This is a genomic window from Pseudarthrobacter naphthalenicus, assembly GCF_029076445.1.
GTDB lineage: Bacteria > Actinomycetota > Actinomycetes > Actinomycetales > Micrococcaceae > Arthrobacter > Arthrobacter naphthalenicus.
Genome location: NZ_JARESG010000004.1, coordinates 223,843 through 279,522 on the forward strand (window position 1 = coordinate 223,843; position 55,680 = coordinate 279,522).

At 65.6% G+C, this 55,680-nt stretch carries 55 protein-coding genes (2 of these 55 cut by a window edge); 27 read left to right on the forward strand and 28 right to left on the reverse strand.

Going from position 1 to position 55,680, the window contains the following annotated elements:
* The 3 genes from PY310_RS06085 to PY310_RS06095 form a co-directional block, all read right to left on the reverse strand.
* A protein-coding gene (locus tag PY310_RS06085) for a GNAT family N-acetyltransferase (RefSeq protein WP_275213393.1) crosses the window boundary here: on the reverse strand, window positions 1–174 show its beginning. 591 nt of this gene lie to the left of the window's left edge; only the first 174 of its 765 coding nucleotides appear in the window; the start codon lies at window positions 172–174; its stop codon lies off the left edge, out of view.
* The gene (locus tag PY310_RS06090; RefSeq protein WP_275213395.1) at window positions 171–2,018 is read right to left on the reverse strand and encodes a sugar transferase; all 1,848 of its coding nucleotides are present in this window, start codon (window positions 2,016–2,018) and stop codon (window positions 171–173) included. The genes PY310_RS06085 and PY310_RS06090 overlap by 4 nt, the downstream gene beginning before the upstream one ends.
* Before the next feature lie 93 nt (window positions 2,019–2,111).
* Window positions 2,112–3,185 carry a lipid II:glycine glycyltransferase FemX gene (locus tag PY310_RS06095; protein WP_275213397.1) on the reverse strand — a complete coding sequence of 358 codons (1,074 nt, stop codon included), beginning with the start codon at window positions 3,183–3,185 and terminating at the stop codon, window positions 2,112–2,114.
* Between the two features lie 1,625 nt (window positions 3,186–4,810).
* On the opposite strand from PY310_RS06095, the gene PY310_RS06100 reads away from it, so the two are divergent.
* The gene (locus PY310_RS06100) at window positions 4,811–5,467 is read left to right on the forward strand and encodes an MFS transporter (protein WP_275213399.1); all 657 of its coding nucleotides are present in this window, start codon (window positions 4,811–4,813) and stop codon (window positions 5,465–5,467) included.
* Between the two features lie 1,062 nt (window positions 5,468–6,529).
* Window positions 6,530–7,831, forward strand: coding sequence for an O-antigen ligase family protein (locus tag PY310_RS06105; protein ID WP_275213477.1), 1,302 nt, complete (start codon window positions 6,530–6,532; stop codon window positions 7,829–7,831).
* Window positions 7,832–7,834: 3 nt separating this feature from the next.
* Here the strand turns inward: PY310_RS06105 and PY310_RS06110 are convergent, their stop codons facing one another.
* Window positions 7,835–9,892 carry a hypothetical protein gene (locus PY310_RS06110; protein WP_275213401.1) on the reverse strand — a complete coding sequence of 686 codons (2,058 nt, stop codon included), beginning with the start codon at window positions 9,890–9,892 and terminating at the stop codon, window positions 7,835–7,837.
* Window positions 9,893–10,276: 384 nt separating this feature from the next.
* Here PY310_RS06110 and PY310_RS06115 point away from each other — a divergent pair, with 384 nt between their 5' ends.
* On the forward strand, window positions 10,277–11,482 hold the full coding sequence (locus PY310_RS06115) for an acyltransferase family protein (RefSeq protein ID WP_275213403.1): 1,206 nt from the start codon (window positions 10,277–10,279) through the stop codon (window positions 11,480–11,482).
* 2 nt (window positions 11,483–11,484) lie between these two features.
* On the opposite strand, the gene PY310_RS06120 is transcribed toward PY310_RS06115, so the two are convergent.
* Complete coding sequence (locus PY310_RS06120) at window positions 11,485–12,387, reverse strand: COG4705 family protein (RefSeq protein WP_275213405.1); 903 nt, start codon at window positions 12,385–12,387, stop codon at window positions 11,485–11,487.
* A 231-nt stretch (window positions 12,388–12,618) separates the two neighbouring features.
* On the opposite strand from PY310_RS06120, the gene PY310_RS06125 reads away from it, so the two are divergent.
* Window positions 12,619–13,287, forward strand: a complete 669-nt coding sequence (locus PY310_RS06125) for a hypothetical protein (protein WP_275213407.1) — start codon at window positions 12,619–12,621, stop codon at window positions 13,285–13,287.
* 17 nt (window positions 13,288–13,304) lie between these two features.
* Entirely contained in the window at window positions 13,305–13,712 is a 408-nt protein-coding gene (locus PY310_RS06130) for a nuclear transport factor 2-like protein (protein ID WP_275213409.1), read from the forward strand.
* A gap of 20 nt (window positions 13,713–13,732) precedes the next feature.
* Here PY310_RS06130 and PY310_RS06135 read toward each other — a convergent pair whose 3' ends face one another.
* On the reverse strand, window positions 13,733–14,152 hold the full coding sequence (locus PY310_RS06135) for an Lrp/AsnC family transcriptional regulator (RefSeq protein ID WP_419095452.1): 420 nt from the start codon (window positions 14,150–14,152) through the stop codon (window positions 13,733–13,735).
* Between the two features lie 263 nt (window positions 14,153–14,415).
* Between PY310_RS06135 and PY310_RS06140 the strand changes: the two genes are divergently transcribed.
* The 6 genes from PY310_RS06140 (at window position 14,416) to PY310_RS06165 (ending at window position 21,931) form a co-directional block, all read left to right on the forward strand.
* Window positions 14,416–15,042 (forward strand): TetR/AcrR family transcriptional regulator, encoded by a 627-nt coding sequence (locus PY310_RS06140; RefSeq protein ID WP_275213411.1) that lies wholly within the window; start codon window positions 14,416–14,418, stop codon window positions 15,040–15,042.
* Window positions 15,039–16,646: an MDR family MFS transporter gene (locus PY310_RS06145; RefSeq protein WP_275213412.1), complete on the forward strand. Its 1,608-nt coding sequence runs from the start codon at window positions 15,039–15,041 to the stop codon at window positions 16,644–16,646. The genes PY310_RS06140 and PY310_RS06145 overlap by 4 nt, the downstream gene beginning before the upstream one ends.
* Window positions 16,647–16,927: 281 nt before the next feature.
* Window positions 16,928–18,169, forward strand: coding sequence for a thiamine pyrophosphate-dependent dehydrogenase E1 component subunit alpha (locus PY310_RS06150; RefSeq protein WP_275213413.1), 1,242 nt, complete (start codon window positions 16,928–16,930; stop codon window positions 18,167–18,169).
* Entirely contained in the window at window positions 18,166–19,278 is a 1,113-nt protein-coding gene (locus tag PY310_RS06155) for an alpha-ketoacid dehydrogenase subunit beta (RefSeq protein WP_275213414.1), read from the forward strand. The genes PY310_RS06150 and PY310_RS06155 overlap by 4 nt, the downstream gene beginning before the upstream one ends.
* A 3-nt stretch (window positions 19,279–19,281) precedes the next feature.
* A complete protein-coding gene (locus PY310_RS06160) occupies window positions 19,282–20,745 on the forward strand; it encodes a dihydrolipoamide acetyltransferase family protein (RefSeq protein WP_275213415.1) in 1,464 nt (487 codons plus the stop codon).
* A gap of 1 nt (window position 20,746) precedes the next feature.
* Window positions 20,747–21,931 carry an FAD-dependent monooxygenase gene (locus tag PY310_RS06165; protein ID WP_275213416.1) on the forward strand — a complete coding sequence of 395 codons (1,185 nt, stop codon included), beginning with the start codon at window positions 20,747–20,749 and terminating at the stop codon, window positions 21,929–21,931.
* A gap of 18 nt (window positions 21,932–21,949) precedes the next feature.
* On the opposite strand, the gene PY310_RS06170 is transcribed toward PY310_RS06165, so the two are convergent.
* Window positions 21,950–22,384, reverse strand: a complete 435-nt coding sequence (locus tag PY310_RS06170; RefSeq protein WP_275213418.1) for a universal stress protein — start codon at window positions 22,382–22,384, stop codon at window positions 21,950–21,952.
* A gap of 145 nt (window positions 22,385–22,529) precedes the next feature.
* Between PY310_RS06170 and PY310_RS06175 the strand changes: the two genes are divergently transcribed.
* The 3 genes from PY310_RS06175 (at window position 22,530) to PY310_RS06185 (ending at window position 24,946) form a co-directional block, all read left to right on the forward strand.
* Window positions 22,530–23,723, forward strand: coding sequence for an SLC13 family permease (locus PY310_RS06175; protein WP_275213420.1), 1,194 nt, complete (start codon window positions 22,530–22,532; stop codon window positions 23,721–23,723).
* Window positions 23,724–23,749: 26 nt separating this feature from the next.
* Entirely contained in the window at window positions 23,750–24,274 is a 525-nt protein-coding gene (locus tag PY310_RS06180) for a DinB family protein (protein WP_275213421.1), read from the forward strand.
* 66 nt (window positions 24,275–24,340) lie between these two features.
* Entirely contained in the window at window positions 24,341–24,946 is a 606-nt protein-coding gene (locus PY310_RS06185; RefSeq protein ID WP_275213422.1) for a PRC-barrel domain-containing protein, read from the forward strand.
* Between the two features lie 18 nt (window positions 24,947–24,964).
* On the opposite strand, the gene PY310_RS06190 is transcribed toward PY310_RS06185, so the two are convergent.
* The 3 genes from PY310_RS06190 to PY310_RS06200 all read right to left on the reverse strand — a co-directional run bounded on the left by PY310_RS06190 (window position 24,965) and on the right by PY310_RS06200 (window position 29,040).
* Window positions 24,965–26,155, reverse strand: coding sequence for a winged helix DNA-binding domain-containing protein (locus tag PY310_RS06190; protein WP_275213423.1), 1,191 nt, complete (start codon window positions 26,153–26,155; stop codon window positions 24,965–24,967).
* A gap of 88 nt (window positions 26,156–26,243) precedes the next feature.
* Window positions 26,244–27,587, reverse strand: a complete 1,344-nt coding sequence (gene nhaA, locus PY310_RS06195) for a Na+/H+ antiporter NhaA (RefSeq protein WP_275213425.1) — start codon at window positions 27,585–27,587, stop codon at window positions 26,244–26,246.
* A gap of 112 nt (window positions 27,588–27,699) precedes the next feature.
* The gene (locus PY310_RS06200; RefSeq protein ID WP_275213426.1) at window positions 27,700–29,040 is read right to left on the reverse strand and encodes an MFS transporter; all 1,341 of its coding nucleotides are present in this window, start codon (window positions 29,038–29,040) and stop codon (window positions 27,700–27,702) included.
* A 575-nt stretch (window positions 29,041–29,615) separates the two neighbouring features.
* Between PY310_RS06200 and PY310_RS06205 the strand changes: the two genes are divergently transcribed.
* Window positions 29,616–30,221, forward strand: a complete 606-nt coding sequence (locus PY310_RS06205; protein WP_275213428.1) for a hypothetical protein — start codon at window positions 29,616–29,618, stop codon at window positions 30,219–30,221.
* A 22-nt stretch (window positions 30,222–30,243) separates the two neighbouring features.
* Here PY310_RS06205 and PY310_RS06210 read toward each other — a convergent pair whose 3' ends face one another.
* From PY310_RS06210 to PY310_RS06220, 3 genes are all read right to left on the reverse strand, one after another.
* Entirely contained in the window at window positions 30,244–30,447 is a 204-nt protein-coding gene (locus PY310_RS06210) for a hypothetical protein (RefSeq protein WP_275213430.1), read from the reverse strand.
* Window positions 30,448–30,696: 249 nt separating this feature from the next.
* The gene (locus PY310_RS06215; protein WP_275213431.1) at window positions 30,697–31,092 is read right to left on the reverse strand and encodes an MFS transporter; all 396 of its coding nucleotides are present in this window, start codon (window positions 31,090–31,092) and stop codon (window positions 30,697–30,699) included.
* Between the two features lie 221 nt (window positions 31,093–31,313).
* Complete coding sequence (locus PY310_RS06220; RefSeq protein ID WP_275213432.1) at window positions 31,314–32,546, reverse strand: amidohydrolase; 1,233 nt, start codon at window positions 32,544–32,546, stop codon at window positions 31,314–31,316.
* Window positions 32,547–32,714: 168 nt separating this feature from the next.
* Here PY310_RS06220 and PY310_RS06225 point away from each other — a divergent pair, with 168 nt between their 5' ends.
* Together PY310_RS06225 and PY310_RS06230 are read left to right on the forward strand one after the other, a co-directional pair.
* Complete coding sequence (locus PY310_RS06225; RefSeq protein WP_275213434.1) at window positions 32,715–33,602, forward strand: SGNH/GDSL hydrolase family protein; 888 nt, start codon at window positions 32,715–32,717, stop codon at window positions 33,600–33,602.
* Window positions 33,603–33,693: 91 nt separating this feature from the next.
* Window positions 33,694–34,509 carry an MBL fold metallo-hydrolase gene (locus PY310_RS06230; RefSeq protein WP_275213435.1) on the forward strand — a complete coding sequence of 272 codons (816 nt, stop codon included), beginning with the start codon at window positions 33,694–33,696 and terminating at the stop codon, window positions 34,507–34,509.
* A 39-nt stretch (window positions 34,510–34,548) separates the two neighbouring features.
* Here PY310_RS06230 and PY310_RS06235 read toward each other — a convergent pair whose 3' ends face one another.
* The 4 genes from PY310_RS06235 to PY310_RS06250 all read right to left on the reverse strand — a co-directional run bounded on the left by PY310_RS06235 (window position 34,549) and on the right by PY310_RS06250 (window position 38,350).
* Complete coding sequence (locus tag PY310_RS06235) at window positions 34,549–35,964, reverse strand: MFS transporter (protein WP_275213436.1); 1,416 nt, start codon at window positions 35,962–35,964, stop codon at window positions 34,549–34,551.
* Complete coding sequence (locus PY310_RS06240) at window positions 35,957–36,397, reverse strand: MarR family winged helix-turn-helix transcriptional regulator (protein ID WP_275213437.1); 441 nt, start codon at window positions 36,395–36,397, stop codon at window positions 35,957–35,959. Before PY310_RS06240 ends, PY310_RS06235 begins: the two co-directional genes overlap by 8 nt.
* A 79-nt stretch (window positions 36,398–36,476) precedes the next feature.
* Window positions 36,477–37,337, reverse strand: coding sequence for a hypothetical protein (locus PY310_RS06245; RefSeq protein WP_275213438.1), 861 nt, complete (start codon window positions 37,335–37,337; stop codon window positions 36,477–36,479).
* Between the two features lie 14 nt (window positions 37,338–37,351).
* Window positions 37,352–38,350, reverse strand: a complete 999-nt coding sequence (locus PY310_RS06250) for an MIP/aquaporin family protein (protein WP_275213439.1) — start codon at window positions 38,348–38,350, stop codon at window positions 37,352–37,354.
* 257 nt (window positions 38,351–38,607) lie between these two features.
* Between PY310_RS06250 and PY310_RS06255 the strand changes: the two genes are divergently transcribed.
* Together PY310_RS06255 and PY310_RS06260 are read left to right on the forward strand one after the other, a co-directional pair.
* Entirely contained in the window at window positions 38,608–39,003 is a 396-nt protein-coding gene (locus tag PY310_RS06255) for a hypothetical protein (RefSeq protein WP_275213441.1), read from the forward strand.
* A 202-nt stretch (window positions 39,004–39,205) separates the two neighbouring features.
* Window positions 39,206–40,063 (forward strand): hypothetical protein, encoded by an 858-nt coding sequence (locus PY310_RS06260; RefSeq protein WP_275213442.1) that lies wholly within the window; start codon window positions 39,206–39,208, stop codon window positions 40,061–40,063.
* A 51-nt stretch (window positions 40,064–40,114) separates the two neighbouring features.
* On the opposite strand, the gene PY310_RS06265 is transcribed toward PY310_RS06260, so the two are convergent.
* Entirely contained in the window at window positions 40,115–41,356 is a 1,242-nt protein-coding gene (locus PY310_RS06265) for a multidrug effflux MFS transporter (protein ID WP_275213444.1), read from the reverse strand.
* A 296-nt stretch (window positions 41,357–41,652) separates the two neighbouring features.
* Here PY310_RS06265 and PY310_RS06270 point away from each other — a divergent pair, with 296 nt between their 5' ends.
* Window positions 41,653–42,426, forward strand: coding sequence for a polysaccharide deacetylase family protein (locus PY310_RS06270; protein WP_275213445.1), 774 nt, complete (start codon window positions 41,653–41,655; stop codon window positions 42,424–42,426).
* A 514-nt stretch (window positions 42,427–42,940) separates the two neighbouring features.
* Window positions 42,941–44,359 carry a MinD/ParA family protein gene (locus tag PY310_RS06275; protein ID WP_275213479.1) on the forward strand — a complete coding sequence of 473 codons (1,419 nt, stop codon included), beginning with the start codon at window positions 42,941–42,943 and terminating at the stop codon, window positions 44,357–44,359.
* A 221-nt stretch (window positions 44,360–44,580) separates the two neighbouring features.
* Here the strand turns inward: PY310_RS06275 and PY310_RS06280 are convergent, their stop codons facing one another.
* Both PY310_RS06280 and PY310_RS06285 read right to left on the reverse strand, forming a co-directional pair.
* Complete coding sequence (locus PY310_RS06280) at window positions 44,581–44,904, reverse strand: hypothetical protein (RefSeq protein WP_275213447.1); 324 nt, start codon at window positions 44,902–44,904, stop codon at window positions 44,581–44,583.
* 311 nt (window positions 44,905–45,215) lie between these two features.
* Window positions 45,216–45,392: a CsbD family protein gene (locus PY310_RS06285; RefSeq protein WP_275213448.1), complete on the reverse strand. Its 177-nt coding sequence runs from the start codon at window positions 45,390–45,392 to the stop codon at window positions 45,216–45,218.
* Window positions 45,393–45,588: 196 nt separating this feature from the next.
* Here PY310_RS06285 and PY310_RS06290 point away from each other — a divergent pair, with 196 nt between their 5' ends.
* On the forward strand, window positions 45,589–45,837 hold the full coding sequence (locus PY310_RS06290) for a hypothetical protein (protein ID WP_275213450.1): 249 nt from the start codon (window positions 45,589–45,591) through the stop codon (window positions 45,835–45,837).
* A gap of 62 nt (window positions 45,838–45,899) precedes the next feature.
* On the opposite strand, the gene PY310_RS06295 is transcribed toward PY310_RS06290, so the two are convergent.
* Window positions 45,900–46,652 (reverse strand): SDR family oxidoreductase, encoded by a 753-nt coding sequence (locus PY310_RS06295; RefSeq protein ID WP_275213451.1) that lies wholly within the window; start codon window positions 46,650–46,652, stop codon window positions 45,900–45,902.
* A gap of 220 nt (window positions 46,653–46,872) precedes the next feature.
* Here PY310_RS06295 and PY310_RS06300 point away from each other — a divergent pair, with 220 nt between their 5' ends.
* Complete coding sequence (locus tag PY310_RS06300; protein WP_275213452.1) at window positions 46,873–47,205, forward strand: hypothetical protein; 333 nt, start codon at window positions 46,873–46,875, stop codon at window positions 47,203–47,205.
* A gap of 52 nt (window positions 47,206–47,257) precedes the next feature.
* Here the strand turns inward: PY310_RS06300 and PY310_RS06305 are convergent, their stop codons facing one another.
* Complete coding sequence (locus PY310_RS06305; RefSeq protein ID WP_275213453.1) at window positions 47,258–47,599, reverse strand: thioredoxin domain-containing protein; 342 nt, start codon at window positions 47,597–47,599, stop codon at window positions 47,258–47,260.
* Between the two features lie 117 nt (window positions 47,600–47,716).
* Between PY310_RS06305 and PY310_RS06310 the strand changes: the two genes are divergently transcribed.
* Entirely contained in the window at window positions 47,717–48,934 is a 1,218-nt protein-coding gene (locus PY310_RS06310; protein ID WP_275213454.1) for an MFS transporter, read from the forward strand.
* A 16-nt stretch (window positions 48,935–48,950) separates the two neighbouring features.
* Window positions 48,951–49,181 (forward strand): zinc-ribbon domain-containing protein, encoded by a 231-nt coding sequence (locus PY310_RS06315; RefSeq protein WP_275213455.1) that lies wholly within the window; start codon window positions 48,951–48,953, stop codon window positions 49,179–49,181.
* A gap of 26 nt (window positions 49,182–49,207) precedes the next feature.
* Here PY310_RS06315 and PY310_RS06320 read toward each other — a convergent pair whose 3' ends face one another.
* The 3 genes from PY310_RS06320 to PY310_RS06330 form a co-directional block, all read right to left on the reverse strand.
* Entirely contained in the window at window positions 49,208–50,368 is a 1,161-nt protein-coding gene (locus PY310_RS06320; protein WP_275213456.1) for a hypothetical protein, read from the reverse strand.
* A gap of 365 nt (window positions 50,369–50,733) precedes the next feature.
* Window positions 50,734–51,204 carry a hypothetical protein gene (locus tag PY310_RS06325; protein ID WP_275213457.1) on the reverse strand — a complete coding sequence of 157 codons (471 nt, stop codon included), beginning with the start codon at window positions 51,202–51,204 and terminating at the stop codon, window positions 50,734–50,736.
* Window positions 51,205–51,310: 106 nt separating this feature from the next.
* Window positions 51,311–52,396: a flavin-containing monooxygenase gene (locus PY310_RS06330; RefSeq protein ID WP_275213458.1), complete on the reverse strand. Its 1,086-nt coding sequence runs from the start codon at window positions 52,394–52,396 to the stop codon at window positions 51,311–51,313.
* 99 nt (window positions 52,397–52,495) lie between these two features.
* Here PY310_RS06330 and PY310_RS06335 point away from each other — a divergent pair, with 99 nt between their 5' ends.
* Entirely contained in the window at window positions 52,496–53,137 is a 642-nt protein-coding gene (locus PY310_RS06335; RefSeq protein ID WP_275213459.1) for a TetR/AcrR family transcriptional regulator, read from the forward strand.
* Between the two features lie 23 nt (window positions 53,138–53,160).
* Here PY310_RS06335 and PY310_RS06340 read toward each other — a convergent pair whose 3' ends face one another.
* The gene (locus tag PY310_RS06340) at window positions 53,161–54,069 is read right to left on the reverse strand and encodes a phosphatase PAP2 family protein (protein WP_275213460.1); all 909 of its coding nucleotides are present in this window, start codon (window positions 54,067–54,069) and stop codon (window positions 53,161–53,163) included.
* Window positions 54,070–54,211: 142 nt separating this feature from the next.
* On the opposite strand from PY310_RS06340, the gene PY310_RS06345 reads away from it, so the two are divergent.
* The gene (locus PY310_RS06345) at window positions 54,212–54,685 is read left to right on the forward strand and encodes a hypothetical protein (protein ID WP_275213461.1); all 474 of its coding nucleotides are present in this window, start codon (window positions 54,212–54,214) and stop codon (window positions 54,683–54,685) included.
* A 97-nt stretch (window positions 54,686–54,782) separates the two neighbouring features.
* Here PY310_RS06345 and PY310_RS06350 read toward each other — a convergent pair whose 3' ends face one another.
* Together PY310_RS06350 and PY310_RS06355 are read right to left on the reverse strand one after the other, a co-directional pair.
* Window positions 54,783–55,289 (reverse strand): SRPBCC family protein, encoded by a 507-nt coding sequence (locus PY310_RS06350; protein WP_275213462.1) that lies wholly within the window; start codon window positions 55,287–55,289, stop codon window positions 54,783–54,785.
* Window positions 55,290–55,363: 74 nt separating this feature from the next.
* A protein-coding gene (locus PY310_RS06355; protein WP_275213463.1) for an ArsR/SmtB family transcription factor crosses the window boundary here: on the reverse strand, window positions 55,364–55,680 show its 3' portion. Its footprint extends 58 nt past the window's final position; only the last 317 of its 375 coding nucleotides appear in the window; its start codon lies off the right edge, out of view — the gene reads right to left on this strand; the stop codon is at window positions 55,364–55,366.

Genomic DNA, 55,680 nt, shown 5'->3' on the forward strand with positions numbered 1-55,680 from the left:
GTACCTTCCGGGATCTGAACCCGGATATTGCACGTGCACCGAGAGAAAGGCTCCAATGCCATGCTGCGTGTAAGTCATGAAGGGCCGGAGCGCCGCGCCGAAGGAAGCGTGGATCAGATCGGACACTGCAGGTAGATCGGTTTTCGTCAGGGCTCGGATGAGAATCGACTTCATGTAGTCTTTGCTCCCCGCCGCTCATCATCCAGGTTCTGCATGATCGATTCGGGGTCCACAACGACTCCCTGCCGGCGGAAGACTTTCAATGCGGTCAGAATTAGAATCTTGGCATCAAAGCCCAGGGAGTAGCTCTTGACGTACCGCACATCATGCGCCAGGCGGTCGCTCCATGATGACGTATTACGTCCGTTGACTTGGGCCCAGCCAGTGATGCCTGGGCGCACCACGGTCCGAAGGCTTTCTTCCTCCGTGAAATATTCCGAGTAACGCGTCAGCAGCGGCCGCGGGCCGACGAGGGACATTTGGCCTTTCAAAACGTTCCACAGCTCCGGAAGTTCGTCGAAACTCGTTATTCTAAGCAGAGATCCGAACCTAGTCAGTCTGTCACTATCAGGCAGGAGTCGCCCATGAACGTCCCTTGCATCCGTCATGGTCCTGAATTTGTACATTTCGAAGAGCTTGCCGTCGCGTCCGGGCCGTATCTGCCTAAAGAACACAGGTGATCCCAGCTTCTTGCGAATCAGAACAGCTACGACACCCATCGGGACGGCGAGAGTGGCCAGAGCAAGCGCCGAGAACACAACATCAAGCAGCCGTTTCACACCAAGCACTCTCGGCTTGGAGAGGCTTGCAATGAACAGCGACCTGCTGAACCGTTCCGCACCAACTTTGAGCGCCAGGTTTTCAGCGTAGTATCTGGCACCCGACACACCCAAAGCTTGGCGCTCCCCAGGCGTACGCGACATGAGATTCCTAACCGCTTCTGCCAAGTCAGCTGCGCATTCGGGTTCAAAGGCTATCCCTGCCCCAGCCTCTTCGATCATTGCTGCCGCGTCGCCTTTAACCCCCATGAGAATCGGGCGACCAGCCATGAGGTAGGCCTGCGTCTTGGACGGTACGGTTATTTCAAACAATGGATCGTTTCGTAAGTGCACAAGAAGGGCGTCGGAGCGGCTCAAGAAATCGCCAATTTTACTTATCGGCTGCCGCGGAATGAAGATGACATTATCCAAGTCTCGGCGCTCGGCCTCACCGGCCAGACGTGTTGCCTCCACTCCTGCGCCTATGAGGAGGAAGCGAACCTCGTCCTGGTCCCTCAGGAGTTCTGCAGCATCCAATACAGTCTCTAGGGCCTGCGCCTTGCCGAGATTTCCAGCGAATGTGACTGTGAACTTATCCCCGAGTCCCAAAGGCCAATTTGAATCAGCCACCGGAGAGCGCGTCTCAAGGTTGATCTGGGCTTCGTCCGCCCAGTTCGGAATAACGTCTATGCGGCCTGCCGGAACCCCCTTTTGCTTGAGTGCACTGCCAAAGCCCTCGGAGAGCACGGCGATCCGAGATGCCATTCGGTAGACCCCTAACATCGCCCGGTCCACAAATGAAAGGACAGACGAACCCCGGATCATTCCCGTGGCAGCAAGAGTCTCGGGCCATAGGTCCTGTACATCGTAGACAAAGGGAACGCCTCTAAGGACCTTGAGCACCAACGCCGGGATACCCACCGTCGCGGGCGGGTGGTAAACGTAGGCGACGTCTGGTCGCTGAACCAGCAGGGCGCCGATGCTAGCGGAGGCGGCAAAGGAAGCATAGTTGAGTGCCCGCCTGATGCCAGAACTATCGTGACTCGGATAGAGGGCAACCCTGTTAACCGGGATACCTTGTATGACTTCCCGTTGAAACGGCCTAACGCGGTACCCGGGATAAATCTTCCCTCCTGGGTAATTGGGAAAGCCAGTAAGTACACTCACTTGGTGGCCCTGGCGCTGGAGTTCCTTGGCAAACAGCAGACCCTTGAAGGTCGGTTCAGGATCAAACCATTGGCTGACAATCAGAATGTGCATGGGCAGGTCCTATCGAGGGCAAAGGGATGACAGTCAGGGCGATATTTTTGGCGATCAAGTTCAGCCACTATTCGGGTGACCCGCACAAACGTTCTACCCTCGGTATGCCGGGAAGTAACCGTTTGGAATAGGTGGCGCGCCGTCTATCGTCCGCCTAGCGACGCTACCTTCAACCAAAGCGTTATAGGTCACAGGGTTCAGGATTCTGCGTCCAACCAGAAAGGGCACGCTCCCGGACGGAGCAAATGCCTTCTTATACTTAAAAATTCCATCGTTAGCGGCAAATCCACCGCCCAGGACAAAGCGCTTCTTTCCGTTTTGCCCGGCCCATTTCATAATCTCAAACTTCAGTAAGTCATTTGGTCTTTTGTCAAACGCCTCCCCCAAAGTGCCTCCGAGAAACGAATAGGCGTTCTCTTCCGACAGCAAAACTAGCTCAGTCGAGACTATGCGTTCTTCATGGCGAGCATGAAAATATGCAAACTGCCCAGAAAGTGACTCGTGGATCGCACGAAAAAAATCTTCGCCAAAATAGTATCCAGACGATGCGGAACGTCGATCCATAGTATCTTTATAGATTCGGTAAAAATCATCGAAGAATTCACCTTCAAGGTCCACCTCGATTGTCACACCAAGGCGCTGAGCCTTCTTCACATTCTTGCGTACCTTGTGATCAAAATCCATCCACAGCTCTTCCGCGCTCAAGTCCAGCGAGCGAACAACATTATTCTGAATGACTTCCGCTTCGCCGGGGAACTCCAGCAGTGAGTCTGTGAATAGAGTAAATCGCACGAACTCAGAAATCACATTTGACCGCTCGCACCAAGAATCAAAGTGATTCCAGAACTCTGCCGCCAAGGCCTTCCTGTTAAAGCTTTCTATGACCATCGGACCCCCATAGCCGTACGGGCTAGCAATATCACGAACGCCTCGATATTCTATGTCTTTCATATATGGTGCATCAACATTCCGGAGGAAGAATGGATACAGTACGGTCCCGTTGTGGGATTCAAAAAGAACGCAGACCGCCTTCTCCGTGTGTGTCCCGAAAAGACGAAGATAATGAGGGTGAGCAAAAACTTCACGTGCTGGCCATCTATTCCAGGCTTCGCTCCATCGCTCAATGTCATACTGGCTGTCGGCTGTTAGAACGCTGAATTGACTCACGATAACTTACTTCCAACTCTCAATCGCAGTGATGGCCAACGTTATTCCTCTGCATATATACGGCTGCAATTGCTCAACAAGGTGCCTGTCGAGTGCTTTGCGGACAGCTCGGGAAAGGACAACCGCGCGCCCGCCTTAACGAAAAAGACAATCATTCGAGCTATGCTTGCGGTTGTCCTTTCCAACGCTTTGGCTCGTCAATGTACTGGCGTGTCACTGGCACGGTTTACGCTTCGAGCCACGCTATCACGGGCAAAGATACGGTTGGCTACGCGGCATTTTTGGGCTGATCAGTAATATGTGTTAGGCATATAACCCGATCCGGACGATGGACGCAGGTTGCGAAGGATTTGGGACTTGCGGTCAGGCATTTGAGCGCTATGTTGCCACCGCCGAGCGTGAGGAATCCGGGGCCGCCCGCGGAGGCGTAGTCGGCGAGATGCGGCAGCCGAAGAAACGGAAACGCGTGTTGGAGCAGGAGAATGAGATTCTGCGCTGGGCTGCTGCTCACCTGGCCAGGGACATCAGCCCAAATGGTTTACCCGCTCAGTACGGTTCTTGTCGCTGACGATGCTCCCGTGGTGGTAGTTGCAGGGTGTTGAAGTTCAGAAAGCAAGCTCATTACCTGCTGAGGGTGACGGACTGGGACGGGTCGGTGCGAAGCTTAGTCAAGGCTGCCCTGGACATCCTCGCGGACGGCGTTGCATTCGCGTACCGTTTCGTCGCCGACGAGCTCCTGGGAGTGGGCATCGCCGCTGCCGGGGGCCGGTCGACATTTTTGGGGCGGAGAACAGCGAGGGAGTTTTATCGCGATTGGGCGCAATTTGCCCGTCCTTAGACTGGCAACCGGCAGCAAGCTCAAGTCTCATGTGGTGCTGCTTGCGCTCGTCGCTCATCCAGGCAAGTAGCCGGGCGCTGGGAATGCAGTACCGGATACTCGTGTCTCGTGTCTCGCAGCGGACTAACTTCTTGGCATGGGTAGCTATGAAGAGGGGCTTGAAGCGGACAAGGACCGGGCAACTCATCCGTCCGTGGGTATGTTTGGATACAGGGACGGCGAGGCTTGGGTGGCGGACGATGTGTTCGTGACCCGGTCCATCTGCGGCGATCTGACGGTCGAACGGTGGGACGGGTGCTGGGTTAGAACTGCCACTGTCCGAAAAGAGAGCACGCAGATGCTACGAGCCATGTGGGTGAAGCTCAACGAGGTTGCAGTGGATGTTGGGCCCCACCCATCTCCATCGTGAGGAACTCAGCGTCGCGCCAGTCCGAGTTCTCTGGACCTGTCTGGCCTAATTCCGTGGAGCAGAAGAGCCCGTGCTGGACGGACGCAAACTTTCTCGTCACCTCTGCGAGGGCATGGGGCGCGGTGAAGGCGTTGACCAACTGTTGGCGGCATAGTTCGCGTTGAGCCCACCACGCGAAAGTCAGTAGCAGAATGTTGCGTGTCGGTGCCACTAGACGGACCGTAGCAGTCAGCGTCCGCCGCTGTCGCCTGATCTTCCTCAAGGAGGAGCCGAGGCTACTGCCGTAGAATCCGACTGAGTTGCCGTTGCCCAAGTAGAACAGCGCGGTCACTACTTGGGTGCGGAGCCCGGCTTCCAACGTCGGGTCCGGGCCTGCTGGTGGCCTCCGTGGGTTCCGGCCAGCTGGTGAGCCGGACCGGCCGGTACAAGTGGATGCCGATCGCCGGTTCGGTGCTGGTGGCCGTGGCGCTGGTGCTGCTCTCCACGCTCAAGCCCGGGCAGCCGCTCTGGGAAATCTGCGCCTACCTGGCCGTGATGGGCCTCGGGCTGGGCCTGAGCATGCAGATCCTCGTCCTCATCGTCCAGAACTCCTTCCCGCTGCGTGAAGTGGGCACCGCAACGGCGTCCAACAACTTCTTCCGCCAGATCGGCGCCACCCTCGGCTCCGCCGTGGTGGGCAGCCTGTTCGCCAGCCGCCTCGCGGCGCTCCTTACCGAGCGTATGCCCGCCGCTGAGACACGCGGGGGCACACCCGGTGGGTCGAACTCCCTCACGCCGGCGGTGGTTAACCACCTGCCTGCGGAGATCAAAGACCTGATCGTCTCCTCCTACAACGACGCACTGACGCCCATCTTCATCTGGATGGTCCCGCTGGCGGTGATTGCCGCCGTCGTACTGGTCTTCATCAGGGAAAAGCCGCTTGCCACCGCCGCCGAGCACGACGTCCTCTCCGAGTCGATCAGTGAAGGCAACATCCTCATCACCGCCGACGATGACGGGGTTGCAACCGCCTCACCGTCGGGGGTGGTTCCGTAGCGTACATCCTCAAAGACCAGAAGCTTTGGGTATCCATGACTCCACGCAAAGGCTGCGACGGCGGCACAGCATCCGGCTACTGCGCTCTGTTGCCGCCGCTGCGGCTCCGGTTGATTGGGTGTGGCTGGATCCTCCACACCTTCGCCGAGAAGGGCTAGGACAGCGGATACTGCCTCAAGGCGGGCTGTGAACTCATCCGGTCATTCTCGCTCCGCTGCCCAGCCTGCGCGCTGCTTGCTAGTGGACCCAGCCGTGGGTGCGTCCGTACTTGTGCATGGTGGTGGTGAAGATGCCCGTGGATGCGGCTACCTCGCGAACACCGCCGCCGGCCTTGCCCCGCATCCCGCAGCACGAGCGCGGCCTTGATGTGCTGTATGTCTGGCTCCGGCACGATTGCCCTGGTCTGAGGCGTCATTCAGGGAGACTACTGGTCAGCGATGAGCTGCCTTGCACGCTCCCATTCGCCCCCGGCCGGCGCCGGACTTCGAATTCGTCCAGGGAGGCCATGTGCGCCGCCGGGTCTGCATCGCAGATTTCAGACGTAGCCAGGGCTAGCCGAAATATGTACTCGTACGTGTTTTTGCTACCACTCCTGCCCGTAGTCCGGGTGGTTCTTGTAGACAGCGAGGGGCCGCAGGGCGTCTTCTGCGGCGCGGCCTCGTGCCTCTTGGGTGCGGCGGTCTTGCGGGGCCCGTTCGTCCTCTGCTTCACGCGTGAGAGGAGATCTGTTGGCTCACGGGTTTCGCGGTGTCGCTTCTAAAGGTCTACGACGCGCAGCTTAGCCGCGCACTCAGCCAGTTCGCGGGCGGGCGGGCGACCACCTGTCGAAGTGGATAGACCAGTCAGGCGGCTGGCCTTCATGCCCGCTCCCGGTCGCCCATGGCGCAGCCGCATTGGCTGCAACCTCTTCTTCGGCTGTGCGCGATTCGAGAAAGTCAGTGATGGTCATAGATAGGGCATACCGCCGGAGCCGTGGCACTGCTTGCCACGGCTCCGGAAGATAGTGAACAAAACCGGTCTTATTGGCCCATAACGGGCCGGGGTAGAATCGGGCTCGTGACTATGGGGACCGCGAGCCTGCTCGTAAACAATGACAAGCCATCTGTGGATGAGTTCCTTCTTGAACCGCGCCCTCGGGCGTTGAGGTTAGGGCTGCCGACGTTCATGATGGCGGCGGTCGCGGCGCTGTCGGTTTATGACCCAGGGACCGCGGGGACCTATGGGCTGTACGTTGCCGCCGCCGCGGTCACTCTGAGTCGGCCGGGGCGTTTGCGTATCGACGCCCCGCTAATGCTTGGACTCGCGTTGATCTTGTTCGCGGCAGCATCCTCCCTATGGTCAGAGTTCCCTGATGCTTCAATAGGTGCGGCGCGCAACTATGCCGTCGTAGTGGTCATATTCATCGCTGTCCGTCACGTGATCCAAACCCTCCAGCAGCTCCGAACCGTGGCAGTAGGCTACATTGCCGGGTGCGCTGTACTCGTATTCAGGGTGTGGAACGAGAACGCCACGCAGGTAACGACGCTTGAAGGCTCCCGCCTGGACTTGGTTGGCTTGAACGTCAACTATGCCGGGTATGCGTTCGTTGGCGGTTTCGCGATGATCGCGTTACTGTGGGCCACCAAGCGCCGAACGCCGGGCCGGCGGCTCTGGCTCACGGCCGCAGCGGCATCGATCATTTTGGGTATCGTCCTATCCGATACTCGCGGGGCACTTATCGGGCTAGGTTTGATGATCATGTGGCTGCTCATGTGCTGGGCCGCCAAGACGCCTCCCATACGCATGCTCGTTGCCGCAGCCATTGCCGCCGCCGCGGCAATCACGACAGGTGCTATCGATACTGCGTCACTAGCGTTTGAGAGCGTGTTCGGGCGGGCTACGGGCGACTGGTCAGGTCGCCTGATAATTTGGCCGATTGCCCGCGATTTTTGGGTCTCGGAAGATAAGTTTTGGGTCGGGTCCGGTGCATCGACGTTTCAGCTCAGCAACGCATACGGGATCGGCGCGCACAACTTCATTCTGGAGATCGGGACCGGAATGGGGATCGTCGGCGTACTGGTTTACGTGGCAGTCCTATGGACTTCTCTCGGTAAGCGGTCGGCGGGCACTGACCCCCGTGCAAGAATCCTGATGGGGTGCTTCATTGCCGCCTCGGCACTCAGCTACCTCACCGGCTATTGGGACCATTCGCCGGCTGCATGGATCGGTGTTGCGGTGTTCTCCCGGCTTGGGCTCCTCGACAAAGACCCCGACGCGCAATGGAGCGCGCCAGGGCCTAAGGCCGAGGAGACCAAGCAGACGAGGGCGGCACGGAAGTGGCTAGACGGCGTTGACGGTAAGCGCCCCCGCGTCCGAAACCCTTGACCCCTAGAAGTACGTGGTGACGATAATCAGACCGTCACCGCCAGCACCACCGGCGCCTGAGTTGTTGCCGTTCAATGACGCCCCGCCGCCGCCGCCGCCTGAACCTGCCACGCCAGCACCACCAGCGCCACCGGCAGCGGTGATGGATGAGCCACCACCACCCGCGCCCGCACCGAACAGGCCGGGTGCGGGGACCGTTGGAGTTCCCCCCGCGCCGCCTATCGCCCCTGCTGCGGCAACGGTTGCGGCTGGTCGCTGACCGGTAGAGGACCCGGCGCCGCCCACGGAAGCCACGTCACCAGACGTAATGCCGCCGCCCGAGCCACCCGCTGTGGTTGCCGTTCCGGGTGCGACGCCCGCGCTTGCCGTTGATCCGGCCAGTCCTGTAGTGGAAGCGTTCGCGCCCTTTTGCCCGGACCATTGGAAGATTCCATAGGATGCGCCACCCGCGCCGGTCGCGTTGGTGCCTCCGCCGCCTGGTGACGGCGCAATCGTGCTTACCAGGGCTGTCGCGCCGGTTGAACCGAAGAAGCACGCCGATGGTGCGACGCCGCTATTGCCATTGGTGTCGTCCGCTGTAACGGCAGCGCCGCCCGCGCCACCGGATGTAACGTTCACGTTGACGGTTGCCGGGAGGTCCGATGCGCGGAACAGCATCTCAGTGGCGTTACCTGACCCGCCACCGCCACCGCCGCACCGAACAGTGCCCGCCGCGCCCCGCCGCCCCGATCCGCCACCTGCACCTGCCTGGATGACAAGCACTTTCACTGCCACCGCATTGGCAGGCTTCGTCCAGGTGGACACCCCGGGGGTGAAGACCTGGACATCCGTAGCGGCGAAAGCTGTAGGCAGCACAGGTGTCCCGACGTAGCCCCCAATCACTGTTCCTGCTCCCGGAACGATCTTCGTCCCGGAGACGAGTGACACATCAAGGGTGCCGATACTCGACTGGTTGACCACGACCGGGTACGTGGCGTTTCCGGCTACTGTGACATAAAGCCCGTCAGCGTTGAATCCATCGAGCGTCAAGGGGGATACCAGGCCCCGCACGTAGACATTCGAGGGAGCGTAACTAACCCCCTTCTTGATGGTTAGCCCATTGAGCTTTAGGTTACGCACCGTGGCGAAATGGGTAGGTGCAGCGGGGTCGTCCGTTCGGATGTTCAGGGCGCCGGCCGTGCCGTTGGTTATTGTGGTGGCCGACTTGTCTAGCGTTCCCGATACTTCGATGTTCTCCAGCAGGATCGTGGATTCCCAGTTGAACGGGTATCGGGTCTGGTAGGTCTTCGCCACCGATGTGATTCCGAACCCGTGGACTTGGGTGGAGATCGCGTCGGTGGCTTGCGCCCCGTGCAGCCGGATCTCGATATTGCGGAAGTAGGTGCCGGGGTCCACCCGTGAAAGAGAGATTGCAGCCATATAAGAGTTGGGCTGGAACACAACCGATCCCTTGTCGTAGACATCGACGTCGATCCCATCAGCACCGAAGGATGTTGTCGGGCTGGCCACTGGTGCAGCCTGGGCGGCGGCGTCGGTCCCGGTGAGAATAGCGTCCGTTACGAGGAAGGCCGCTTCGGCAATGTAACTGTTCGAGTACCGCAGCGTTCCCTTTACGGCGCGTGCCCCAGAGAGGTAAGCGCCGCGGTGGACGTGGTCCGCGTCGATGTCGAACTTGATTCCCTCGGCAAGATAGGTCGCCAGCGGGTATCCGCAGAAGAAGGTGCGGAGACGGATGTCGAAGTTGCGGCAGCCGCCCTTTGTCGGGTCGGCGTAATCGCCGCTCTGGACGCCGTATCGCAGATTCGTCAGACGCCCATCCACCTTCAACCCGTCCGTGACAGTGATGGCCCGGACGAAGGTTGCCCCCTGGTAGCCGAGATGGGTGGCCGGTGTAGCAAGGGCCGGGCCGACATACTCGATGCCGGACACCTCCACGTCGCGGCAATTGTCGAACAGGAAGACGCCCTCAAGGCCGCCATTGTTGCTGTATGCCGTGGTGTCGTTGAGGACGGCTTCGACGCCTCGGACGCGGATTCGGCTCTTGCCAGTGAATGTCATCATCCACTGACCATTACCAGCGGCCGCCCACTGGTAGGTGCCGGGCGAGAGGATGAAGTCAACGAATCCCGACGCCTGCGCGGCGAGGAAACCAGCGCGGTTCTGCGCGGCAGTATTGCCGGGGAGAACGTCAAAATCCGCAAGGGAGCGGGGGAGGCTTCCCTTCCCGACATAAGTGGCAGATTGTCCGTTTCGTGTCCCCCGATCGATGGGCCGAGGCAACGTACAACCGCGAGGCGCCCGGCGAACTTCAAGGATGCCCAGCGTGCTCCGAAGCGGATCGGAACTCCATCGCCGCGGACAACGACGAGGTTGCCGCTGCCCTCCTTAGGGCTCCACCTAGCCTGCACTCAGCGTAGTTATAGAAACGTTATGTAGTCTTGATGGGTGAATTTATGGTCAAGTAGTGGAACCCAAACGACGACGGACCGTCCAGTTGAGCCCCACGACGGGCTGATTTCCGGTCGCAAACATGCCCTGGACGGGCTGCGCACTGTTGCGGTAGCCGGCGTCTTCCTCTTCCATACCGTGACGGAACTCGTCCCCGGCGGATCGATCGGCGTGGACGTCTTCTTCACGCTCAGCGGCTTTGTGATCACCCTCCTGATCATGAAGGAGTACCGGGAGACGGGCCGGCTGCGCCTGGGCACCTTCTACGCCAAGCGGCTGGCCCGGCTCTGGCCCGCGCTGCTGGCGGTCTGCGGCGTGGTGGTTCTTGTCGGGATCATCTTTCCGCTGTCCGGGTGGGGCGGCCAGGAAGCCAACGCCATCCCGGCGGCCGGCTACGTGATGAACTTGGCCAACTACGGCGTCTTCGGCTCTTCCACCGGCGGCAACGCGCTGAGCCCCACCTGGACACTGGCCGTCGAGGAGCAGTTCTACCTGGTCTGGCCGCTGCTCCTTCTGGTGATGCTGCGATTCTGGAAAGTCCGCAGCGTCACTTGGCTCACTGCAGCCCTGGCTGCCGGGTTCCTGGTGTTACGGTTCTTCCTAGTGTCCGGCGGGGCGCCGCTGGCCCGGCTCTACAACGGGCCGGACACCCGGGCTGACCAGCTGCTGCTGGGCTGCACCCTCGCCTTGCTGTTCACCGCGGTCAAGCCGGGTTCCCGGGTCCACGCCTCCTTGCAGGCCGGCGCACGCTGGGCCGGACCGCTCGCCGGGCTCTCCCTGCTGGCCGCGGTATTCCTGCTCAAGGAACCGAACGAGACCGGCACCTGGTTCAACGTCTTCTGGACCGCCGGTCCCACCGCCCTGGCACTGCTGTCCGCGGTGGTCATCGGATCGCTGGTCCTCCGCCCGGCCGGCCCCGGCTCACGGATCCTGAGCCACCCCTGGCTCGCCAACCCCGGCCGCGACCTCTCCTACGCCGCCTACCTCTGGCACCTGCCCATCTACCTCCTGCTGATACCGCTGGTCCCGTCACTCTGGCTCCGCGTGCCGCTCGCGGCGGCGCTGACCGTGCTGATGGCGTACCTGTCGTTCCGCTTTGTGGAGCGCCCCATCCGCCGCTGGGCCTCCAAAAGGCTGGAACCCGCCGTCGTCCGTTCCGTTCCGGAGCCCGCCCGGGAGCTGGAGCCCGCCGGGACACCGTAGCGTCACCGAACGTGTGTTGCACGGCTCAGCAGACCGAGAACGCGGGCTGGGTTCTCGCCGAGCTGTGACCGGGCGCCGTCAGCCTCTCTTGCCTGCGATGGCCTGGGAGCAACCACGGCCGCGATGCACAAGGCGAGCCCCACACTGACCGGCCCTGTTCCGCAGTCCATGCCGCCGCGGTCCGCGCCCACGGCGGTCCAGTCCGCGAAAGACGCTCCCAGCGGGCGGGTGAGGATGTAGATGGACCAGAACGCCGGGATGGCCGCAACCCAGCGGCGCCAGTACGCCAGCACGGCCAGGCCTATCACCGCAGCGAAGAGGATGCCGGACGCGAAGTAGCCAAGATCCAGGCTGTACGCGGTCATATCGCCGATGGCGGTGCCCAGGGCGAAAGTCGCCAGAACGGCCGCCCAGTAGAAGACCTCGCGGCGCCGGGTGTCCACGCTGTGGATGGACAGCGTCTTTTCGGTCCGGAACCAGATGACGAACACTGCCAAGAGCACTGCCAGGAAGAACACCGCCGATGCCGCATAGGGCACACCCAGCACAACGTGCACGGCGTCCGCGGCCATGGTGCCGAACACACTCACCACCACCACTGCCAGCCAGTAGACCCACGCCGTATAGCGCCGGACGGCAAACTGGAGGATCAGTGAACCGGCCAGGCCGATTGCGCCGAGCGCCAGCGCCACGGCCGGGTCCAGGTGGTGGACCAGGAAGTCCGAGGTGGTCTCGCCCATCCCGGTGGTGAGCACTTTGGCCACCCAGAACAAAGCCGTGATTTCCGGGACCTTGACCAGGGCACTGCGTGCGGAGCCGCCCGTCCGGGTTGAGGGCCTGCCGGTTTCAAGGACAGCTGCCGTGGCGCCGTTGGGCGGTGTGTTCTCCTGCGCGGGTTCTATCATGCGGTGATTATCGCTGATGGACCCGGCAGTTTCCTGAACCGCTGTTTCATCATGGTAGGTCAGGAATGCATACTTGGACGGTCCGGAGTCCGCCCGGGAGCTGGAGCCCGCCGGCACGCGGTAGGCACACCACGCCGCCGGGGCTTTGTGCCCTACGCCCGGTTCCGGGCCGGACCTAGCCTGAAGGAAGCAGCGCGGCGCTGCCGCCTGTGGTATGTCAGGAGGCAAACGGTGGAATCGGCAAAGACAAGCATCATTGCGGGTATCGTCCTGATGGCGGTGGGCCTGCTGTTCCTGCTGGACCGGCTGGGTGTGGTGGACAGCGGCGTCTACGTGCCGGCCCTGATGTTCGCCGCGGTGGGGGCCGTGTTCCTGGCCGTCTTCTTCTTCCGCCGCCGTGATCAATGGTGGGCAGCGATCCCCGGCTCCGTCTTCCTGGGCCTGGCCGCGGTCATCACCGCTTCCCAGGTGGCGCCCGGCAGTGCCGGCGGGGCCTACCTGTTCCTGTTTATGGCCGCCGGGTTCGCCGCCGTGTACGCGCGGGTCCCGGCCAACTGGTGGGCCCTCATCCCGGCTGGGGTGATGTTCACGCTGGGCGTCATCGTGGCACTCCCGGCGCTGCAGGGCAGGGCCGTGGCGGGAGTCCTGTTCCTGGGCCTGGCCGCCACCTTCGGGGCGCTCTCCGCTGTGCCGGTCCGGACGTCCGGTCACACCGGCACCATGAAGTGGCCCCTGATTCCGGCAGCCGTCCTCGGCGTGCTGGGAGTGCTCTTCGCGCTCCAGGCCACGGCCTTGCTCGTTCCCCTGGAGTTCGCCGTTCCCGCCGTCATGATCCTGGCGGGCATCGGCCTGCTGGTCTACGCCTACCGGATCCGCGGCCACGGGCCGCGGACGCACTAGGCACGCGGAGGCGAAGGATGCTCGAAGAAGCTGAACTCCTGCAGGCTCTCCAGCGGCACTGGGAGTACGCCGGCACGGACCAGGACATCACCCACGAGATCTACCACGACGACGCTGTGCTTGAGTTCCCTCAGTCCGGCGAACGGTTCGAAGGCGTGGAGAACTTCCGCGAATGGCGCCGGCAATATCCGGCAGCGGTCAAGTTCTATACCCGTCGAATCACTCTTCGTGCTGATCTGGTTGTTGTCGAAAACCTGATCAGCTATGACGGTGCACCGTGGATGTTCACCGTCAGCCTGATGGAGTTCCGGGGAGACCGGGTTGCGCATGAGCGGATCTACATCATGGACGGCTGGGATGCTCCGGAGTGGCGCGCCCCATGGCGCTCCGAACGGCTGGCAGACCCGCCCCCGCCGGACCCCTAGCTCCACGGACCGCGGACGCACTAGCGCGTGTCCACGTCCTCGAACACCAGGAACGTCTGCGTGTCCAGGACGCCCGGCATGGACTGCAGCTGGTCAAAGATCACCCGGCGCAGGTCCGTGTTGTCGATGGCGCGGACCAGAAGGATGACATCGAAGTCACCGCCCACCAGCGCAATGTGGTGGACCTCAGGGATGGCCCTGAGCTCCTCGCGCAGTTCGCGCCAGGAGTGCTGGCTGACCTTGAGCGTGACGTACGCGGAGGACTTGAGCCCCGCCTTGATGGGGTCCACCAGGGCGGTGAACTTGGTCAGCACCCCTTCACTGGTGAGCCGGGCGATCCGGGTGTAGGCGTGGGCCCGGGAGATGTGGACGTTCTGCGCCACCTGGGTGACGGACATCCTGCCGTCCCGGGTCAGCTCACGGATAATGTCACGGTCCACGTCGTCCAGCGGCGCCGCGTCAGCCCGGTCTGATGTGCCTGCCACAATATCTACAACTCCCTGGCGTCGGTGCCCGCCCGTGATGACGATTCGTCTCCCAGAATAGCCTTCCATGGCCGCTTGCTCCACGAATCGGGGCGGGTCCGGATACGAAACATCGGGTGGATCGATGCTGGGAGTGAAACGTGGCTGCACAAGAACCTCTCTGTTCGCCCGCGGAAGGTGCAGTTGTGCAATTGATGCAGTTATGCAAAAATATTTAGATGCCTGAAGCAATCATTCCGACGCTAAGAGAGCGCAAGAAGGTGGAAACCTGGACGGCGATCCACGAGGCGGCTTCATCCCTTGCCCAGGAGCGCGGGCTGGACCAGGCCACCGTGGAAGTCGTTGCGGAGGCGGCCGGGGTTTCGCCCCGGACGTTCTTCAACTATTTCCCCGCGAAGGAGGACGCGGTCCTGGGTCTCCGTGAGCCCGTCCTGGACCCGGGGGAGGCGGCGAAGCTGGAAGGCGCGGCCGATCTCCTCGGCCAGATCTCCCTGTTGCTCGTGGCGGTGGCTCGGTCAGCGTTCGGGAGCACGGATCCCGGCCGGCGCCGGGAGCTGCTGCAGCGCTACCCGAATCTGCACCGCCGTCAGATGGAGTACATGGCCAAAGGCGAAGCCCTGGTTTGCGAGGCGGTGATCGCGGCGCTGGCCAACGATCCGGCCTGGTCCGGCGGCGCCGAAGGCTTCAGCCCGGGGGAGACCGCCCGGATGCTGGTCATGCTCGCCGCCGTGCCTGCCAAATTCACCGCAACCTCGCCCGGTTTCGACCCCGCCGCAGGACTCACCCCCGGGGAACTCGCCCCCGCTCTGGAACTTTTTCATCACTTGCAAAGGAAACTTTCATGACCACCCCCACCGTCCCCGACGCGGCACATGCCCCGGAAAAGCAGCACATCGTCCTGCTGTTCGTCGGCCTGATGCTCTCCATGCTTCTCGCGTCCCTCAACCAGACCGTGCTCAGCACGGCGCTGCCCACCATCGTGGGTGAACTGCACGGCGTCAGCGACATGCTCTGGGTCATCACGGCCTTCATCCTCGCCTCCACCATTACCATGCCTGTCTACGGCAAGCTTGGTGACCTGATGGGCCGCAAGGCCCTGCTCATCGCAGCGATCACCCTGTTCATGATCGGCTCCGTCATCGGCGCCCTGGCCAACGACATGGGCATGCTCATCACTGCCCGCGTCATCCAGGGCCTGGGCGGTGGCGGGCTGATGATCCTCTCGCAGGCGGTCATCGCCGACGTTGTCCCGGCCCGCGAACGCGGCAAATACATGGGCCTGATGGGCGGCGTCTTCGCCATCTCCTCGGTGGCCGGGCCGCTGCTGGGCGGCTGGTTCACCGAGGGTCCCGGCTGGCGCTGGGTCTTCTGGATCAACATCCCGCTGGGCCTGCTGGCCCTCGCCGGTGCGTTCTTCTTCCTGAAGCTGCCCAAGCACGCCGGCAAGCCCAAGCTGGACCTCGGCGGCATGTTCCTGCTCGCCATGGCCACCACGGCCCTGGTGCTCTTCGCCACTTGGGGCGGCAGCAAGTACGACTGGACCGACCCGATCATCCTGTCCCTGATCGCGGTCACCGTCGTCGCCGCCGTCGCGTTCGTCCTCGTGGAACGCCGCACCGCCGAGCCGATCATCCCGCTGCACCTGTTCAAGGACCTGAACTTCAACCTCTCCACCATCGCGGGCCTGCTGATCGGTGTGGCCATGTTCGGTGCCATCGGCTATCTCCCCACGTACCTGCAGATGGCCTTCAGCGTGAACGCCACCGAGTCCGGGCTGCTGATGATCCCGATGATGGGCGCGCTGCTGGTGGCCTCCGTGGGCTCCGGCCAGCTGGTGAGCCGGACCGGGCGGTACAAGTGGATGCCGATCGCCGGTTCGGTGCTGGTGGCCGTGGCCCTGGTGCTGCTCTCCACCCTCAAGCCCGGGCAGCCGCTGTGGGAAATCTGCGCCTACCTTGCCGTGATGGGCGTCGGGCTGGGTCTGAGCATGCAGATCCTGGTCCTGATCGTCCAGAACTCCTTCCCGCTGCGTGAAGTGGGCACCGCCACGGCGTCGAACAACTTCTTCCGCCAGATCGGCGCCACCCTGGGTTCGGCCGTGGTGGGCAGCCTGTTCGCCAGCCGGCTGGCGTCCCTCCTCACCGAGCGGATGCCCGCGGCGGCCACCGGCGGCGGCACACCGGGCGGGTCGAACTCCCTGACCCCTGCGGTGGTGAGCCACCTGCCCGCGGAGATCAAGGACCTGATCGTCTCCTCCTACAACGACGCCCTGACCCCGATCTTCATCTGGATGGTCCCGCTCGCGGTGATCGCCGCCGTCGTCCTCGTGTTCATCAAGGAAAAGCCGCTGGCCACCGCGATCGAACACGACGTCCTCTCCGAATCCATCTCCGAAGGCAACATCCTCATCACCGCCGACGACGAGGAACCCGCCCCCGCTTCACGGTAGGTTGCAGCCGTTCGCCAACGTGTGACATAGCCGCTAACAACAGCGCAGGAATGACGCCCCCGAACCATCATGGTCGGGGGCGTCTTTCATTGTCCGGACACCCCGGAGGCCCGGCCTGCCAATTCGTCTACCGCAAAAGCTCGTAACCCAGCTCACGTTTCAATTCGTCTTCCAGAACCGCCCTGACGAGCTGGCTTCTCCACAATTCTCGTCAGGTCTGGATACGAAACATCGGTTAGGTCAATACTGGGAAGGAATAGTGGCTACAGAAGGACTGACCAATGACGATCTCCGCGGACCACTCTGCGCCCCACACTGCCCCGGGCTCTGCACCGGACCGGGACCAGCTCCCGCCGGCTGAAAACGCCGTGACCGAAGCCGTGCGCAAGTTCGGTATCACGGCGGAGGACTACATGCTCCCCGCCCGGCACCAGATCCAGATGGTGGACCCGGACGGCCGGCTCCTGGCCGAAGCCGAGCAGGGCACCGAACCGGGCCACGAGTACCCGTTGCCCCGCGATGCGGAACTGCTGGCAGCGTACGAGCAGCTCGTCGTCGGACGCCGCGTCAACGACCAGAACTCGGCGCTCGTGCGGCAGGGGCGCATGGCCGTGTACCCGTCCAGCCACGGGCAGGAGGCCTGCCAGGTGGCCGCGGCTCTGTGCCTGGCCGAGGGCGACTGGCTGTTCCCCACCTACCGGGACGCCGTGGCGGTCATGACCCGCGGCGTTGACCCCGTGCAGACCATGACCATCTTCCGCGGCGACTGGCACAGCGGCTACGACCCCTCCAAATACAAGGTGGGCATCCAGTGCACCCCGCTGACCACCCAGCTGCTGCACGCTGTCGGGGTGGCACACGCGGCCAAGCTCCGCGGCGAGGACACCGTGGTCCTGGCCATGTGCGGCGACGGCGCCACCAGCGAAGGCGACTTCCACGAAGCCCTGAACTTCGCCGCCGTCTTCCACCTGCCCGTCATCTTCTTCGTGCAGAACAACAAGTACGCCATCTCGGTTCCGTTGGCGCACCAGTCCGTGGCCCCGTCCCTGGCGCACAAGGCCGTGGGCTACGGCATGGCCGGCGAACGCGTGGACGGCAACGACGTCGTGGCCCTCCTCGCCGTGCTGGACCGCGCCGTTTCTCTGTGCCGGGCTGGTTCGGGACCGCTCCTGGTGGAGGCGAACACCTACCGGATGCAGGCGCACACCAACGCCGACGACGCCACCCGCTACCGGCAGGACAGTGAAGTTGCCGAGTGGCTGGCCAAGGATCCGGTCACCCGGATGCGGACCTACCTCACCGGCCGCGGACTGCTGGACGACGACGGCGCCGCCCGGATTGGCGCGCACGCGGAAGCAGTTGCCACGCAGCTTCGTGAAGGGCTGGGTGAGGATGTTCCGGTGGACCCGCAGGAGCTGTTCCGCCACGTGTTCTCCTCGCCGACACCGCAGCTTAAGGAGCAGGCCGCCCTGCTTGCCGACGAACTTGCCCGCGACGCAGCCTCAGGGGAGGCCACCAAATGAGCCCGACAATCACCACCTCGTCCGAGGCGAACGGCAACGTCAGCGCCGCCACCGCCCGGGCCGCCGCCTCCGCCGCCACTGCGGCCCAGGCTTCCGGTCCGCAGTCCGTCACCCTGGCCAAGGCCCTGAACACGGCCCTGGCCGACTCGATGCAGGCCGATTCCTCCGTCCTGGTCTTCGGCGAGGACGTGGGCCAGCTGGGCGGCGTTTTCCGCATCACCGACGGGCTGACCTCCCGGTTCGGCGAGCAGCGCTGCTTCGACACGCCCCTGGCCGAGTCCGGCATTGTGGGCATGGCCGTGGGCATGGCCATGAACGGGATGCGCCCGGTGGTGGAGATGCAGTTCGACGCCTTCGCCTACCCGGCCTTCCAGCAGATCGTCAGCCACGTGGCCAAGATGCACAACCGCACCAAGGGCGCCCTGAAGCTGCCCATGGTCATCCGGGTCCCGTACGGCGGGGGCATCGGGGGAGTGGAGCACCACTGCGACTCCTCCGAGGCGTACTACGCCCACACCGCCGGCCTGAAGGTCTTCACGCCCGCCACCGTGGCCGACGGCTACCGGATGCTGCGCGAGGCCATCGACTCGGACGATCCAGTCATGTTCATGGAGCCCAAGAAGCTCTACTGGTCCAAGGACATGGTGGACCTCGACGGCCTGCGTTCCGCTCACTCCGCGAATCGCGAGGCGGGCACGTCCTCGGAGGGGCGCGCCGCCGTCGCGCGTTCCGGCACTGACGCGACCCTGATCGCGTACGGGCCGTCCGTACCCACGGCGCTCGCCGCGGCCGCCGCCGCTGCCGAGGAGGGCCGCTCGCTGGAAGTCATTGACGTCCGCTCCATCGTGCCGTTCGACGACGAGACCGTGTGCGCGTCCGTCCGCAAGACCGGCCGGGCCGTGGTGATCGCCGAGGCGCACAGCTTCGCGTCCGTGTCCTCCGAGATCGTGGCGCGGGTCCAGGAACGCTGCTTCCATCACCTCGCCGCGCCGATCCGCCGCGTAACCGGGTTCGACGTGCCGTACCCGGCGCCGAAGCTTGAGCACTACTACCTGCCCGGCGTGGACCGCATCCTCGACGCCGTTGACGACCTCCAGTGGGAAGACTGACCGATGACCTCTGCACTGCAAGTATTCATGCTGCCCGACCTCGGCGAAGGCCTCACCGAAGCCGAACTGATCAACTGGCTGGTGGCCGTGGGCGACGAGGTCCGCGTGGACCAGCCCATCGCCGAGGTGGAGACCGCCAAGTCCGTGGTGGAAGTGCCCTCGCCCTACGCCGGGACCGTGGCCGAACTGCACGGTGAGCCCGGGCAGACCTTGGACGTGGGGAAGCCCTTGATTTCGGTTGCGCCTGTTGGCCCTGCTGTTGCTGGGGCTGGCGCGGATGATGCCGCCCCCGCCCCTTCCACTGCCGAGGAGCCCGTGGTTGAAGCCGCCGCCGCAAACGCTTACAGGGAGGAGGAGAAGGCCGGGTCCGGCAACGTGCTGATCGGCTACGGGACTCCCGGCGGTGCCGGCCAGGTGCGGCGCACCCGGGCACCGCGCAGGGCTTTTTCGGTGGCTGAGCCCGCCGGAGCGCCCACGGTTGAAACTCCGGAGGTGGACCTCTCGCTGCTCCGCACCCGGGTGCCCGGGAAGCTAGGCGCCGTCATTTCCCCACTGGTGCGGCGGATGGCCCGCGAACACGGTGTGGACCTCGGCGAACTCAACGGTTCGGGTGAGAGCGGACTGATCATGCGCCGCGACGTTGAGGCGGCCATCAGCACTCCGGACGTGGCGCCGAGCCCTGTGGTTGAGCCGCGTCCTGTTCGTGAGCCGCGGCCTACGGTTACCGAAGCCCAGACCGGCACTGATTCGCGCACGGGCCTGCCCATTTCAGCCCGGACGCCCGTCAAGGGGGTCCGCAAGGTGGTCGCCGCCAACATGACCCGCAGCCGGCAGGAGATTCCGGAAGCCACGGTCTGGGTGGACGTGGATGCCACCGCCCTGGTGGAGCTGCGGGCCGGGCTGAAGAAGGCCGATTCGCACACGGCGCCGGGCCTGCTGGCGTTCATCGCCCGTTTTGTCACGGCCGGGTTAAAACGATTCCCGGAGCTGAACACCCGCATCGAGGCCACGGCGGACGGCGCCCAGGAGATCGTGTCCTTCGACGGGGTCAACCTTGGCTTCGCCGCGCAGACAGACCGCGGACTGACGGTGCCCTCCATCCGCAACGCCGAGAAACTCAGCGCCCGCGAACTGGACAGGGAGATCCGCCGGCTCACCGCCGTCGTGCGCGAAGGCAAGGGGACCCCGGAGCAGCTGGGCAGCGGCACCTTCACGCTGAACAACTACGGGGTATTCGGCGTGGACGGGTCCGCGGCCATCATCAACCACCCCGAGGTGGCGATCCTCGGCGTGGGGCGCATTATGGACAAGCCGTGGGTGGTGAACGGCGAGCTGGCCGTCCGCAAGGTCACCGAACTGACGCTTACCTTCGATCACCGCGTGTGCGACGGCGGGACGGCGGCCGGGTTCCTCCGGTTCGTGGCGGACGCGATCGAGAACCCGAACAGCGTCCTGGCCGACATCTGACATGAAGGCCGTGGTGGTGGGGGCAGGCATCGCGGGCCTGGTGGCGGCCCGCCAACTCGGCCTGGCCGGCTGGGACGTTGAGCTCTTCGAGAAATCGGCGGCTCCGCGCCCTGACGGATACATGATGGACTTTTTTGGTCCTGGTGTGGAGGCTGCGGAGCGGATCGGCCTCTACCCGCGACTCGCCGCCGTGGCTTATCACGTGGAGGCGGCGGAGTACGTCGACGCCGCCGGCCGCCCCACGTCCAGCCTGGACTATGATCGCTTCGCCAGGCTTGCCGGCGGGAAGGTCCTGAGCCTGCTGCGGCCGGACATGGAACAGGCCGCCCTCGCTGCCCTCGAGGACGTGCCACCGGGCCGGGTCCGGGTCCGCTACGGGGCGGCGGTGTCCCGGATCCGGAATGATGACGACGGCGGCGTGCGGGTCACGGCGGGTGGCCATCAGGACGTGACCGCTGACGTACTGATAGGTGCTGACGGCGTCCACTCCACGGTGCGGTCCCGGGTGTTCGGGCCCGAGGACGGGTTCCTGCGACCCATGGGCATGCGTGCCGCCGCGTTCATCGTGACCGAACCTGTCCTCAACGCCCGCTTCCGGAACCGGTTCGTCCTCACCGACAGCATCAACCGGATGGCCGGTCTCTACAGCCTCCGTTCGGATGAGGTGGCGGCCTTTATGGTTTACCGGGATGCCACCGACACGTCAGGACACCAGCCATCCGGGAGTCCGCGGGACAGGCTGCGCCGGGAGTTCGCCGGGCTCGGCCAGGCCGTGGACCGGCTGCTGGAACTATGCCCAGAACATCCGTACGACGACGTGGTGGCACAGATTGTCATGCCGCACTGGCAGCGGGGACGGACCGTCCTCGTAGGGGATGCCTGCGGAGCCGTCTCACTCCTCGCGGGCCAGGGCGGCTCGCTGGCGATCGCCGGTGCTGCGCTGCTCGGTGACATCCTGGGGCCGGTCACCTCGCCCGGCGGAATCAGCCCGGCCCTCACCGAATTCGAGCGACGCTGGCGGCCCCTCGTCGAGGAGGCCCAGGCTGCAGGGCGGCGTACCGCGGCATCGTTTCTCCCCGCCAACAGAACTCAGCGCCTGCTGCGGCGTTGGATCATCCGGGCCACTCATCTGCCCGGCATCGACCGGTTGGTTGCCCGCCAGATCGTGGGCCGGATCGCAAAGTAGCCCCGTCCACGCCTGATATCAGGACCCGCTCCGGGGCCGGACAACCAGCACAGGACAGGGTGCGTGGTGAATCACCTGGCTGGAGATTGAACCCAGCCGCAGCCCTGCGAACCCGCCGTGGCCCCGGGAGCCCACAACCAGCAGGTCCGCATCCTTGCTGGCGTCCAGCAAAGCGCTGGAGGCCAAGTCACGAACGAGTATTCCCTCGGTGTCCACGCCGTCAGCGGCGACGGCCTTCAATGCGTCAGCCTGGAGACGCTCAGCGGCGTGAAAGGAGTCGTTGCTGACGCTGTCCTCCACCGTTGACGGCACTGGCGGGTAATGCCACGCCGTGACGGCCCGGACGCTGCCTTGCCTGAGCCGGGCTTCGTCCACCGCCCACCGAAGAGCGGCCAAGGACTGCTCGGAACCGTCCACACCCACCACGACGAGGAACCTACCGCTGGCGTCCATGTCTTCTGTCCTTCCGCCCGCCGACTCACTGCCACCGCCCCGGCAGTGCCAGTCTGTGCCCGTCGCCCGAAGGGGTCAAGGCCACACGGCTAACCTCCACGGACCCTTCCCGCCAGGGCCAAGGAAGCCGGACTAGAATCCGTTCATGCGTCTGGCGATCATTGGAGCGGTACTGCTGGCGGCCGGCGCGGTGGCGGCGGTCACCGGGACGCTGCCCGCGGCTGACCTGGCCGCGCTGGTTGACCGGGTGGCACCCATCCTGTTGTTCGTCGTCGCCATGACGGTGGTGACCGAGCTGGCCAGCGAGGCGGGCATCTTCCTGTGGATTGCCCGCCGGTTCCGGCACTGGGGCCGCGGCTACAGCTTCCTGCTCTGGCTGTTCCTGGCCGTGTTCGCCACGCTGAGCACCATCTTCCTTTCGCTGGACACCACGGCGGTGCTGCTGACCCCGGTGGTGGTCAGCGTGACCCGGCAGGCCGGCCTGCCGCCGCTGCCGTTTGCCCTGATGACCGTGTGGCTGGCGAACACCGCGAGCCTGCTGCTGCCCATCTCCAACCTGACCAACCTGCTGGCGCAGCACAGCCTGGGCGGGATCAGCCCGGCCGGCTTCGCGGCCCTGATGTGGGCGCCGTCCCTCGCCGCGGTGCTGGTGCCGCTGGTGTTCATTGCCCTCGTTTTCCGCCGCGACCTGAGCAAACGCTATTCGCGGATTCCCGTGGGACGGGTCCGGCCGGATGCGGAAACCGGAAGTTCGACGGCGGCATCTACGGACCGCCTCCTGCTTGGCGGCACCGCTGTGGTGCTGGCGCTGCTGCTGCCGGCGCTGGTGTCCGGGGTGCCGGTCTGGATCCCCGCCGCGGCCGCCGCGCTGGTCCTGGGTGCGGTCTTCGCGTTCCGGCGGCCCCGGGTCCTCAAAGTGCAGCTGGTGCCGTGGTCCCTGCTGCTGTTCGCCTCCGGACTCTTCCTGGTGATGGAAACCGCCCGGCACCTGGGCGCCTCGGCTTTCGTGGGCCAGCTCGCCGGCACGGGGGAGGGCTTCCCCGAACTGCTCCGGCTGGCCGGCAGCGGTGCGGCGGGTTCGAACGTGCTGAACAATCTGCCCGCCTACCTGCTGGCCGAACCCCTGGCTGAGACGCCGCAGCGGATGGCGGCCCTGCTGATCGGGGTCAACGCCGGCCCGCTCATCACGCCGTGGGCCTCGCTGGCCACCCTGCTCTGGCACGACCGGCTGGTGCGGATGAACGTCCTGATCACCTGGCGCGGCTACGCGCTGTTCGGCCTGATGGTGGCGCCCCTGACCGTGTTCGCCGCGGTCATGGCCCTGGCCGCCGCAGGGTAGTTGTGGACCACACAGGAGGGCACGCCATGAATCCAACCAAAGCCGAGATCGAGGCCGGCTACCGCCGCGTGCAGGGGGAACTGGGGGCCCGGCTGGCCGGCGCCACCACGGAGGATCTTCGCCGCCGGAGCAGCGGGACCCGGTGGACCAACGAGGAACTGCTCTTCCACATGGTGTTCGGCTACATGGTGGTCCGGGCCCTGCTTCCCCTGGTCCGGCTGGTCAGCAGGCTCCCCGCACCGGCGGGCAGGGCGTTCGCGGCGGTGCTGAACGCGGGAACCCGGCCCTTCGACGTCGTGAATTATTGGGGCTCGCGCGCGGCGGCGACGGTCTTCAACCGCCGGCGGATGGCGCGGAAACTCGCGAAGACCATCGCGGCCCTGACCCGGCAGCTGGACCGCGAAACTCCCGCCAGCCTCGCCCGCTCCATGCCGTTCCCGGACCGGTGGGACCCGTTCTTCCAACCCGTGATGAGCCTGAACGACGTCTACGCCTACCCGACGCTGCACTTCGACTTTCACGCCAAGCAGCTGAGCCTTCCGCCCACATAGCGCGTTGCGGGGACAGAATAAAGCCAGGCCACCATGTGCCCGACCACTCGCCCAGAAGGAGCGCCCATGCTCAGCCTGCAGGACATCGACAACATCGTCCTCAACGGAGGGACCGTGGTGGACGCGGCCGGGGAGAAGATCGGCTCCGTGGAACAGATCTTCACCAGCGGCGATTCCGGCGAGCCGGCCTTCGTCACCGTGCGGACCGGCCTGTTCGGCATGTCCGAATCCTTCGCCCCGCTCACCGGTGCCAGCCTCGAGGAATCCGTGATCCGGGTGGCGTTCACGAAGGACACGGTGAAGAACGGCCCGCGCATCGAGAGCGACCGCGGCGCCATCACGGAGACCCAGGAGCAGGAACTCTACAGCTACTACGGGCTCTACCAGGGCGAGCCCGGTGAAGGTTCCACGGAAACCGGGCAGGAGCAGGCCAGCGGGGCAGCCGGTGCCGCGGTGCCCGCGGAAATCGCGCCCGGGGCAGCGGCAGCCGCTCCCGCGGCCGCTGAGGGAAGGGCCGACGACGGCGGCGCACCGGACGTGCGGAAGGCGCCTCCGCCCCCGCGGCCTCACGGCGGCCCGCCGCCCCCGCCGCCGCACCTGCACAGACACGTGCCCCCGCACCTTCACCCGCACCCCGGTCCGCCACCACCGCCGCCGGGCCCGCGTCACTAACCGCGCCCGGTCCAGTGGTCACCCGGCGTCGAACTCCACGTCCGCGGACGCGGCGCCCCGCAACGCCGCGATCTGCTGCGCTTCACGGTGCAGCAGCTCCGTGTCAGGTGCCGACACCGGGTGGAAGGCGGTGATGGCGACGGTCAGTTTCCGGCCGTCCTTCCGCGGCCGCCAGGTACCGGCGATCTGCCCGTTGATGAGGACCGCGCCCGGGTCGCCCACCGGCCTCCACAGTTCCCGGTGGTGCTCGCGGGCGACGATGGTCTCGCGGTCACGCATGTGGGTGTACGGGTCGTGCGGCGGGAGCAGACGCACTCCATCGGGCGGCGGGGCGGACCGCAGCGCGGGGAGGTCCTCGGTGAGGATCCACGGGGTGCCGCCGAAATCGACGGCGGTCAGCTCCTCCCGGACCAGGTCCCACCAGGGGCCCGTATCCCCAGCCTCGATTCCCAGCCACGCAGCGAAGCCGGCCCTCGTGGAGGGTGCGTGGCAGCGCAGGTAGCGGCGAAGCAGTTCGGCCCGCGCCGTGTCCGGGTGGGTGCCCGTAATGGCGTGGCCCAGCCACTCCCTGACCAGGACGAACGGGGCCTGGTTTCCGTCGCGGGGGGCGAAACAGACACGTCCCTCCAGCGTGAGGATCCGGACGCAGAAGTGGACCACGGCCTCGCCGAGCGGCTGGCCGGGCGCGTAGGGTCCTTCAGCTTCCCAGAGGAGGCGCTGGTCCGGCGTCAGTCTGAGGGCGATCCGCCGGGCGAGCTCCTGGCCCAGGTCATTGATGGTGAGCCTGCGGCGGGACAGCGCCGCATCGTTCTCGGTGCCGCAGAGTTCGACGGCGCGGGCCAGGGTGATGCCGAGCCGGTCCACGGCCTGTTCCACGCCGGGAATGAAGTGCCGCATCGCCTCCTCGGTGGGCGGCAAGACCCCCGTGGTGAACACCGGCGCGTCCGCCGTGGGGAAGAGGAACGGCGCGCCGCGCATGGACCACGTCTGCAGCAGGCTTTTGTCCTCAGCGATCGCCGCGGCAACCCGTTCCTGCGTGATGCCCTCCACCCTGGCATGCAGGGCCAGCAGCGCCGCGCCGGGCGGGCTGTCCTGAATGCCGCAGCGGCCGGCCGCTGCGAGCAGCCCCTCGGCCCCCACGCGTTTGGTGAGGTGGTGGGCGTTCAGCCGGAACGCAATGACCTCGCCCGCAGAAACCTTCTCAGCCACACGGGCACCTTATCGCGTCTGACCAGGCCGCGTTGTGGCTTCGGTGCGGCGCCGCGCCTGGCGCAGGTCCGGTCACCCGCTCGTCAGGTTACGCGCGGTGATCTTCCTCGTAAACGTCCGGGACGCCGTCGTGGTCGGTGTCCACGGACTCTTCCGCCTCCACGGCCCGGTACTGACGGTTGCGGGTGACCAGCACGGACGACGCCAGGAGGGCGGAGATAAGCGACGCGGCCAGGATGCCCACCTTGGCGTGGTCATCGTGGATGCTGCCGTGCCCGAAGCTCAGCTCGGCCACCAGGAGCGAGACCGTGAAGCCGATCCCCGCCAGCAGGGACATCCCGAACACATCGATCCACTTCAGGGACTTGTCCAGCGACGCCCTCGTGGCCTTGGTGAGGAGCCAGGTGGTTCCCAGGATCCCGGCGGGTTTGCCCACCACCAGCGCCACGATGATGCCGATGGCCACGGGGTCCGTCAGTGCCGCGCCCAGGCCGTTCCAGCCGCCCACAGCCACCCCGGCAGAGAAGAACGCAAAGATGGGGACGGCAATGCCGGCGGAAATCGGCCGGAAGCGGTGCTCGAAGATTTCCGCCAGGCCCGGGCCGGCCGCGGGGCCGCCGCTGGCAGCGGAGCGGATCACCGGGATGGCAAAGCCCAGCAGCACACCGGCCACCGTGGCGTGGATGCCGGAGGCGTGCACCAGTCCCCAGGTGAGCAGCCCCAGGGGAAGCAGGATCAGCCAGGCCGCGGCGGGCTTGGCGCCGAAGAAGCGGCGGTATTTCTGGGCCAGGAAGGTGTAGAGGGCCAGTGGAATGAGGGCCAGCAGCAGCGGGCCGGCCTGGATGTCGCTGGAATAGAACACCGCGATGATGCTGATGGCCAGCAGGTCGTCCACCACGGCCAGCGTCAGCAGGAAGATCCGCAAGGCACTGGGCAGGTGGGAGCCGATGATCGCGAGGACCGCGACGGCGAACGCGATGTCCGTGGCCGTGGGGATGGCCCAGCCCTGCAGCGTTTCGGGGCTGGTCAGGTTGATCAGCGCATAGATGACGGCAGGTACCGCCACGCCTCCCACCGCGGCGGCGATGGGCACCACGGATTTACTGAACTGGCGGAGGTCACCGGCCACGAACTCCCGCTTGAGCTCCAGCCCCACCAGGAAGAAGAAGATGGCCAGCAGCCCGTCCGCAGCCCAGGCCCCGAGGCTGAGGTCCAGGTGCCAGGGCTCGTAGCCGATGCGGAAGTCCCGCAGCGCGAAGTAGCTATCGGCAACCGGAGAGTTGGCCCAGATCAGGGCGATGACGGCAGCGGCGACCAGCAGGATGCCGCCAACGGTTTCCTTCCGCAGGATGGCGCCGATGCGCAGAACTTCGCCGTAGCTTCCCCGTCCCAGAACGGAGGAGCGCGAAGGAAGGAAGGGATTCTTAGGCATGAAGGTGTCCTAAACAGTGGGTCGACAAAATACATGCCGACCAGACTTCCCGGCTCACCTCCAGTAAGTCTACCGGGCCGGACTCGGCGCACTAACCGCCGGTTGCGGCGCACTACTCTTTGGCGGCTCCGGCTCCGGCTCCGGCTCCGGCTCCGGCTCCGGCCCGGTGCGGCCGGACGGCGGCGAAGACGGCCAGGGCGGCGGCCTGGATGACGGTCAGGGTGACGGCCAGGGCCGGGATGGACTGTTCGTATAGCAGCCCGATGAGGACGCTTCCGGCCAGCCAGGCGAGGCCGTAGCAGGCGGTGAAGATGCCGTAGGCGCTGCCGCGCCGGCCGGCCGGGGCCAGTTCGGCCACCGCGGCCCGCATGGTGCTTTCCTGGACGCCCATGGCGGCTCCCCAGACCAGTGCGCCGGTGACTGCCAGCGGGGTGCTGTTGCTGAAACCGAGCCACGGCACGGCCGCGGCAAGGACCGGGAGGGCCAGCAGGACCTTCAGCCCGATCCGGTCGTAGAGCCAGCCCGAGGCCAGCGCCGCCACCGCATCCACCGCCATGGCCACCGCGTACAGGACGGGCACCAGTGCCGGCGGCAGGAGTCCGTTGGCCACCAGGTGGAAGGAGAGCAGCCCGAAGGTTGCGTAGCCGAACATGGTCAGGCTGCTGAACGCTGCGTACATCCAGAACTGCCGCGGCATGGGGGCCGGCTTTGAAGGAGCCGCCGGGGGAGCAGGCTCCGGGGGAGCGGCCGTTGGGGCCGCGGCGGCTGACGGGACCGGCCCGGTTGAACCCGGTGCGCCGGCAGGCTCCCCGCGCGGCGCGGGCACCTCATAAAGGGACGGGTCCGGAACGCGTTTCCTCAGCCAGAACAGAAGCACCATGGCCGCCGCCCCGGGCACCGCAAGCAGAAGGAACCCCGGGCCGTAGCTGCCGGAAAGTGACAGGGCCGCGCCGATCACCAGCGGGCCGACGAACGCGCCCACCTGATCCAGTGCCTCATGGAACGCGAACGCCTTGCCGCGGCCCAGCCCGGTGCCGGCCTCGGCGAGCATGGTGTCCTTTGCCGGACTCCGCACGGCTTTTCCCATGCGCTCGGCCAGAACAAGCAGGCACGCAATCCACAGGGCACTGGTTATCCCCAGCAGCGGCACGGACAGTGCTGTGAGGCCGTAGCCCGTCATCGCCAACCCCCACCGGAGCCGGGGCCGGTCCGCCAGGCGGCCGAAGACCAGGCGGAACACCAGGGCCACTGCCTCGCCCGCGCCCGTGATGACACTGATCAGCAGGGCAGAGGCCCCCAGCAGGCCCAGGAACGGTCCGGTGACGCTCCTGGCCCCTTCGTAAACCATGTCCATCAGGGCGCTGATGATGCCGAAGACCACGATGAACCGGAACGCCGTCAGGGGCGGTCCCGTCACGGTCCGGCCGGGGGAACCTGCGTCGGCGCTCTTCACTCAGACTCCCGGGTCACTCAGGGCCCGGGGCGGCGGCAGGAAGGGTTCGCACGGAATCTCACGTCCCCATCGTATAAATCCTCATCCGGTACCGGAAGGAGCGTTGCCGCGTTGTCCCGCGGTGGGTAATGCTGGGTAATGGTGGGTCTAGAACTTGAGTACCGGTTACTCGTGCAACCTGCCGGCGGATCCGGTTTACTGATCCTGCCGGCGGGATTCAGGATGGGTGCCGCTGCGGTCACCGCCGGCGCCACAAGCGAGATACCCGAACAATGAGAGCCCCGCCGATCGCGACGTGGACAGGAGCGGGAGGTTCACATGCGAGTCAGAGTTTCAACCGGAGAAGGGGTTGATCCTATGGATTGCCCGCACCAGTTCGTGGGCCGCTGCGATGAGTGCGCCGCGGCGTCGGCCCAGCCACAGGTAGCTGGCCAGATGCTCGTGAACCCGTGGGAACTGGGGCTCTCGAGCAGTTCGGCAGCACCCGTGGATCCCTACGGGGAGCCGCCAACATGACGGGCCGCCCCCTGCGGCCGACGCCAGCACCCCCAGCCCCGTCGCCGCAGGAGGCCACAATGACCAACCGGGTGAGTAAGAGAACGTTCCTTGTCCCGGGCCTGCTCGCGGTGGCGTTGACGGCCGCCTCCTGCAGCAGCCCGCCGCCGCCCAAACCGGACCAGACGGCCGGCACTGACGTCTACGTCACGGCCTACACCTGGCAGGACAACACACCCAAGGGATCGCCCATCATCAGCCACCCGATACTGCACAAGACGGCCGGCGGACGAGGTACCTATGAGGACCCGGTGACCATCGCCGTCGGCCATTCCCTCGAAACGGGCAAAGACGTCCTGGACTATGAGCCGGGGACCCGGATCTACCTGCCGGACGTGCGGCGGTATTTCATTGTGGAAGACACCTGCGGGGACGGGCCCACGCCGGAGGACGGTCCCTGCCACAGCGGCGCGGAAGAACACGGCAGCGCCTCGATCTGGCTGGACATGTGGATCGGCGGCCAGAACGAAAGCGACAGGTTTGCCCGGCGCTGCACGCTGAAAGTCACGGGCGTGCGGAAGGCCGTGTTCAATCCCCCCGACAACTTTGTGGTGGCCCCCGGGGACGGCGTGATCCACGACGGGCAGTGCGACTCGGGCTACGGGAACGAGCTGGTCACCAAGTAACGGGCCCTAACGTGCCGGCCGGCTACTTGTCCTTGTCTGTGCGGCGGCGTGACTGGGCCAGGATTTCGGCCTCCTCTTCATAGGCGCGCAGATCGTTGGCCTGATCGGCGGCGTCGCCGTGCCAGTCCTCGCCGCTGACCTGGTGCTCGAACTCCATGGTGGGCTGCTCGTCCTCGAGCGCCTCCACCGTCTCGTCGACCTTCTTCTGCAATGACTCATCGCTCATGACGTCGCCTCTGCCTCTCCTCGGTGTTCCTGTTCCGGGCACCGGATCTGTGCGTGCCTGAGCCTTCAGCTTAGAGCCGGCAGCCGGTTATGGGGGTGACTTGTTTCAATCAGCTGCGAAAGTACGACGGCGGCACTCGAGGCAAGTGCCGGCGTCGTACTTGAGTGCGAGAGCGTTCCCCGAAAAGCCACATTAAGTGAGAGAGCGTTCCCGGAAAAGCCGCATTAAGTGAGAGAGCGTTCCTTGGGGTCAGCTGCCGATGGACGGTGTGGCCGGGACCTCCGGGCGCTTCCCGGCCCGCTCGTTGGGAACGGTGAGCATGATGGCGATGATGGCCACCACCACCATCAGCAGGTTGAACAGGATGCCCACGGCCCCGCCGAAGCGCAGGGCCACGTTCGTCTGGTTGCCGATGAACAGGCCCCAGGACTGGATGGTGGCAGGGTCCATGGCCTGCGCGGCGACGTACAGTGCGGCTGAGATGGCCACGCCGATCGCGTTGCCCAGCGAGGAGGCCATCTTGTAGATGCCCGCGGCGGCGCCGGCCTCGTCGTCGGGCACGTTGGACAGCGCGGCGTCCGTGGACGGTGTCGCGTAGAAGCCCAGGCCGATGCCGAAGAGGGTGAAGCCGATGACGGCCAGCACACCACAATGAAAGTGCCGGAGAACAGGGACGTGATGGACACGGCCAGGTTCCCCAGGGTCCGCTCGATCCCCAGCGAGCCCTGGATGCCGGGGATGACGTTCAACAGGGTCTGCGCGAACAGCCAGAAGTTGATGACCGCCAGGACAATGCCGATCAGCCACGCATCGTTCGGCTTCCACTGGGTTTGGGTTTTTGCGGAGGACTGGGCAGTGCTCACGGCTTACGCATCCTTGGCTAAGTACGACATTGCGGCAACAACCTGGGCCTGCACACCCAGGGAAAGCGTCGGATCCAGCACCGGCGCGAAGAACGGGGAGTGGTTCCCGGGGATGTCCTGGGACACGGTCCCGCGTTCGACGGCGGCCCGGTACTTTTCCGGGTCGTGGCCGCCCAGGAGCCAGAACGTGTACGGCACGCCGAACGCGTCCGGAATGCGGCTGAAGTCCTCCGAGGCGGTCTGCGGCGTGGCCTGGAGCACGGCGCCCGCCTCGAAATGCCGGGTGAAGGCGTCCGTGACTTTTTCGGTCACGGCGGCGTCGTTGCTGGTCAGGGGGAACTGGTCGTAGTACTCGAACTCGGGTTCCTGCGGCGAGCCTGCGGTGACGCACTCACCCCGGACGATCCGCTCGATCGCGGCGAGCACGTCTTTCCGGACCTGATTGCTGTAGGTGCGGATGTTCAGCAGCAGCGTGGCGCGGTCCGGGATGATGTTCGATTTCGTCCCCGCGTTCAGCGCGCCCACGGTGACCACCGCGAAGTCCCCGGGTTTGGTCTCCCGCGACACCACGGTCTGCAGCCGCAGCACAATCGAGGACGCCAGCACCACGGGGTCCACCGCCATGTGCGGCATGGACCCGTGCGCGCCCTTGCCGTAGACCGTGATCTTCAGCGAATCCCCGGCGGACAGGACCGGCCCGGCCGTGGTGGCGAGCGTCCCGGCCGCGATGGGCATCACGTGCTGGGAAAGCGCGACGTCGGGCCGCGGCACCTTGGTGACCAGACCGTCGTCGACCATTGCCTGCGACCCGGCGCCGATCTCCTCCGCGGGCTGGAACAGCGCGATGTAGGTACCGGACCACGCCTCGCGGCCGTCGGCCATGAGCTTGGCGGCACCGAGCAGAGTGCTGACGTGGACGTCGTGCCCGCAGGCGTGCATCACCCCGTCCACTTCGGAGGAGTAGGGGAGCCCGGTGGCCTCGGTGACGGGGAGCGCGTCCATGTCCGCACGGGCCAGGACGGTGGGTCCCTCGCCGTTGGTGAGGACGCCGACGACGCCGGTGCCTCCCAGGTGCGTGACCTCGCAGCCAAAGGAGGCGAGTTTCTCCGCGACCAGCGCGGAGGTCTGCTGTTCCTCGAGGCTTACTTCTGGATGCCGATGGAGGTGGGTGTAAAAGTCCCGGACCCAGCCGAGCTCTGTATCTAGTCCTGCCAACACTGACTCGAAGCCGCTCATGCGCATCACTCTCTGAGAAATGGGGCGCCCGGGCGGGCCAGACGCAGTTGGCATGATCAGCCTAAACCCGAACGCGGCGGCCGGAGGTGAATACTGGGCAGCGATCTCACGCGATCTGCCCACGGGGCCTTACAGCCACAGTGCGGCGGGCAAACTAGGATTTGCCAGGTGAGCAGAAACGGCGGGGGACCCAGGGTGACCAGGCAGGAATGGATCAAGTACGCAGCGCTCCTGGTGCTGGCGGTGGTTGCCTTCGGCGTGGCAGCTCTTGCCCTGATGAATCCGCGGGGCGTGGGTGAACCCGCCGGCCTGCTGCCGTCTGGCCCGGTGCCGGGCCCGACTGCCTATGCGGCTGCGGCGGGTGCTCCGGCGCCCGCTGAGGCGACGGTTGCGGGCACGGCGACCGCTGGGGCCACGGTTGCGGCCACGGCGGCCACCGTGCCCGCCGGCCAGCCGAAGATTGAGCTTCCGGCCAGGCCCGTCCTGCTGATTCTTGGCGATTCTTACACAGCGGGGACCGGTGCCGGCCGGGAAGACCAGGGGTGGGCCTACGACGTTGCCCGCACGCTGGGCTATCCCAGCAATATCGACGGTTTGGGCGGGACCGGCTTCGCGTGGGGCGGCGGCGCGCAGGACGACGGCGGCCGGGAGTACGAGGTGCGGCTGCGTGAGATCTCCCGGGATCGGCGCTTTGTCCCCAACCTGCTGATTCTGCAAGGCGGGCAGAACGACGCCCAGCTCAATGACCCCGACGAACTCAAGGCCGCCACGGCGCAGACCATCGAGGCGGCCCGCAGGTTCTGGCCAGGCATCCAGGTGGTTGTTCTTGGACCGTCCGCCCCGCAGCCCCTCGCGGACACCCTGCGTGGCGCGAACACGGCCGTCCGGGCCGGCGCCGCACTGGCGAAGGCCCCGTTCATCGACGCCTACGAGGCGCCCTGGTTCACGGCTGCCAACAGCCCGGGGTTCAATGCCGACGGCGCGCACCCGAACACCGCCGGCCACGCGTACCTTGCGCAGAAGTTCCTGGAGTCCTGGGCAGCGCTGACAAAGTGAGCACCCGTCCGGCGTCCCGGAAACTCGGGGGCCCGTGGGTAGAATCGAGGCCAGAAGAACGCAACGTGCATCCCGGAGGTACGGAGTAACAATGTCAGAATGGCTCGAAGTCGGCGCGGATACGTACGTGCTGGTGACCGAAGGTTCGCTGCTGAATACCGGCCTGGTGGTGGGCTCGGAGCGGGCCATGGTGGTGGACACCGGCTGCGGGCCGCGGCAGGGACGCGAGATCCTGGACGCGGTGCGGGAGAAGACGGACCTGCCCCTCGTCGTCGTGAACACCCACGCGCATTACGACCATTTCTTCGGCAACGCCGTGTTCGCCTCCGACGGCGTCACGGAGTTCTGGGCGCACGAAAACTGTGCCCGCGAGATCGACAGCCACGGGGACCTGCAGCGCCGCTTTGTGGGCACGCTGGAGCCGGAGATGTCCGCCGGTGAAGGCGAGAACGTGGAGCTGGTGGTGCCCAACGCCATCGTCAAGGACCAGCCGGTGCTGGTGGACCTCGGCGGGATCACCGTCACGCTCTTCCACCTGGGCCGCGGCCATACCGACGGCGACCTCCTGGTGGGCACGCCCACCACCCTGTTCGTGGGCGACCTTGTGGAGCAGGGCGCGCACCCCTCGTTTGAGGACTCCTACCCGGAGGATTGGGCCGACTCCCTGCGGCACATCTCAGCCCTGCGCCACCGCTACGAATTCCTGATCCCGGGCCACGGGCAGCCCTGCAGCGATCAGTTCGTCAAAACCATGGCCAACACCATGACCACCGCGGTCCGGCAGGCCCAGCAGTCAATCCGGGACGCGCCGTCGGACGCCACCAAGGCCATCCCCGTGCTGCCCTACGGCCCGGAACAGTCGCGCTGGTTCATCAAGCGGCTGCAGGAGACCCGGCCGGTGCACTAGACCGCAACGCGGGGTCACTTTACGCCCGATAATGAGGGATTATTGGGCGTGAAGTGACCCCGCGTTGGTGGCTGTTGGCCGGGCACGGGTGATCAGCGCGTGCACGAGCAGGGCTGCGAACACTGCCGCGCAGAGCAGCGCCCCGATTTCGAGTGTGGCACTGATCCCGAGGCCCGTGGGGTGCAGGTCCGGCGCCATATTCGCCGCGAGCACCGCACCGGAGACGGCGGTGCCGAACGAGCTCCCCACGGTCCGCAGGACCTGGTTGAAGCTCACGGAACTGCCCAGCTCCTCGCTGGCCACACTGCGGGCGATCAGCGCAGGCATGGCGGCGTACGCGGCACCCATGCCCATGCCCAACGCCAGCATCCCGGCCAGGATCTCCCACAGCTGGGTGTGCGCGAACCAGAGCAGCATCCCGGCGGCCGCGATGATCCCGGCGCCGATCGGCAATAGCGTGGTCAGCCGGACCCGGTGCGCGAGCCGGCGGACCAGGCGGTTGGCGGTGAAGCTTCCCACCGAGAGCGGGAACATCACAAAGCCGGCCCAGAACACCGGCAGGGCGATGCCGTAGCCTGTGGAGGCCGGGGCCTGGGCTATCAGGCTTGAAATCGAGAGGCCGATGTACATGGCGGCGCCCAGCCCGATCGCGGTGCTATTGGCCAGCAGCACTTCCCCGTTCCGGAGGACCCGGAGGTTGATCAGCGGGTTGGTGCTGCGAAGTTCGGCCCGGACCCACGCCGCGAGCAGGACGGCTGCCACCAGGAAGACGCCGACGGTCACGGGCGAGGCCCAGCCCCAGTTGGGTCCTTCGCTGATGGCCAGAAGCAGCACGCCTAAGCCAAGGCCCAGCAGCATAGCGCCGGTGTAGTCGAAGGGCACCCGAGGGGCGTTTTCATCGGGTCCGGCCGGCACCACGCGGAAGACCACGATGATGGCCGTGACCACAAACAGGGCGGCGAACCAGAACGCGAACCGGAAATCGAACGTTCCGGCGATGATTCCCGTCAGCGGGTACCCGATTCCCAGGCCGGTGGCAACGGTGACTGAGAGGCTGGAGATGGCGAACCGGACCTTGCTGACGGCCACGTACCGGCGGGCCAAGGCGATGGTCACCGGAACAATCCCGTAGGTGAGGCCCTGGAGTGCGCGGCCCACCAGGAACACGGTGAAGTTGGGGGCCAGCGCGGCGATGACGGAGCCCGCGAGGATGATCAGCAGCGCCCACAGCAGCAGTTTCTTCTTGTGCGGCCCGTCGCTGAGCCGACCCATTACCGGGGTTGCCACCGCCCCCACGAGCAGGTTGATGGTCAGCATCCACTGTGCCGTGCCCACGGACACGTCCATTTCGCGGGAGATGGTGGGCACCAGCAGCATGCCCAGTGAGCTCACAATGGCAGTGGAGAGCGCGGCGTAGACTAGGGCCGGGACCAGGGGAGAGCGTGTTTCAGTCATCGGCCGGCTCCGTTCCGAGCTTCCGGAGGGCGGGGATGGCCGCCGCCAAGGACGTGCGCTCGTCCGGGCTCAGCCGCTCCGCCACGGCCCGGTCCAGCCAGCCCTGCCCGGCCGAGGATTCAAGGGCGAGCTTCTGCCTGCCCGCCGGAGTGATCTCGATCCACACCCGGCGCCGGTCCTCGGCGTCCGGTGCCCGCTCCACAAGCCCCAGCCCGAGGAGTTCACGCACAGCAAGCGAAATGCCCTGCGGGCTGACCCGGACCACCACGGCGAGTTCCGACGTCGTGGCCCTCCCGCGCTCCGCAAGATGACGAAGCACGCCGATCTTGCCCGGCGAGATGGTCCGTTCGGCGTTGAGCTGCCGGAGCAGGGGGTGCAGGGCTTCGAACAGGGAATGGGTGAGGGCTTGGTCAGTCGCTTGGTCGCCGGTCATCCCTCAATTGTACAAGCAGATTGATCAAGTTGCTTGAATACTTTCGATGAGCTTGCTCATGGCCCCTTGGCAGTGGGAATTAGGCCGTGCCCTCCCGGAAGGACGCGATCATCTCCTGGACCCTCCGATGCTCCTCGGACGCCGCATAGGCCCGGGCGTCGGCGAGCGTGCTGAAGTCCCGGGTGGCCGTGAACAGAACGGTCCGGTAGGTGATGCCGTTGGAGGCCAGCACCCCGGTTTCCGCCAGGCCCAGCCCGTACATCAGCCGCGGCACCAGGGCGGCAGGCGGCGGCCCCGAGTCCATGCTCAGGGACGTGACCACCTTGACGTTGTCCGCCCACTGGTTCTCCGCGCGGTCCGCCGGGAAATCCGTCAGGTCCAGCGCCATGGAACGCACCACAAACGCCCCGGACTTCGAGAGCGGCGCCACCCCGGCCATATCACCGAGGTGAACAGCGGGGCGTTCCACGCACGGGCACTCCGCACCCCAGGCCACCAGGATGGTCAGGGACGCCATAACCGTTCCGTCCGGGGCCAGCACCGAGACCGCCCCGGAGCCGGGCGGCCCGCCCGTGGCGGTGTCCTGCACCCTCCAGCCGGTGGGGTGGTCGAACGTGTACTTCACGTCCTCCGAGGTCCCCGAAAAGCTGGAAAGCCCGACGGCGGTGCTGCCGCCGTCGGGCAGTGTGCCGGAGCCGGGGGACGCGGTGACCGGGTCCGCGGACGCCGGGCCGGACGGGACGGGGCTGCCGCAGGAAGCGAGGGCGAAGACCACGGACAGCGCGGCGGGGAGGAGCCTCAGACGCGACGGATGGTGCCTGGACAAGGGAACCTCCTCGGGTCGGCGCATCGTGTCGCCCATCGGATCGTGGGAAGCATCGCAAATAAACAGGGCGTCCTGCCCCTGATTGCACATGACCTCAGGGGCAGGAGCGTCCATTTATCTATGTTTAACTATGTTTCGGCCGTCCTCTTCGACGTTTCAGCAGTCCTCTTCGACCCTTCAGTGGGGCTTGTCTCGTCGCCCGCCCGGCCTGGAGGCGGAGGTTCCTGCAGCCTGGCCCGCGCATGGATGACGTCGCCGATAAACCAGTCGTAGATCAGCACGCCGATCGCTCCGCCGATCAGCGGTCCGACGATCGGGACCCAGAAATACCAACTGAAGGCCCCCTCCACAGTGCCCGGCATCGCTGTTTGCCCCCATCCGGCCAGCCAGGCGAACAGCCGCGGGCCGAAGTCACGCGCGGGGTTGATGGCGTAGCCGGCGTTGGCGCCGATCGACATACCGATCGCCGCCACGGCCAGCCCGATCATGAACGGCCCCAGATTCGACTGGACGGCCGTGTTGCGCATGTCGATGATGGCGACCACGAACATGAGCAGGAACGCTGTGCCAACGATCTGGTCAACCAGCGGGCCCACCGGGTTTCCGTTGAAATAGGGTGCCGGGAAGGTGGCGAAAATGGAGTACGTGGCAAGCCCCTTCGGGTCCGTGCGCCCGGTGCCAACGGCCTTGTTGTAGGCGTCAATGGCGTCGTGATAGAGCAGGTAGACCATCGCGGCCCCGGCGAAGGCGCCCAGAATCTGAGCCACGATGTAGGGGCCCACTTTGCTCCAGGCAAATTTGCGCCGGATCGCGAACGCCACGGTCACGGCCGGATTGATGTGCGCGCCGCTGACGCCGCCGGCAACGTAGATTGCCATGGTCACCGCCAGGGCCCATCCCCACGTGATCAACAGCCAGTCCCCGGCGGCCATGAAAATGGTGGTTGGTGTGGCGGCCCGGCCGGATCCCGGCAGGCCGGCGACCGCCATGGCGACAACGCCGTCGCCGAAGCAGATCAGCACAAAGGTGCCGAGAAACTCTGCCAGAACTTCGCCCCAGGTGCCTCCCAACTGCTTGAGGCGGCTGCCGTTACGGACCGCATTTCTGAGTGGACTGATATCGCTCATCGCCTATACCTCCTTGTATAAACTGCTCTGCGTGTGCGAATTGACATTCCAGCACTCTCATGCTACGCCGATAGTGTCTGGAGGCAACGGTCCAAAGACCTACTTCTCACGGACCCGGCTTCGAGGCACGCCCGGCTGCCTCGGACCCCGGCCGGCAAATAGCCGGTATGGCCGCGGATCCTGCCGGGGAGACGCGTCCACGCTAGGCACACATTGCGCCGCAACGACGCAGAGTTCGTTTGGGGAAAGGCACGATCATGAACGAGAACAGCGGCTTCGAAGACACCACGGATGCGGCAGGCCCGGAAAAGAAGTCAGAAGAGCCTGACCTGCGGGGCCGCTACGTTGAAGGAAATTTTGGCAAGGCCGGCGTGGAGCGCGGCCGCCATGCAGAGGACGAGGAAGGCCAGTACATCGCAGGGGATTACGGTGACGCCGGCAGCGAAGGCGGACTGCCCGAGCCGCTGGGGAGCAAGGCCAAGGAATCGGGACGCTACGTGAAGGCCGACTACGGCGACGCCGGGACCACGCCTGGCCGGACCGCCGAAACCGAAATCGGAGGGTATCCGGAAGGGGACTACGGCGCCGGCGGGACCGTTGATCCCGTCCGCAAGCCGGGTGGCGGGGCGGAGACCGAGAAACGGGCCGGTTGACCCGTGGCCGGCCCGCGGGGAGTCCGCACAGTCCTGGAACCGCAGTCAGGGGACGACGCATTCCAGTGGATGCCGGATTGCGCCGCCGGGTTTAGCCTTGTTCTACCGGTGATGGATCCCGCCGGGACCGGCGCAGACGTGCCAGTTCGGACCGCCAGGGTGGCTGATGGGTCCTGTATGAGTGAATGGCAGGTTGTCCGCTATGACGGGACAACGCAACGGCGCCGGCGCTGCCGGGACGCCGCAACGCGACAGGCTTACCGGCCCGTTGGTTCCTCTGGGCCCGTTGGAACTCTCCGTGGAGGAGGTGCGCCTGCTGTGGTCCTTTGTTCATGGGGACATTATGGACGCGAGCATGCGTCGGTTGCTGCGCAGCTCTCTGGGGTTGTGTCCCCGTCACACCTGGGCCTACGCCGTTGTTGAGGTGGAGCTGTGGCAGGTCGGCGCAGGCTCCCGGGGAGGCCATCAGCCGTTCGACGTGACGATCCTCTATGAAGACCTTCTGGAGCACGTGGCCGACGGGTTGGACCGGAAGCGTTCCCTGCTGCGCCTGCATCCGGACGACGTCCTTGTTCCGGTGGGGCCGTGCAGGATCTGCCTGGATACAGGTTTGCCCCACGTGCCTGGACTGAGGATGGGTTACGCAAACTCCAACACCGAAGCCCTCACCGCCGAAGCCAACACCCTGATCCACACCACCACCTGGTGCCTGGAGACGGTGGGCTTATGGCGCGACAGGGTCTGCCCGGACTGCGATCCCGGGGTTCGCGGCGCCGGGGATCCGTCGCTGCGGTGCCGCTTCCACCTGAGCCAACACCGTCCCCTGCCGGAGGACCTCCGGCACCGGGTCGCGTCCCGGCTGCGGGAGATACGGGCCAGGATGAGGCACCTCACCAGTTCCATGACCGATTACGGCGCCTCCGTGGGGGCAGCGGAGGACACCTCCTGGATTGAGGCAATGGGGTTCTTCGCCGGATGGGGTCTTCCCTTGTACTTGGCCACCACCGTTGAGTCTGCCTGGCCCGAGCCGGAGGGCCGGGCCAGGGGGATAGGGGACTGACCTTTTTGCGACACGCGGCGACAGGAGCTGCTTGGGGCCAGGCGCCCCGAGCTACGTGTGGCCGGCCGCTGCGAGCCTCCCGCTGGCCATGACCCCTCCTATCGCGATGGCCGAGCACACCGCCATGGAGACGGCCATGGGGACGGCGCTGTGCTCCCCGGCGATGCCCGTCAGCGGCGACACCAGGCCGCCGATGAGGAACTGGATCAGGCCCAGCACGGCTGATCCGGCGCCCGCCCGGCCCGGCACCCGCCCCTGGGCCAGGGCCGTGGCGTTGCCCATGATGAATCCCACGCAGGCCTGGGTGAGGAACAGGTGCAGCAGCGTGCTCCAGCCGGTGATGCCGCCCAGGACCAATCCCATGCCGGCCACGTTGATGGCGAACATCGCCACCACGGCGGCGCGGAGAATCACCGCCGGCTCCACCCGGTCCACCAGTCTGGTGTTGATGAGCGACGCGACGATCATGCCGCCGGCGTTGACGGCGAAGATCACCGAATATCCCAGCGCGGAGAAACCCAGCACGTTCTGCACCACAAAGGATGAGGCGGAAATGTAGGAGAACAGGGCGCCAAAGGTGAACCCGAACGTCATGGCGTAGGCCATGAAGGACGGCGTGGTGAGCACGGCCCAGGACCCGCCGGCCACCGCCTTCAGGCCGCCCCGGTGCCGCAGGTGGCGGGGAAGCGTTTCCGGTACCACCAGCACCGAACACGCCAGCATCAGCGCCCCGAAACCGGCCAGTGCCCAGAATGCCGCCTGCCAGGGCGCCACGGTGGCGATCACGCCGCCGAGCAGGGGCGCCACCACCGGCGCGAGGGCCGAGATGGTGGCCAGCAGCGAGAACAGCTTGGCGGCCTGCCGTCCGGAGGCCATGTCCGAGACCGCGGCCCGGGCAATCACCACGCCGGCCGCCCCGGAAACGCCTTGCAGCACGCGGAGCCCCAGCACCAGCTCGATGCTGGGGGCCAGGGCGATCGCCACGGAAGCCAGGAGGAACACCACATTGCCGGCCACCATCAGCCGGTGCCGGCCCAGGACATCCGAAATGGGCCCCAGCAGGAACTGGCCCACGGCCATGCCCACCATGTAGCTGGTCAGCGTGAGCTGGATAACGGACGCCGGCGTCGCGAAGAACTCGCCCATCCGCGGCATCGACGCCAGGTACATATCCGAGGCCATGGGGCTGACGGCGCTAAGGATGGCCAACGCCACCACGAGCACCATCCGGTCCTTGCTGCCGGAAAGTTTCAGCCGGGACCGGAAGCTGTCATCGGGGAGGGGAGAGTCCATGGAAATCCTTCGGCACGGCGGCGGCCGGCTGAAGTTACAAACGGGCAGGGTGTGCCTGCCGATTCTATTTACCGCCGGGCGGATGGGAGGCACCCAAGGTAACAGTCGCCGTCGGGCGCGTCACCCCGAAATTGGGGTATCGACAAACCCTGCCATCGGGAGGAAGCTGGGCCTACCCCCGGAGCGCCGTCCATGAACGCACTTTGAGGGGTTCCCATAAAAGGCGCCGCCACGGTAAGTGGCCCGAATTGGAGGCGGGACCGGTATCCAGGCGGCCTGCATTGAGGTTCGCACTCATGAGAAAACTGCTTGTTTTGCTGACCGGACTGGCTCTGATCCTGACGCTCGGCGGCTTCGCCCGGGCTGACGGATTCGATCGCGGGCTGGTGACCGTCACCTTCGATGACGGCTGGACCAGCCAACACACAAACGCCCTGCCCATCCTGGACAAATACGGGATCCCGGCCACCATGTACATCATCTCCGGATCCATCAACAATCAGCCCGCGTACATGACCCAGGCGCAAATTCAGGACTTCGCAAACCGGGGCCACGACATCGAATCGCACTCGGTGACCCACCCCCACCTGCGCGAGCTTTCCGCCGCCCAGCTGAACGTGGAGCTGACGCAAAGCCAGGCCACGCTGCGGCAGCTGTTCGGGCCAAAAGTCGCCACGGACTTCGCCTCGCCCTACGCCGAATACAACGACGCCGTGGTGGCTGCGATCAAACGCGTCTACAAAACCCACCGGGCCTTCGACGATGACGGCACGGACAACTCCGGCTTCAACACTCGCGCGAACTACAACCCCTACAACCTGAGGGTAAAGTTTGTGGAATCCACCACCAGCACGGCCACCGTGCAGGGCTGGATCAACACCGCCAAGGCTGACCATGCGTGGCTGATCCTGGCCTACCACGAGATCGGCGAGAACATTGGCGGCGATACCTACCACACCGATACCGCCGCGCTGGATGCCGAGATGCGGGCCGTGAAGGACAGCGGACTGGGCGTTGTCACCATCTCCCAGGGCGCCGCCGAAATTGCGGCCCAGGCGGCCGGGAACTAGCAGCCGGCAGGGTCCCGGGTTCCGGGACCCTGCCGGGAGCATGGACGGGAGCCGAAGCGGCCCTCCAAAGGTCAGTAACCTGTGTAATTTGTCAATGGTCATGACTTACGGCTAGCGTGGCCCGTGATCGCATGGGGGATCACTGCTAGACCGACGGAGGCCGCATTGGCTCTCATTGACTATGCCCTGGCGCTCTGCGCACTTTTGGGAACGTTGCTGATTCCTTTCTGTGCGCTGTACCAACTGCTCCGCCTCAAGCGGCGCGCACTACGGGTGACCGCTACGAGGAGTGACCGCAGCTAGCCATGCCTTACGTTGATATCAACCCGCACAAGGGCCGCCCCAAGTGGCAGGCCTACGCCGTCCTGGCCATACTCCTGGTGCTTACCGCCGGCGTTGTGGTGGCCGCCCTGACCCGCCACTGAGCTTGACTTCTCCCTCAGCGCCTAGACTGGTTGACTGAACAGTCCGTATAGTGCCGCAGAATATTGAGTCGAAGTCCTGGGGGACAGACATGCCCGATCCGGCGGATCACAACGCACGTGCCACTGCAGAGGATGCAGGGCAGCCGCAACCCACCCGGCGACGCCGCGACCTCCGCCGCGCCGACGGAGTGCTTTCGGATGCCCAGACAGGAACCATGCCAGCCGTAACTCCCGAGCCTTCCACCAGCCCCGACGCCGGCACTCCGGTACCGCGCCGCAGCTCCTGGGCGGAGGCCGCCGCGGCCGCCGACCAGGCCAAACCCGTGGCCCACGCCCCGGCCCCCACCCGCCGGCCGGCCAAGCCCCCGGTCACCGCGCTGCCGCCAACCCCGGAACCGCAGGCACCCGAACCGCAGCCCGCGCAGCCGGCCTTCGAGGACTTCAGCGCCACCGCAGAGCCGCACGACGGCGGGGAAGCCGCGCCGCCGTCGTCGTCCGCGTCCGGGACGCAGCCGGATGAGACGCCCGCGTTCCGCCGCATCCGCCCCACCGCGGCGGATGTGATCGCCGAGAGCCCGATGCCTGACTTCATCAGCTCCCCGGGCCTGTTCGTGAAGGAGCAGAAGCCGCGTCCCGTGGGCGGTTTCCGCGGTGCCATCTACGCGATGACCGGCGGTGCCTGGAACCTCGGGCCCAGCGCCAAGCAGCGCGACGAGGACGAGTTGGCCCGGCGCATTTCCCGGCAGCTGCAGGGCAGTTACAACACCGCCGTGCTGAGCCTCAAGGGCGGCATCGGCAAGACCTCCACCACCGTGGGCGTGGGCCTGACCCTGGCCGAATTCCGCGGCGACGCGCCCTGCGCCATCGACGCCAACCCGGACTCCGGCGACCTGGTGGAGCGCGCCCTGGGCGAGGGGATCTACCAGCAGTCCAGCCCGCGCACCATCACGGACCTGCTCAAGAACATCGAATCCGTGGACTCGCTCACCGCCCTGGCCCGGTACATGCACCACGCCGGCCGGCTGCACCTGATCGCGGGGGAGCAGGACCCGGAGGTCTCGGATTCGCTGACGGCGGCCGAGTACCTGCGGATCCGCAAGCTGATCTCCAACTACTACTCCGTGGCCCTGACCGACTGCGGCACCGGGGTGACGCACAATGCGATGAGCGGCATCCTGCAGTCCGCCGACAACCTGGTGATCGCGGCCGGGTACGCGGTTTCCGGTGCGAAGCGGGCGCGCAGCACCCTGCACTGGCTGGCAAGCCACGGGTACGAGGACCTGGCCCGGAACGCGATTGTAGTCATCACGGACAAGGACGAGGTCTCCTCCCGCGTGGACAAGGACGCCATTGAGGAACACCTCGCCGGCATCTGCCGCCAGCTGATCGCCGTCCCGCACGACCGTGGTGTGGCCGACGGAGACCTGGTCACCCTGGACGTGCTGAAACCGGACACCCGGCGGGCGTACAAGGAGATCGCGGCGGCCATCGTGGACGGGTACCGCTAACTTTTCCCCGCCCTTCCCAACTGGGTAGCGCTATCTGTCGTTTTGAGTGCTCATAACGACAGATAGCGCTACCTAGATGGGGGCGTACTTAGATGAGGGGCGAGAGTGCCGCTACCCGTCTATTCGGATACGGCCGCACTCCCAGCCTGTGTAAAGCAAAGAAGTCTGTGGCTGGCACACCGGCCCGATTGGTGGGCGCTGCGGTGCCGTGCCTTGATGCCTTAGGCGGCGACGAGATGGCGCGCTGCAGCCGGTTCCCGGCGCGGTGCCAGGACGCTGATGGTGCAGGGTGCCTGCTGCGGGTCGATCCTGACCGGCAGCTGATGGGTGTTCGAAGCGGTGTGGAGCATTTCCAGGGCTTCGTGGTCCACCCGCGCGCGGCTGAGGTCCAGCTCCAGGTCCAGGCCCTCCCTTAAGGAGTTGGCCCGCTTAACTACTACATACAGTGCGTTCACGCTGTGGATGGTGATATGCCCCTTTGCAATCACCAGAGCCTTGGCATGGTCGAGATCTACACGGACAACGATGTTGAGCTTGGAGTTCAAGTTGTAAAGCCTTTCCCCGGCATTGGCTGCGACGCTGCAGCTTCTTGCGAAGGCCCGTTTGCTGGAGCCTTGTCCAGAGTAAGGGGCGAATGTGACGCACGCAACAGTTACGAATTTATTACACCAATTAGGGCTTGTCAGCGTCTGAATCGGGGGGCGACACGCCGGTCATCTTGCTCCTGGGTACCTTCAGTCACGGCAGGCATCACCGGTAACGCGAAGGTTTTCACCGGCCACGCGGGAAAGTTTTCACCCGCACGCGGAAGGGCGCCGCTCCGCGTGCGGGAGTGGCGCCCTTCCTGAAAAGCGAATCAGTCCTTCTTGAACGCGTCCTTGACCTTCTCGCCAGCCTGCTTCAGGTCCGACTTGCTCTGATCGACCTTTCCCTCGGCTTCCAGGCTCTCATCGCCGGTCGCCTTGCCGGCGGCTTCCTTGCCCTTGCCGCCCAGTTTCTCGGCGGCGTTTCCGATCTTGTCATCCAAACCCATGGTGTTTCTCCCTACGGTCTGACGCTGCCGGCGGTCTGCCGACAGGTTACGTTTTCATCTTAACCACAGGACCAATTCCCGTCCTAGACCCGTGGTGCCCCGGGATGTCCCTGAGGCCATTGCCGTGCCCCGCGGACTGCCCTAGCCTGTGGGGAGCCGGGCCAATCATTGCCCGCACAACTGGGGAGGGTGCTTTGTGGCTGAAATCAACGCAGTACTGTCAAGGCTGACGGCGGAGGAACTGGACGAGATCAAGGCTCTGGGGCCGAAGGGGCGCCTGGGCCGGCACCTCGTGGAGGCGTTGGACCGCGCGGCAGGGGGCCCCGAAGCGGCGCGGGGGCTTTACGTGCTGGACGGTTCCGTCAACAGCAACGGCGGCCAGTTCCACATTCTCCGCGATGACGTCAGCGAGCGGCTTTTCCCCTCCGGGGCCGATCCGCGCTGATCCCGCAGGAGAGTTCCCGCTGATCCCGCAGGAGAGTTCCCGCTGATCCCGCAGGCGAGTTCCTAGGGAGCGTTCAGGTCGGTCTTCAGCCAGTCACTGAACGTTTGACGGCCGACGGCGGCGCCCGCCTCCGGGACCAGGCTTCCGTTGCGCATCGAGCGCCACAGCGGCCCGGGGGCGGTGAACTCAATGACGCGCCGCTTCCGGCCCTCCTTCTGCGCGACCGCCCGGACCAGCTCAGCCAGCTGTTTGCGTTCCGGGCCGCCAAGGTCTGGAATCCGGCCCCGGGGCCCCGCCTCTGCCGCCTCAACCAGCGCCTCGGCTACCTCGCGAGCCGCCACGGGCTGGGTGACCATCCGGGGGACCAGTACCAGCGGGCCCACCGAACTGCGCCGCAGCATCTGTCCCGCGAACTCATGGAACTGGGTGGCCCGCAGGATGGTCCACGGCACGTCCGACTTGCTGACCAATGTCTCCTGGGCCAGCTTCCCGGCGTAGTAGCCGGCCGCAGCCTTTTCCGTCCCCACGATGGAGAGGGCCACGTGGTGCCGCACCCCGGCCGCCTTCTCCTGCCGCAGCAGGTTGCCGGTGACGGTGGTGAAAAACTCCACGGACTTCTTCCCGTTCAGTGTTGAGGTGTTGGCGACATCGATCACCGCGTCCACGCCGTTGAGCGCTTGGGCCAACCCGTCGCCGCTGACCAGGTCCACGCCTGCGGCGCGCGAGAGGCTGATCACGTGATGTCCCCGGGCCCGGGCGATGCTGACCACATGACGTCCGACCGTTCCGGTCCCGCCCGCAACTGCTATGTTCATGCTCCGAATCCTAGAGCACCGGTCCCCGGAGCAGGGGTCATGCACGGCACCCGACGTTGAGGGCGTGCGGACGGACCCGTCCGACACAATGCGTAGAGATGTTGCGCGCGTCACGCACTGATGCCTAGCCTGAAGATGGCTGCTGAAGCGCGGCCACTGGCCGCCGAGTCGCGGCCTCCCGGGCTGCAGCGTCGCAGCCACGCAAGGAAGGCGCCAGGCCTTGACCGAAAAGCTCAGCATTCTTGTCCGCGTAGACCTCGACCACGCCAAAGCCCGGGTCCTCGCCAAGGGCCACATCACCGTTCACAGCATCCAGGCTCTCTACGTCGTGGTGAAGCGAGCCAATGCCCTCAGGCACAACCTCGTCCTCGAACTGGACGTGCGCCATGCCCGGGTTGATCCAGAAGCCCTGCGCCTGCTGGAGACCTGCTGCAAAACGCGTCAACTCCCCGTCAGGATCGATCCGCAGCAGAGTCCGTGCACGCTGAGCATGCTGCCGCCGCGGCACGCTGTTCACGCGGCGCACCATGCGCCTGCCCGCGTGGCTGCCTGAACCGGGCGGCGAACGGGCGGGGCTTTAACTGCCGAGCTCTAACTGCTGGGCTTCAACTGCCGGTGGAAATCCTGCCGGCCAGTTCGGCCGCCGGGGCGAGGACCCAGCGCTCGGTCTCGGGCTCGAAGCAGACCACCACGGAGGCGTCAGCCTCCCGCGCCTCGTCGAGGGCGAAGAGCAGCGCGTCTTCCAGATGCCGCGCATAATCCTGCCGCTGGGTGAACGAACCCGGCAGGCCGCCGTCGTCAATAATGACGTGGGCCTTGCCGTCCACAATGACTTTCAGCGCGTAACCCTGGTCGTCGTGGAGAGACCCCCGGGTGGACGCGATTTCGGTGACCTTGTCTGCCCGGACCAGGCTGTTGCCGATGGTACGGATCCACACTTCACCCATGAGTCCTCCTTGGCTGTGCGGGGCGCACGGCAGCACCCCACAAGGCAAAGATTAGTCCTCACGGGGCCGATTGTGACCCCTGAACTGGGCGGAATCTTCTCGCATAAGATAAATCTGATGACTTCGCCTGGAACCCCGCCGCCGTTCAACTTCCGAAGCATCGCCATCCCCGCATTTGGGCCCGCGTTGCTGTTCTGCATCGGCGAAGGCGCGGTGCTCCCGGTGGTGGTCCTCTCCGCCCGGGACCTCGGCGCTTCGGTTGCGGTTTCCGCGCTGATCGTGACGCTCATCGGGCTCGGTTCGTGGTTCTTCAACCTGCCCGCCTCCCTCATCACGCTCAAGTTCGGCGAACGCTGGTCCATCGTGGGGGCCGCCGCCGTGGGTGCGCTTGCACTCGCCGCGGCCGCGGTGTCCTCCCTGGTCCCCAACGGACTTGTGCTGCTTGCGGTGGCGATGACCGTTGTGGGCATGGCCGCCAGCGTCTTCAGCCTGGCCCGGCAGAAGTACCTCACCGAGGCGGTGCCCATCCAGTTCAGGGCCCGGGCGCTCTCGACCCTCGGCGGAGTCAGCCGGATCGGCGTCTTCGTGGGGCCGTTCATTGGCGCCGGCGTGATGCAGTTCGCGGGGATCGCGGGCGCCTACTGGGTGGGTGTGGTGGGGATGGCCGCGGCCGCCGTCCTGGCCGTCACCATTCCGGATCTGGTGGTTCCGGCAGCGCCCGACGGCGGTCACAGAACTCCCGAGCCCACGCTGCGGAATGTGGCGGTCTCGCATGCCGGCGTGTTCCTGACGCTGGGGGTGGGGATCCTGCTGCTCAGCGCGCTGCGTGCGTCCCGCCAAGTGGTGATCCCGCTGTGGGCCGAGCATCTGGGGATGGACCCGGCCCAGGCGTCCGTGATCTACGGGCTGTCCGGCGCGATCGACATGCTGGTGTTCTATCCCGCCGGGAAGGTGATGGACCGGCGCGGCAGGCTGTTTGTGGCCATCCCCTCCACCATCATCATGGCCATTGCCATGCTGCTGATTCCGCTGACCGCCTCCTTTGCCGGGCTGCTGCTGGCGTCCCTGCTGATCGGCTTTGGCAACGGCATCAGCTCCGGGCTCATCATGACCCTCGGCGCGGACTTCTCGCCCGACCGGGGCCGTGGCCAGTTCCTGGGGCTATGGCGTTTCATTGCCGACGCCGGATCGACCGGCGGCCCGGTCCTGCTGTCCGGCGTCACCGCGGTGGCTACCTTGGGTGCGGGTGTTTCGGCCACCGGCTTTTTGGGCTTCGCCGCAGCGGTTGTGTTTGCGGTGGCGCTGCCGAGGCTGAAGCACCGGCGGAATTACTAACCTGGAAGGGATCCTCATGCTTTTCATCTTTGGCCTCAAAACTGTCGTCCGCGCGTTGCCGGGCCGCCCGGCCACCTGCCGCAACTGCGGACAGTTCGTGCAGCACTATCTCGACGAGCACGCCCGGAAATTCACCCTGTTCTTCATCCCTGTCTTCACCACGTCCCGGTCCTACCAGATCACCTGCTCTAACTGCGGACGGGTCTCTTCAATCAGCGATCGGGAGCGGAAGGCCTTGGGCGGGTAGGAGCGGTTGTTCCTCCGGGCTGACGGTCAGCGGAAACTGAAGGGCGCGCTGTCTTCCGGTGGAAGATTTAGGCCGGTCGCAGTCAGCCGACAATCGTCCTGTAGCCCGTTTTGAATCAGGCCGACGAAGGTAGCCGTTCCGTGCACCGATGTAACAGTCTGCGGGGTGCCGCCGATAGTGCACTTCGTGGTACCCGTTTGTTTGAGAGTAGTAGCCGCGCCCGCGTCGACAGTGTTGCCGAAGGCATCCACAAAGCTGACGGTGACGTTGAACTGTACGTTCTTCGGAAGAACTCCCGTGACGCCGATCTCCGCAAACTTAAGTTTGGCAGCCTGAGCCGGCAGGATCTGAACCGGTACTGATAGAGGCATGCCAGTGCCGGCCAGCGTAACGGACGAGGTTCCGGCTATTTTCGCACCGAAATAAAACGAGACCGAGGACGAATTGGCCGGTATGGTCACCGAAGACACCGTTGTGCCGTTGACCGTGGCTGCAAAGACTCCGTTTCCGGAAGTGCCGGTGGACAAAGCGACACTCGAGGGAGTTCCAACTGCCGGGTTGCCAAATTGGTCACGGCGTTCAACCACGATGGGTCCCAGGTTAGCTGTCGCAGATGCGACTCCTGACACGGGCATCGGGGTGGTCACCACCAACTGTGTTGCTGCCGCGGCAGTGACGGTGAACGTCCGGCTCACCGCTCCCGCAAAGCCCGGGCTGGAGGCCACCAAGGTGTAGGTTCCGGCTTTGGTTACCGCCAGGTCATTGAAGGTCGCCGTGCCCGTCCATTTGCTTCCCACCGTTGTCGTTCCGAGAAGCGTTCCGCCAGTCGCATTGGTGCCCAGGCTCAAGGTGACGGGAACATCAGCGTCAAGAAACGGCAGGTTGAGCACCGTGCGCAGCCGCACCGTGACGGTCATCGGCGCGCCAGCAGTCACCGTGGCTGACGGCTCCAAGCTGAAGTCGAGATCCCGGCGGCTTGTCACGGACACGTTTGCACTCGGCGTGCCAGTGGCGGTCCACGTCCGGTAAACAGCGGTTACTTGGTACTTGTGGTCGCCCTCAGGAACGGAGACATCGGTGCAGCCGGCACCTGCGATTGGCGTGGCAATGCTCGATCCGCACGCAGCCATGATGTTGGAGCCACTGATGCGGGTCACGACGTAGCCCATCGGAACGATTGAACCCACGGACCCCGTCCAGCTAACGGCAACATTTGAATCACTGCGTGTCGGAACCGAGACGTTCGTGGGCGGGGCAAGAGTCCCAACCTTTGCCGCAGTGCTTCCCGTTCCTGTCGCGCTCCAGTGTGCAAACGCTGGTGGGGCACCTAGAAGTGTCAACAACACCAGCCCGATGCTCAGTATTGCCGCCTGCGCGGTGCGCCGAAACGGCACCAGCTCCCGCCGAGGTCCACGGGGACCTCCGAAGGAGCTGGTACTGCGCAACATATTGACCTTTCAGGAAAATGACTCAGCGCGAAGCATGTAGAGCCTGTTCACGAACGGGTGACAAAACTGACCGCTTGGGTCAAGAATGTCGAACCGCTTCCTCTTCAGCTAACTGAGAAGTAAAGCGGAACGGCCACGTTCTTGCAGGCATTCTGGTCCTTGTCGGAGTTCTTCATTCCTATGGTCACTGTGCCCGTCGCACTTTTGCCGGCTTGGATCTGTACCTGGTCGATACTTGCGGCCACGTCAAAGTCGTCGGCAGAGCAGCCGGTAACCTTCACCCATGGAGTACCGTCGGAATTGGCGACTCGTACGTCAATTTTGTTCAGCTTCTGCACACCTTTACCGGGGTTGGTCACGGTAATTACGGCCGACTGCCCGGGGCCGCCCGGGGTGAGGACTCCGTCGGCAAGGGAGGCGACCGCAACCGTGAGCGCTGATTCGGTACCTGAGTTGACCGCGGTGCTGGTAGTCCCCACACCCGTCCAGTAGGCGAATGCGGCGCCGCCGCCGATGGCCAGCATCGCGGCGGTGGTGATGATGATGCGCTTTTTGCGTCCGGCTGTCTTGCCCATGTGAGACCCCTAAGAAGTTGTGCGATTTCGCAGATCCTGTGAGCCCCAGCGGCTCCGTTAGAAACTACTTTCGCGGACAAGACTCAACGTACTCACGGGTAATGCATCAAGAATTTCTCAAGGTTTTCTCGGCATTTGCGCTGGTCAGAGCGCTGTGGCGGCCCAGGAGATAGTCCACCACGTACTTGGCATCACGGCCCACGCCACCAATCAGTCCGGATGTCAGCGCGTACTGGAACGGCATGCCCACGAAGTACAGTCCCGGCAGCTCCGGAACAACGCCCCGCTTCGTGGCAGGCCAGCCGTCTGCGTCCAGCGGGAGTCCCTCGATCCAGTCAAAAGCAGGCCGGTAGCCCGTGGCCCAGATGATGGTCCGGACCTCGGCCGGGACATCGCCGGCGCCCTGGAGGCGGGGGAGACGGACCACCCCTGCCCGTTCCGCGTCCTTCACCGACACACGGATCAGCGGTGCACCTTGCTTGTGGAATCCCGCAGCCACTTTCCTGCCGGGCTTGGTATCCAGGGTGAGCAGCGAATTCACCAGGCGCCAGTACAGCGGGCCGGCGAAGCGGAACACGGCGTCCGGGATGTGGCGGGTGGGCTTTCCTGCGAGGTACACCGATCCCGCCGGCCTGCTCTGGGCAAGTTCCAGGGAGATTTCCACTCCCGACGTCCCGGCGCCCACCACCATCACGGCACCGGCCGGGAGCTCCGACGGGCCGCGGTATTCATTGCTGTGCAGCTGGTGGATCGAAGGATCCAGGGCCTGCCCGGCCGCGGGGACAAAAGGCGTCGAGTTGGCACCCGGCGTGGCGATGACACTGCGCGCCCGCAACTCCCCGGCGCTGGTCTGCAGTTCAAAGGCATCGTCCACACGGCGGACCGCCAGGACTCGCACGCCCGTCCGCACGGGCAGTTCGAAGCGGGCCGCATACGCCGTCAGATAATCGGCGACGGCATCCTTCACCGGAAAGCTGCCGCCCGCCGCCGGAAACTTCAGACCGGGCAAAGCACAGTAACGTGCCGGCGTAAAGAGGCGCAGCGAATCCCACCGGTTCCGCCACACATCGCCCACGCGGCCTGATTTCTCCAGAATGGTGAACTCCACGCCGGCCTCTTTCAGGAAGCGGCCCGCCGCCAGTCCAGCCTGGCCTGCCCCGATCACCACAACATCCAAAGTCTGGGAATCCATTGATGGCTCCTTCGCCAAACCCGGGGCACGTCCTGTCTGGATGCCCTGCGGATTTCATTAGAATAGCATTCCAGTGACTGGAGGGCTAGTCTATTTTCTATGACTGCAGCAACCTCCGCTTCCCGCGCCCCAAGGACCAGCCGCCGGGCCGTGCAGGCCGCTGAAACCCGCGAGCTGATTGTTGCTGTGGCCGGGCGGCTCTTCGCCGAACAGGGGTTCGTGCCCACCACCATCGAGGCCATCGCGTCCGAGAGCGGGGTGGCGCTGCAGACCGTCTACAACTCCGTGGGAAACAAGGCGGCGCTGCTCTCCGCGGTTCTGGACGCTGCCGCATCAGGCCCGCACTCGCCGTCGAACGTTCTTGAACTGATGCGGAAGCGGACCGCGGAAGCTGCCGACTTCGACGCCCTCATCGCCGTCCTCGCCGACTGGTTTGTAGAAGTCCACCGGCGCACCGGACCGGTGGTCGGGGTCATCGCGCAGGCCGCCGCCGTGGACCCCGCCGCGGAGAAGCTGCAGACCGCGCGGGCGCTGCAGCGGCTGGAACGCTACCGGGAAGCGGCCGCCGCGGTCCGGGCGCGCGGCGGGCTCACGTCCGGAATGTCCGACGCCGATGCTGCCGCCGCCATCTGGTCCCTGGGGCACCCGCAGGCGTACCGCACCCTCGTGGGGGAGGTCGGCTGGTCCGTAAAGGCCTATCGTGACTGGCTGGTCCGCTCGCTGGGGGCCGCGCTCGCCTAACTGGCCGGCAGCGAAGGCGACAGTTAGCGCCCCGGCGCGTCCCGGCGTCGTGCGGCGTACGCGAACAGCGAGGTGGTGGCCACCGTTGCCAGATACCCGGCGATGACGATCAGTGCGATGCCGGCCCAGAAGTAATTGGTGGTGCTGCCTTCCTGCAGTGGGCCCGGGGCAATCTTGGCGAGCGAAAATACCGCCACCGCCGCCGAGACCAGCCCGATCAGCACCGGCAGCTTCACCCAGATCCGCGCCGAACCAACATGCCTGCCGAAGCCGTCCCACACATTCCAGCTTCCGCCATGCCGGATGATCAGCCATCCGGCGGGGATCATGAACGCGCCCACCAGCAGGAAGGCCGCCACCACATCGGCCGGCCGGTGCCACTGGTTGAGCAGCGTGGACGCCCCGGAGGCGATCGCGAACGTGCCGCCGGCAAAACCAACGAACGGACGCCACCGCGGCGAGGACATCAGGAACACCGCCGCCGCAGCCGACGCCGCCAGCGTGGTGTGACCGGACGGCAGGGAATTCAGCTCCAGGGTCACCACACCGGTGTCCGGCCGTGCCGGCAGCAGATCCTTCAGGACCTGGGTGGCGATGTTCGCGCCGACGCACGCGGTAAGGGCAATCCCCGCGGCCACCCACCGCCGCCGGATCACCGTGACGAACAGAACCACGACGGCGGCCATCACCAGGGAGATGACGGGCAGCCAGTCCAGGAACCGGGTGGACGCCTTGCCCGCGGGTCCGTGGATGTCCACGGCCTCCACCAGAGCAGATTCGTCAATGAACTGGCCGGTGGTGGTCTGGACGAAGTAGTAGTACGTGGCGATCAGACCCACCACGCAGGCGAGCGTGGCGAAAAAGAACATAAAGCCGGAACCCGGGGCAGGGCGTGCGGGGGTGCTGATGCGCGCGGGCTTCGACAGGGTCATCACTTAAGCCTGTCACAGAATTCTGTGAGGACCCGACGAGCCCCTGGTACTGGTTTGCCCGGCCGGGCCTGGTCTCGGTCTAGTGCGCCGCGGGCCAAAAGCCCAAGTGGACCTCCACCATGTACACGCTGCTGTTCCTGCAATGGCTCGGGCTGGTGCCGGGACAGCCACCGTCCGTACGGGCTCCCGCCACGGTTCCTTCCACACGAGCATCAGCGTCCTGGACGGCCTGGCCGCGTACCAGGCGTCAGGCGGGAAATGTGATATCCGGGCCGCCGTCGAGCGCGGTCAGCAGTCTTTCCTCGACCACCAGCTGTTCCTCTCCCACCACACTGGAAAACCAGCGAATTCCGCCTTCCGCCGGTTTCCTTTCCCGCCGCAGTGGCACTTCGACATCGTCCGCGGCCTGGAGCACTTCCGCGCCTGGGATGCCGCCCGCGACCCCCGGCTGGGCCGGGCCGTGGCTGTGCTGGAGGAAACCCGGTCGGCCGCCGGGACGTGGTCCGCGTATCGCGGCTATCCGGGGCGGGAGTGGTTCGCCCTCGACGTCCCGGGAGAGCCCAGCCGGTGGGCCACCCTGCGCTGCAGCCGGATCCTCGCCTGGTGGTACGGCTGAATTCCACACGGAACGCGGGGTCACTCCCCGCTCAATAATCGACGTTTATCGGGCGAAAAGTGACCCCGCGTTGGTTTGTGGGGGTGACGCTGACGTGTCAGGCGGGGGCCTGCGCCGCCAGCTCCTCGATGATCTCGAACTGCTCGCGCACGCCGCCTTCCATGCCGGACTGGGCAATCATGTCCCGGACTTCCCTGCTGCCCGCATCGGTGCAGATCCGCACGACGGTGGCGCCGCCGTCGGCCGCTTCAAAGGTGACTGTATTCAGGACGGCGCCGTCCTCGCTGTCGGGCGCCGTGCCCGGCAGCTCCATCACCTCGGTGTGGACGATCCGTTCGTTCGGGACGATCTCACGGTAGATGCCGTGAAAGGCCACCTCGAACCCGCCGTGCGCCACCATCACGTACCGCCAGGCCCCGCCCACGCGGAAGTCCATGTCCGCCACGGTCATCTCGCCGCGCCGGCCCGGCCACCATCGCCGGACCAGGCCGGGGGTGGTCCAGGCCCGGTAGACGAGGTGCCGGGGTGCGCTGACGGTGCGGGTGATCAGGATTTCCGTGTCGCTGGGGAACGTCACGTCCATGGTGCTGCTGGCCTGTGCCATTGCCGTACTCCTTCTCAGTGCTCTCGTTCCTAGTGCTCTCGTTCCTAGTGCTCTCGTTCCTAGTGCTCTCGTTCTCAGTGCTCTCGGGGATTTTCGTCGTCGGGACCTTCGTCTTTGAGGTCTTCGTCTTTGAGGTCCGCCAGCACGTCCTCAAGGAGACCGAAGCGCTCGTCCCAGAGATGCCGATAGCTTGCCGCCCAGTCGTGGATGGGTTTCAGGGCCAGCGGATTCAGCCGGTAAACCCGCTGCCGGCCGTCGTGGCGCACCTCCACCGCGCCCACTTCCCGCAGAACGCGCAGGTGCCGTGACACATGCGGCTGGGCCAGCCCCAGAAGGTCCACCAACTCGCCCACCGGACGCTCGCCGTGGACGAGAGCGTCCAGGATTTCCC

Excerpts from the sequence above, each read along its gene's own strand:
- PY310_RS06090 (WP_275213395.1), bottom strand. The coding sequence starts at position 2,018 with ATGCACATTCTGATTGTCAGCCAATGGTTTGATCCTGAACCGACCTTC.
- PY310_RS06105 (WP_275213477.1), top strand. The coding sequence starts at position 6,530 with ATGGGGACCGCGAGCCTGCTCGTAAACAATGACAAGCCATCTGTGGAT.
- PY310_RS06110 (WP_275213401.1), bottom strand. The coding sequence starts at position 9,892 with ATGATGACATTCACTGGCAAGAGCCGAATCCGCGTCCGAGGCGTCGAA.
- PY310_RS06120 (WP_275213405.1), bottom strand. The coding sequence starts at position 12,387 with ATGATAGAACCCGCGCAGGAGAACACACCGCCCAACGGCGCCACGGCA.
- PY310_RS06130 (WP_275213409.1), top strand. The coding sequence starts at position 13,305 with ATGCTCGAAGAAGCTGAACTCCTGCAGGCTCTCCAGCGGCACTGGGAG.
- PY310_RS06140 (WP_275213411.1), top strand. The coding sequence starts at position 14,416 with ATGCCTGAAGCAATCATTCCGACGCTAAGAGAGCGCAAGAAGGTGGAA.
- PY310_RS06145 (WP_275213412.1), top strand. The coding sequence starts at position 15,039 with ATGACCACCCCCACCGTCCCCGACGCGGCACATGCCCCGGAAAAGCAG.
- PY310_RS06150 (WP_275213413.1), top strand. The coding sequence starts at position 16,928 with ATGACGATCTCCGCGGACCACTCTGCGCCCCACACTGCCCCGGGCTCT.
- PY310_RS06155 (WP_275213414.1), top strand. The coding sequence starts at position 18,166 with ATGAGCCCGACAATCACCACCTCGTCCGAGGCGAACGGCAACGTCAGC.
- PY310_RS06160 (WP_275213415.1), top strand. The coding sequence starts at position 19,282 with ATGACCTCTGCACTGCAAGTATTCATGCTGCCCGACCTCGGCGAAGGC.
- PY310_RS06165 (WP_275213416.1), top strand. The coding sequence starts at position 20,747 with ATGAAGGCCGTGGTGGTGGGGGCAGGCATCGCGGGCCTGGTGGCGGCC.
- PY310_RS06170 (WP_275213418.1), bottom strand. The coding sequence starts at position 22,384 with ATGGACGCCAGCGGTAGGTTCCTCGTCGTGGTGGGTGTGGACGGTTCC.
- PY310_RS06175 (WP_275213420.1), top strand. The coding sequence starts at position 22,530 with ATGCGTCTGGCGATCATTGGAGCGGTACTGCTGGCGGCCGGCGCGGTG.
- PY310_RS06180 (WP_275213421.1), top strand. The coding sequence starts at position 23,750 with ATGAATCCAACCAAAGCCGAGATCGAGGCCGGCTACCGCCGCGTGCAG.
- PY310_RS06185 (WP_275213422.1), top strand. The coding sequence starts at position 24,341 with ATGCTCAGCCTGCAGGACATCGACAACATCGTCCTCAACGGAGGGACC.
- nhaA (WP_275213425.1), bottom strand. The coding sequence starts at position 27,587 with ATGCCTAAGAATCCCTTCCTTCCTTCGCGCTCCTCCGTTCTGGGACGG.
- PY310_RS06205 (WP_275213428.1), top strand. The coding sequence starts at position 29,616 with ATGACCAACCGGGTGAGTAAGAGAACGTTCCTTGTCCCGGGCCTGCTC.
- PY310_RS06210 (WP_275213430.1), bottom strand. The coding sequence starts at position 30,447 with ATGAGCGATGAGTCATTGCAGAAGAAGGTCGACGAGACGGTGGAGGCG.
- PY310_RS06220 (WP_275213432.1), bottom strand. The coding sequence starts at position 32,546 with ATGAGCGGCTTCGAGTCAGTGTTGGCAGGACTAGATACAGAGCTCGGC.
- PY310_RS06230 (WP_275213435.1), top strand. The coding sequence starts at position 33,694 with ATGTCAGAATGGCTCGAAGTCGGCGCGGATACGTACGTGCTGGTGACC.
- PY310_RS06235 (WP_275213436.1), bottom strand. The coding sequence starts at position 35,964 with ATGACTGAAACACGCTCTCCCCTGGTCCCGGCCCTAGTCTACGCCGCG.
- PY310_RS06240 (WP_275213437.1), bottom strand. The coding sequence starts at position 36,397 with ATGACCGGCGACCAAGCGACTGACCAAGCCCTCACCCATTCCCTGTTC.
- PY310_RS06245 (WP_275213438.1), bottom strand. The coding sequence starts at position 37,337 with ATGGACGCTCCTGCCCCTGAGGTCATGTGCAATCAGGGGCAGGACGCC.
- PY310_RS06250 (WP_275213439.1), bottom strand. The coding sequence starts at position 38,350 with ATGAGCGATATCAGTCCACTCAGAAATGCGGTCCGTAACGGCAGCCGC.
- PY310_RS06255 (WP_275213441.1), top strand. The coding sequence starts at position 38,608 with ATGAACGAGAACAGCGGCTTCGAAGACACCACGGATGCGGCAGGCCCG.
- PY310_RS06260 (WP_275213442.1), top strand. The coding sequence starts at position 39,206 with ATGACGGGACAACGCAACGGCGCCGGCGCTGCCGGGACGCCGCAACGC.
- PY310_RS06265 (WP_275213444.1), bottom strand. The coding sequence starts at position 41,356 with ATGGACTCTCCCCTCCCCGATGACAGCTTCCGGTCCCGGCTGAAACTT.
- PY310_RS06270 (WP_275213445.1), top strand. The coding sequence starts at position 41,653 with ATGAGAAAACTGCTTGTTTTGCTGACCGGACTGGCTCTGATCCTGACG.
- PY310_RS06275 (WP_275213479.1), top strand. The coding sequence starts at position 42,941 with ATGCCCGATCCGGCGGATCACAACGCACGTGCCACTGCAGAGGATGCA.
- PY310_RS06285 (WP_275213448.1), bottom strand. The coding sequence starts at position 45,392 with ATGGGTTTGGATGACAAGATCGGAAACGCCGCCGAGAAACTGGGCGGC.
- PY310_RS06295 (WP_275213451.1), bottom strand. The coding sequence starts at position 46,652 with ATGAACATAGCAGTTGCGGGCGGGACCGGAACGGTCGGACGTCATGTG.
- PY310_RS06305 (WP_275213453.1), bottom strand. The coding sequence starts at position 47,599 with ATGGGTGAAGTGTGGATCCGTACCATCGGCAACAGCCTGGTCCGGGCA.
- PY310_RS06310 (WP_275213454.1), top strand. The coding sequence starts at position 47,717 with ATGACTTCGCCTGGAACCCCGCCGCCGTTCAACTTCCGAAGCATCGCC.
- PY310_RS06315 (WP_275213455.1), top strand. The coding sequence starts at position 48,951 with ATGCTTTTCATCTTTGGCCTCAAAACTGTCGTCCGCGCGTTGCCGGGC.
- PY310_RS06325 (WP_275213457.1), bottom strand. The coding sequence starts at position 51,204 with ATGGGCAAGACAGCCGGACGCAAAAAGCGCATCATCATCACCACCGCC.
- PY310_RS06330 (WP_275213458.1), bottom strand. The coding sequence starts at position 52,396 with ATGGATTCCCAGACTTTGGATGTTGTGGTGATCGGGGCAGGCCAGGCT.
- PY310_RS06335 (WP_275213459.1), top strand. The coding sequence starts at position 52,496 with ATGACTGCAGCAACCTCCGCTTCCCGCGCCCCAAGGACCAGCCGCCGG.
- PY310_RS06340 (WP_275213460.1), bottom strand. The coding sequence starts at position 54,069 with ATGACCCTGTCGAAGCCCGCGCGCATCAGCACCCCCGCACGCCCTGCC.
- PY310_RS06345 (WP_275213461.1), top strand. The coding sequence starts at position 54,212 with ATGGCTCGGGCTGGTGCCGGGACAGCCACCGTCCGTACGGGCTCCCGC.
- PY310_RS06350 (WP_275213462.1), bottom strand. The coding sequence starts at position 55,289 with ATGGCACAGGCCAGCAGCACCATGGACGTGACGTTCCCCAGCGACACG.